This window comes from Psychromonas sp. MB-3u-54 (assembly GCF_002836415.1).
In the GTDB taxonomy this organism is placed as follows: Bacteria; Pseudomonadota; Gammaproteobacteria; order Enterobacterales; family Psychromonadaceae; genus Psychromonas.
In genome coordinates this window covers 1-44,944 of record NZ_PJBP01000122.1, presented here as the reverse complement: position 1 = coordinate 44,944, position 44,944 = coordinate 1, and the positions used below count along the sequence as shown (strand labels likewise).

The following is a 44,944-nucleotide window of genomic DNA, read 5'->3' as shown; positions in this document are numbered from 1 at the left end:
CATTTATTACCTGCAAGTAAACAAAGGTAACTAAATAATAGATTAGTGCTTAAATATTCGCCAATAATGATGGGTGGCTAAATTAAATAGCTAAATTAAATCGTGAATAATGATGGGTGGCTAAATTAAATCGGGCGCCAATAATGATGGGTGGCTAAATTAAATCGGTTTAATTCGCGCCATGATTTTCCTTGTTAAAGTGTTTGCTCATCACAACAAAAATGCATGTAGATCACATAGCTGAATTGAATTGTCATGATCGGTGATCGATAAAAATTTTGGATATGTCCTAAATTGTTATGGATAGCACACTTATTGAAAAAGCGTCTATTCAAAGGAACTATACCCGTTTCAATTGATGCGAATGTTGTCTATTATACCAAGAATAGAAAATTTGTTAATAGAAAATTTAAAAAACGTCAACGCCGCGCCGGGTGTCATTGAATAAATACAGACAAGGAACCAAACGCTTATAAAGGGCTATCGTAGTGACTTATCAATCAGATCTTTTCTAATACCATAGGCATAGTTTTGCCATGCAGGTACTCGCTTGTGTCATATGATTTTGCGGTTGAATGTAATTATTAAGGTGAATAAAATGTCAGAGAGTGAATGCAAAAATTTTTTAATTGTTGATGCTGATCCAGTCGCTAGAGACGCTATAAGTGTCTATATAAAAGATATGCGGCCTGACTGGCGAGTGCTCGAAGCAGAAAATGGCTATCAAGCGATGGAGATAGCTGAGCAGTATCCCATCAATTTTTTCACTATAGATGAGTACTTGCCAATCCTTTCAGGAGTAAATTTAATAATTGAATTAAAAAGAGTGCATACTCCTGGTAAGTTCGTTTTGTTGACATTACAACTTCCCGACCACCTTAAAGCAGAAATTGAAGTCATGGCAGTAAAACACTTAGACAAGCCAATTACACAAGAAACAATGATCTCCATCTTGAAGTATTTTGAATCATGAACGTAAGCGCTAAACACATCGTTATTTTTTTTCTTCGCATTAATAGGGAATAAACAATGAAAAGCAGCATACCGACCGAGCCCATAGGTTCAATTCCTCGTAGTAAGACATTGATTGCTGCTTATAAAAAATACCAAAAAGGAGAACTTGATTTTTTAACCCTGAATGAATTGGCGGAGAAAGAAACGCTTCAGGTTGTACGTGAGCTTGAAGCGTTAGGTTGTCCTGTGATAAGTGATGGCGAACAAAGAAAGTTTGACGGTTTTGCCCATTACTGCCTACATAATTCAAAATCATATTCTAAAGAGGGCTTGGAAGTGAGTTTCTCTGACGGACATAAACGGGTTTTTGCTCCTCACCTTAAAGTTCCACCTTTCAAATACGAGCAGACTGCGGATGTATTCCTGAAATTTGCACTGCAACATGCGCATGTGCCCGTCAAGCAAGCGGTGATATCCCCTTCAATGCTAAGTCTTGTTTATCCTGCCAAAGGTATTGAAAGCTACAATCACGAACAGTTTATCAACGACTTGATCGAACAGCATGTCGCCGAAGTCCGGCGCTGTCTTGATCTTGGAGCACATAAAGTTCAGATTGATTTTACTGAAGCGAGGCTGTCAATAAAATATGACCCCTCGGGTGACATGTTGAATTCATTTGTCGAATTAATTAATAAGTGTCTGGCGCATTTTAACGATGAAGAGATCCAGAAGATTGGTATCCATACGTGCCCAGGCGCAGATGTTGATTGTACCCATAGTGCAGAGGTGGACTATAAACATCTGTTGCCAACATTATTTAAAATTAACGCAGGCAATTTCTATGTTGCCATGCGGAGTGAGCAAAATCCTAGAAAAGCTTTACGCTTAATTGGTCATGTTATAAGGCCATTTCAACGCGTGTTTATTGGTGTGACGGATCCAAATAACAAAACACCGGAAACGCCTGAAGAGGTTTGTGAACTGATTCTCCAGGCTGCGGAGTTTATTCCGCTAGAGCAACTTGGTACAACCGACGATTGCGGATTTTCTCCCTTTCTCGATGATGCCTCCACGAACAGAGAACTGGTTTATCAAAAGATTAGTGCTCGACTTGAAGGCACCCGTTTAGCCGAGAAAATATTATTCTCCGGTAGCTCACACAGATGACACCGACAGATAAAACATCAATTACCCAAGAGGAGTTCGATAAGCTCGAAGAGAATGTACTTATGCTGGAGATTGAAAATCATGATCTTAAGCAAAAAATTCAGCATTATGAGTTTGAGCAGTATAAGCTGCAAGAAATTCAGCGATTAGCAAAAGTAGGCACTTGGGAGCTTAATCATTTAAGTTATGACTTGAGAATTTCATCCGAACTATCTCAGTTACTGTATAGCAAAACTACGGATATGAGTGGTTTGTCATGGCATGATTTTTTAGACACTTTTGTATCGGCAGAAAATAAAGATATAAAAAAAGAATTAATTGAAGATGTCATCCAAAATGGAAAAAGTCTTGATTTTGAACATTATATAGTGAGACTCGATGGGAAACGTATCTTTGTGCATCATCACTGTAAGACATTTTATAATGCGATTGGACAACCGTTAATAACCACTGGTTTGATACATGATTTTACCTTTGAGTATAATCAGTCAATTGAGTTAGAAAAACGTGCCTCCACCGATGCACTTACACTGCTGCTTAACCGTAGGCGTATTAACGAGGTTCTGAAAGAGCAATATGAAATTTTTCAACGTTACCAAAAAATAAGTGCATATATCATGCTGGATATAGATTATTTTAAGAATGTTAATGATCTCTTTGGTCACCAAACCGGTGATGAAGTGCTATGTAAAATCGCAAATATAATTAAAAGTAAGATCCGTTGTGTTGATTATGCCGGGCGCTGGGGCGGAGAAGAATTTCTAATCATTTGCCCGAATACATCGCTGGAAAATACTTTTCAGCTTGCTGAAAAGTTGCGTCTGAATTTTATGGAAATGAAAAATCCAACTGGCGCTACTATTACTGCAAGTTTTGGTGTGGGAGAAATTGCACCGGGTGAAAGTACCGATAAGCTTTTAAAACGTATTGATGATGCACTTTATCAGGCAAAAGAAAATGGGCGGAACCAGATTAGATTCGCTAGATCGGCTCCAAAATCATAATTTCTGACCAATTTACAGATAAAGACTGGAAAGAGAAAGACTGAAAGAAAGACTGGACATCCATACCTTATGTTCTTTTAAATCATCAGATTAAAATAAATGAGCCATTCGAGTTCAGTATTGAAAGAGACAAAAAATGGGACAATCAAAGCTTTCGCTTCTAAAAAAACCAACCAATACGGCTAGGTAATTTCCGACCGTTTTTCTTGAACAATCAATTCCTTTAGCAAGTGGAAACATGGAGCGAAAAATTTTTCAGGAACAAATTTGAACGTTGGAATTTACGACAACGACCTGAAAGGTTAGGGCAGGACGCTGAAGTCATTTACAGCAGTTCAGGCTTATGAGCGTGCTAAGCTCTGCGTGCCCTTTTCGTTTCCACTAGGCTTGGCTCTGCACAGTCCAAGCTGGTGCCCTCTTTGTTAAAAAAGAATAAAGGGATTTATTTATCAAGATAAAAACGTCTAGTCTAATTGAACGTCAGTTCAGGATTATGAACGGGAAACACAATGCTAATAAGGTGTATTAATTAAACTAACTTAGCTTTTTAGAAACAGTGGCATAACTCACTGACCGGCATAAAAATGAAACACCTTATCGTTTAGAGCAGTTCAAAAAAAGGCCATAAAAGAGGACTAGACTGCCGATATTAAAAACAATCACTCAAGCTTGGTATTAAATTTAATCTGCATTACATTACAAATGTTCAAAAAAGCGCCTATACTTGTTCGTTAATTAATCACATTAAGGAGCAAAAAGTAAATGAATACCCTCGTTGAAACTAGATTGCAGCAACACGATCCGCTAGTTCATTGTGAATTGATGCAAGTCGCCTCTCATGTCCAACGCTTTAACGGTGAATGTATAATCAATACCCTGATGATGGATGGCTACGATTTCCCGTTTAAATACGGCCGCAAAAATAAATGTCGAAATCTTAAAGGCAAACAGGTCGACCTCTCCTATTATCCTTCAATAGAAGTCATCGCCGACTTTGAAATGAACATTATGAAAGTTGTGCAAATCAAAGTCATTTCAATGTAATAAGACGTTTTGCTTATACCCAAGCTACTTCAAAATGCAGATTCAGAGCTTTGCCCGGATGCCAGAACAAAGTGCAATATGAAAAGAATGGTTATTCCATTTTCAAGTATTGTAACCTAGGCCAACTTTCGGGAAAAACGCCGAAAGAAAAGGCTGGACAGCCAAAGCTTTGTGAGGCTAATAACTTGAGTTTTTCTGCATTGCTATTAAGCAAGTCGACCAAAAAAAGTCATTCTAGCGGATTCAGATAAAGCAATATCAGGCTCTGAATTATAGGCTAATACCACCAGCATGCGTGTTGTATCACCAATGGTCGGTGTCACACGATGAATCGCATTACGGCCTCGAAATAACACTAATGAACCAGGTTCAATAGTCAGAGTTTTGATCTCTTTATTTCCTGCTAACACCTCACCAACACCTTCAAAATTCATTTCGCCAAGGTCGGCATTCCGCATGTTATTGAGGTATTCAAAAGACCCGCCTTGTTCTGGTTTTTGAATTAACAAAGTGATGGCAAACGACGAATTATCGAAATGCCATCCTAATTCTTGACCTGCACTGGCATAATGCAGGTTAATAGAAGAAAGAGGATCAGCATATTCATGCAGTGCTTTTATGCCCAAAACTTGGGTTAAGAATGTTCTAAATAAAGCGGCGTCATAAATGACTCTTAATGGCGAATTTTGTGCAATTTGATCATCCGTAATACACCCTTTAGAAGAGTTAATTTGTTTGTTTTTAACATGGTCTAAAGCATAATCAGGATCGATATCAGTTAAATACACATTATGCGTGTTCGATGTATACCAAGCTAAGCTTTGTTTTTCTTTACCTTGATCAACAATGGCTCGAATCGCCTGTTCAGTTAAAAAATCAGGTAAGACAATGGCCCCTTCCTGCTCAAGCGTTGCTTTACAAGATTCAACTAACGCATTGTTTTCAAGATTATACTTCGATGTATTTAATACTTCTGATAACAACATATTCGATATCCTTTATCTTGTTGATGATCATTCAATTGTTCAGTGCTTAAGAGTAACCAATAAACCTGACTATGAATAACAATATATTTATGGCTTATCAAAAGATGGGATAGCCAAAGCTTTTCGTTTCTAAAGCACCAAACCAACGCGGATAGGCAAAAGGCTGGACACCCAAACCTTTGTTAGGCTAATAAGTTGATTTTTAACAATGCATAAGTGGATGTTCCACAATTTTTACACCACAATTTTTAAAAATCAACAACCGCCGAGCCTGAAGGCCCAGTTCCGAGAGCCGGTGCACATTTTATTATTTGGAACAGCGCCTTCAGGCGGGGCAATGTTTTGTAAAAACATCCGGTTACTTTTCGTCATCAAACAAAAAGGCTGCAAAAAGACTGGATATCCATACCTTATATTTTTAAATCATCACATTAAATTAAATATGCCATTCGGATTCGGCCTTGAAAAAATGGGAAATTACGTTTCTGAAGGGACAAAAGATGGGACAGCCGATGCTTTTCGTATCTAAAACAGCAAACCAATTCGGCTAGGCAATTTCCGACCATTTTGCTTGAAAAATCAATTCATTTAGCAAGTGGAAAATGGAGCGACAAATTTTTCAGGAACAAATTTGAACGTTGGAATTTACGACAACGACCTGAAAGGCGTAGGGCAGGACGCTGAAGTCATTTACAGCAGTGCAGGTTTATCAGCGGGACAGGCCGGGACAGGCTCTGCTGTGCCTGTATACGGCAATGTATATGGCAATGTAAGTAATAGACCAGCATAGTGTTACGAACAAAACGCTTTTTACCTTATTGCTGTTGAAAGAGCATGACGCCCTCGAACGGCGAAACTCCAACAAATAAAATTAAACCAACAGCCACAAGGGTAAAGCTTATTAATAGTCGGAATAAATCGGGTCATTAAGTTCATTTTTTAGGTTGATTGGCAAAAACGCTAAAATTTATTCTATTGTTTAAAGCCCCAAAAAACTGAGTTCAGACCTGATCCTCATGACACTACAGCTTAGCGTTAATTGCTAACACTGACTTGGAAATCTTGTCCACCACCCCACGAATGAGATCAGCAGGTACAGGCTTGGCATGATAATAGCCCTGAACCACGTCACATCCCATTTCTTGAACCATCATGATTTCCTCAATAGTTTCTGTTCCTTCAATAATAATTTTAAAGTCGAGCTCAGTTGTGAGTGAAAGAATGCCCCGCATGACCTTCTTCTTGCGGTCATCCGTATCAATATTGGTGACGAAGCTACGGTCAATTTTTACCTGATCGAAGGGCATGTTGTTGAGATAGCTTAGTGATGAATAGCCCGAGCCGAAATCATCGAGTGATAGCATGACACCAAGTGAGCGAATAAGCTCCAGAACCCGTAGCGTTTTGTGTTTGGTATGGTCAATAAACACACTTTCTGTAATTTCGATGCAGATACAATTAGCCGGCAGCTTGTATCTTTTTAATGAGGCACTCAAAACGTCGATAAAATTGTCCTGCCATAACTGGATGGGTGAGACATTGACTGCAATATGTTTAAAGTCGAACTTTTCCTTACGCCACTGCGCCGCTTGCTGGCACGCCATATCAATGATCAGGGTTCCAAGCTTGACAATCTGCCCGCCGTCTTCAGCGATAGGAATAAATTTAGCGGGTGGAATCTGACCCAATATTGGGTGCTTCCAGCGAGCGAGGGCTTCTAACCCAGATAATTTATTAGATGACAGAATAACCTGTGGTTGGAAATGGATCTCGAGTTCCCTGTTTTCGATCGCCATCTCGAGCATTTTTATCAATGTCACCCGTTCTTGGTACTCGTCGTTCAATTCCGAAGAGAAAATTGCATATTGATCGCCCCCTGCTCTCTGGGCTTTGCGAAGCGCTAAACTCGCATTGAGATGCACCACTTCAGGATCATCAAAACCTTTGAGCACATCGATTACACCCATCGAGCCAGTGATGGAAATTTCGCCAACTGGAGTATGAAACCCTTTGCGCATGCTCTCAATGAGGTTTTGGGCGAGCACTGTAATTTCGTCAGTTGCCAAACGATTATCGATAATGATAATAAAATTGGCTGCACTGGGACGCGCTACCTTTGCTTGATTTCCTGCAACCTGCTTAATTCTAGCCCCAATCCTTTTGAGAATCTGATCGCCCATTTCCTGGCCATAGGCATCATTGATGTGGCCAAATTTGTCGATATTGAGGTGTAACAATGCCCAAGATTCAATAGCCGATTGGCTATTCCTCAAAGCCACCTGAAGATCAGCAAAGTAACGGCTGCGATTACCAAGACCCGTGAGATCGTCTGTATAGGCCAGATGAGCGAGTTTAACCTGCAGGTCAACCACATGATTAAGACCCTCTGATAGCGTCCCGACTTCATCACTTTGGCCGATAAAGGGTACACTTCCCAAGTTTTTTTCAGAGCCCATATCCTCAGCATATTTTGCCAAAACCCGAATTGGCCTAAGTGCGTAACTGATATAAGCGGCGCCGAGAAGGGCTTCTACAATAAGGATTATGCAAGCAACCAGTATACTTTGGTTGCGCAACTCATCCCGCGCGATGATCAAATCATCAACCCAGCCCACATCAACGGCAAGCACGCCTTGAACCGAGTTGTCCAAGTCCATAATCGGCATCAGCTCTGCTAATCTTAAACGCCCCATCACCGGCACTTGCCCGCGATGGGTCTGACCATTGATAATTTTCTCATAGGCCGGGTGACTCACACCGATAGACATTGGTGGTGGCATGGACCCATCAGGTTTCCGGAAGGTCGTGGCAAAACGATCAAACGCTTTGGTTTGAGTATTGAGTTTAAAAAGATTGGCCGCACCGTGATTAGTCGCTCCTATATTCTTTAGGACGACATCATACTCGTCGCGGAAAGACAGGGATGTTGCAGCGGTATCGCCTTTCAGCTAGATTGCTTTCACATTGCTCTGGTCATCGAATACCGGATAAAATTCCGCCGAAAAATGTTCGGAGAAGATGACTGCTGCGGTATGTGCGGCACGTCCGATTCGGATTTCCGAGTTGTTTGCGGTAACTTGATAGATCTTGATATAGCCAATACCGGCAATAATTAAAATCGACAGTGCCGCGAACATTAAAAAACGCGATGTAATTTTACCAGTGAGACCGGTTAGTGTATGTCGAACCTTCATCATTTGACTTCATTCCAAAAAAATATGAATACAATATTATAAAAAGCATTGAATACAACATAGTTGCATTAAGCAGTGAAAGCGGTCAAGGGCTTGTAAGCTGTTCGGGATTCCTGCGGCAATAGATGCGGCGATGAGGACCCACACGCAACTGACCTATAAACAAGTATTTCAGATATAAATATCTTTTCTTATTTATATCTTGATTTTACATAAACCACTAGAATTATTATTGCCACATTAGTGAAATTTGTGACATCATTTCATATAAAAGGAGCTCTGAATATGACCAACTGCGCAGAAATAAATTCAGGAACTCATCCGCAATTTGCTTTGTGCCGTTTAAAAAAATTATGGACAGACCAGAAGTATTAAAAAGGCTGGACACCCAAACTTTTATTAGGCTAATAAGTTGATTTTTAACAATTCAATAACTGAATATCCCACAATTTTTACAAATCAACAACGCCGAGCCTGAAGGCCCAGTTCCGAAAGTCGGTGTACATTATCTTATTTGGAACAGCGCCTTCAGGCGGGGCAATGTTTTGTAAAAACATCCGGTTACTTTTCGTCATCAAACAAAAAGGCTGCAAAAAGGCTGGACATCCATATCTTATATTCTTTTAAATCATCATATGAAAATAAATGAGCCATTCGAGTTATACCAATTCCACTAATTAGGTGATCTATTTAGGCGCCGGAAAAACCCATGAAAGCAAGGCATTAATTGCAGTAACTAGTTGTTCTAATTATACAAAATCGTCTGGAACGATTTTGAACAGCTTTAGCTGGCCACGAAGTGGGGAATAACAGGATGTTATGAATCAAATTAATCACAAAGACTAAAACATCGTTTTATGTCTAGCTAGCATGTGTTTTAACCAGCATAAATGAGTAGAAAATTAATGGATTTGGTATTAGGTGTTGAAAAAAATGGGACATTAGGTTTCTGAAGGGACAAGCAATGCTTTTCGTTTCTAAAGCACCAAACCATGCGGCCAGGTAATTTCCGGACGTTTTTCTTGCCAGGAAAATGACTTTAGCAAAGGAAATCATAGGAAGAATTAAACGGCGGTTCAGGCTACTAAGCTCTGCACCGACAAATGGTGCCACCTATTAGATCCTCTTTTAAACAGCACTCGGAAAGTAAAAATGAATTTATTTACTCTGCAACTTTTACAACATATTGGTTTTTCGCGTCTATTGTTAAATACAGCCTATTTTCTAAACAGGATGCCCACTGCCATCGGTTATATAGCTTTGGCTAGTAAATTTATTGATAAAAGCAGTTATAGTACCGTCGGATTTTTCAATGATTGTCGCGCCATCTTGCCAAATACCGTTTTCAGACCACCAACTTGTTCCACTAGGATCCCCTTGGTTTTGATGGATATTATGGACGCCTAAATCACCGCTGCTAAAAGGCTCTCCAAACACATATATTTTTGTTACATTGCCGGTATTTAGAATACTTTCTAATTCATTTAGCGTCTTATCACCCGTATTACTCTTCCAGCCGTATCCCCGCCTCAACATAAGATGCTCAATGAGACTGATTAAATGCCCCATAAAAAAATAGCGCATCCATTTTCTAAGGCTATCGGGTAGTTTTGGAACAAGGTACGCACTTCGAATGTAATCAATTGCGCCTGAAGTCGCATTAGAAAATAATTCATGGTAACCGTTGCTGAGCGGTGAAATGACATGCAAATCTGAGGGAATCAGCGAAATTATTTTATACTCCACGCCAACGGATGTATTGGGGGTGTCTACATCAATTGCACAAGTATATTCACCATCAAGTGTCTTAATTTTTAATATACCGTGATAGTAGTTACCATAAGAATCAGGATTATCTCTTGTAAAGCTAACAAAAGTTCCTATCGCAACCCCATACCCATCAGATAATGACATTTTAGTACTCCTTATTTCTTTCTGAAATTCCTAAAAAACAACAATCAAGCTTAGATTTAATCTACAAGTGTAGTTGCACATAACAGTGCAGTGCAGTGCTATTCTGCTCACAAATAAAAACATTCCACTTTCGGCTACATTCATTAATCGCCCTTAGGGTGCGCTCCGAGAACCGATTACCGCTGTTTGCGGTAATACCAAACGCATTAATAAAGTGATCATAAATGTAATGCTTTTGGTATAACAGCAAACCTAAAATTAACTTTAATTGACATTATAAGTATAAATTAATGATCTATTATTTAAAAGTGAACGTATTATGTAGCGCAAATCATCATTCGATGATTTGAACGTTCACTTAAAAGGAAAGTATTATGTTAAACAAAATATTGACTATTGGTGCGTTACTAATGAGCAGTTTAATTTTCATGCCTTTGGCACAAGCCGACAGTCATGGCATGAAAAAAGATATTGTTGATGTGGCGGTTGAAAACGGTTCGTTTACGACTCTGGTTGCAGCATTAAAAGCAGCTGAACTGGTGGATACTTTAAAAAGTGAAGGACCCTTTACTGTGTTTGCACCAACTGACGAGGCATTTGCTAAATTACCTGAAGGCACGTTAGACATGTTACTACTGCCTGAAAACAAAGAACAGTTGGTTTCGATACTCACCTATCATGTGGTTGCCGGCAAAGTGATGGCCGCAGATGTCATGGAACTCGACAGCGCAACAACGGTTCAGGGACAAGATGTTATGGTGGACATCATGGACGGTAAAGTGATGATAGACGATGCGACCGTAGTGATAGCAGATGTTGAAGCAAGCAATGGTGTTATCCATGTAATAGATGCTGTTATTTTACCAGAATAATTTCCACTTATCAGGGGACAGTTTAATCATTAAGCAGTCCCCTATCAGTATAATTATTACCTCTGTAAAAAGATCGAACAGCCAAAGCTTTTCACTCATAACGCAGTAATTATGATTTGAAGAATAAATCTGATCACTTGATTAATGCCTTTGATATGATCACTTTTGATAGGATATTTTTCACAAAATATTGCCCGGGTTCCAAATGATAAAGTGTGCACCGGCTCTCGGAATTGAGCCTTTAGGCTCGGCCTGTTGCTTTTGCCAACCTGAGGCGGGATTTAAAACGACAAAGTATGCACCTGTTGCAGGAACTGAGCCTTTTCATCCACTTTTTGAACCAATAAAAATATCTTATTGATATGAAAAGCCGGAAAGTTTTGTACCATCTTTAAAATTAAAAACGGCGAAATCAAGTATAAGCACAGAAGATGAATGCAAGCTAACCGTGCTTATGCCCTTTTAAATAAGAGCGCTTAAATCTAAGCCGGAAGCATCAACAGGCGGGCACCAGAAATAAGCTCCGGTGACTGGACGGCTAAATTCAAATAGACCATCGGTAATACCGTCTTCCATTCCAATCATGCGTTTAAGCTGTACCTCATAAGGGTAATAGCTAGTTGCAAAACAAACAAACTGCAATCCACAACGCCCATTTTTCGCCCAAGGCAATGAACGACGCCACATAAAGGCTTCCGGTGTAAAGCTTTCCTGCGCAGTACGTTTGACATGCGCAGAGACAGGCGCGTCGTCTAACTCCTCATTATCACTTAAACGGCGGCCAATAATGTGATCCTGATGTGTTTGCGGCAGACTTTTGAGGTGCTTAATATCATGGATCCAAGATTGCACGGCCACAAATGATGAGCCATTGATGCCCCTTTTATCGCTTTTAATAATGGCCGTTTTAATCGCATCGTCATCCTGCGGATTTTCGGTGCCATCCTCATAGCCGCTTAAATCTCGGTTTTGACGATGCGTAAAAGCCGGAACTTGTTCGGTCAATACAAAACCATCAGCAACGGCTTGAATAACTGACTCCGCGCTAAACATAGTTTCACCCGGATCGCTTCCGCTGACACGAACCCATAACGCACCATGAGAAGTGGGAATGGTAATAGCCCCAGATTGCAGAGACGGCATGGGTTTTAGCCCTTCGATCACGCAATTAAATGTTTTCATAAGACTGACGCCAAGCCCCACTAACATAGAGTCGTTATCAAAAATTGACTGCAGTGCCAGCAGTGAAGGTTTGGCTGTGCCGCCTAGCTTGCGTTCAAAAGTCAAAAATTGTGCATGAGTGGGTAAGGGAGCAAGGATCTGATCTTGATAAATCGGCATAAAACATCCTGTTTTGAAATGAAGTAAGTTTAAACTATCATCTCACATGATCCTTGACCCATCACATTATTATCACTGGAAAGCTCGAAAGCTCGAAAACTCGAAAACTCGAAAACTCGAAAACTAGAAAGCTAGAAAGCTAGAAAGCTCGAAAGCTCGAAAGCTAGAAAGCTAGAAAGCTGGAAAGCTGGAAAACTAGAAAACTGGAAAACTAGAAAGCTAGAAAGCTAGAAAGCTAGAAAGCTCGAAACTCGAAGCTAGAAAGCTCGATACCCAAACCTTTGTTAAGCTAATAAGTTGATTATTAATAATCCAATCAGTGGATATCCCGCAATTTAATTAGGCAGAAAAGCATAAAAAAGCGGGCTTGTTTGTGGCATCTAGGGATAAAATTTAATGGCTTGCCATATATTATGTGGAACAAAGTACTCAACAGCACAATAAGTACTATGACTCTGTAACACCGATAAACTTGTTCACTTTTTTAGTTATGCATAATCTCTTATTCACTTGTCTTGAGACAATAACGGCAATAATCATTAGCGGGAAAAAAAACAATCTTTTCCCTGTATCAGTTAAACTCATATACCAGTCAGGATTTAAAGAAGCGATAAAAAAAACAGGCAAGATAGCCAGAACAACAACAAAAATAATGGTCATCGTTAATTGGATTAGATTACGTAAGACAAATGCAAATAAAGTATGCTTCATGCTGTTTTTTATCCTTAAAAAATATAAACGCCCTAATAACGGGCAAAAAATTGTTGGCTAAAATATTGAGGGACGAAAACAGCCAACTGTTTTTTCCCTTATTAATTAGCTTTTTATACGCTACCTTCTGATTCGATGACTAAGATTCTAGCTTCACCTATCGGGTGAGCGACATGTTCAGTACCAACGGAAGCATAAAAGATATCACCCGTATTTAATAGGGTAGATTGTTCGATTCCATTCTCTTTATAGAGCATTTCTACTACACCATCTACAACAGCAAAAACTTCTTCGCCATCGTTAATGTGCCATTTGTATGGTTGATCTGTCCAATGTAAGCGAGTTGTGACCCCATTCATATTAGAGATATCTTTTGCACCCCAAGCACGGGTTGCTGTGAATTCTTTACTTCTGATTATTTCCACAATACTTCCAGATTAACCGCAAAACTTGAGTAGCTTATAACAGTGTATTAGTCTGTATTCTCACTAACACGCATTTTAAATTTAATTTATTGATAAAAACCATATCATAACCAGTTTATAGAACAGTCAGATAGATCCAATTCTTGATTGTAAACCGACACTTTATATCTGGTAAATAAACCTATTTTCATTTGTTGAGATCTCTATCAAAGAACCAAAGTGAGGACACTCAAAAATAAAAAAATGGAACAAGCAAAAATTTTCCTATTGCCACTAACCCTTACGGAACCTTATACCAATCGAGGCTAGTAAAAACCACTTGATAAGCATACAGTTATCAACTTACTCTACTTATATCTCTTATAAATACGTTACCGAGACATATATGGACGCTCCCGTGAGTCTTCTTATTTACTTTTTTAGACATTGCTGTAAGCCCTATTCTATCTGGGGACGGCGTAACATCAGTTATTTATTCTCATATTAAACTTTAAAGCGGGCATCAGTATCGTTTATAAAAAAATTTGGATGTCCCATCTTTTTCTTTTTACTTTTTGTGGAAAAGGGCTTGTCAATTGTATTAGTTTTTGATTTATAAGCACACTGATAAAAGGTATTCAATTCAACCACAAGTCTAAATTAGATTATAAAAAAATAAATTTATATTCAAAATAATAGCAATATCGTACAATTAAAAAAATGGAGTTTGTATTAGATATGAATGAAAATACTAAGGATAAGGCCAACTTCACTATTGCAAATGCATATGACGGTATTGAAATTGTTAACGCTGATTATAAAAATCAAGAATTCTCTAAACATGTCCATGAAGGTTACACTATTGGCGTCATTGAAAAAGGCGCTCAGCGTTTTTATCGCAGTGGTAAAATTCATACTGCGGATACAAACTCTATTATTTTAGTTAATGCTGACGATGTACACACAGGAGAATCTGCTTCTCCTGACGGTTGGAAATATCGAGCGATGTATCCTTTACCAGAACACTTTGAAAATGTTTGTAGTGATCTCCATGATGGAAAAGAGTTTGCACCATACTTCTGTTCGTCAGTTATAAACGATCAACGACTAACTGAACAATTAAGGTTGTTATTTACTCAAGTAGATAACGGGGCTTCTAAGTTACTTACAGAAACTGTACTGTATAGTATAATGTTTAGACTAACATTAAGACATTCCTCACTTCGCAATACCCCCCAAGATATATCAGGTAGTAAAGAAAGGCTCATTCGAGTAAAAGAATATTTAGATTGTTATCCCGCTGAAGATATATCATTGAAGCAATTAGCAAACATTGCAGGTTTAAGTCAATTTCATTTTATAAGGCAATTTAAAAAGATATTCGAGCTTGCTCCACATAGCTATCAAATCCAATCAAGATTAAAAAAAGCAAAAACGTTACTTAAAGCTGGATTAAAACCAGCGATGGTTGCTACAGATTGCGGTTTTCATGATCAAAGCCATTTCAATCGACACTTTAAAAAAGCACTAGGCACCACGCCAAGTCAGTTTCAAAAACAAGCAGTTTTGTACAAGAACTAATATCACTTAAATATTAATCTCTTTCAAAAACTTGAAGGAGTTCTTTAATGTCAACAAGTCATATCGTAATCGCTAGGAAAATTTTCATAAGCGATTTAAAAACAATTAATCAGGCAACAATTGATATTTTTCCCCTAGCATTAGCAACTGTGCCTTGGGGAGTTCTATGTGGCTCATTAGCCATAAATGTTGGACTATCACCGTTACAAGCTCAATTAATGTCACTGTTAGTTTTTGCAGGGGCAGCTCAATTAGCGGCACTCACTATTATAGGTGCAGTAGGCTCTTTGTCCTCTATCTTTTCTTCTACATTTGTTATTAGCTCTCGCCATCTACTCTACTCAGCAGTGTTTCGTGAACATGTAAGAAAAAGCTCTTTAGGTCTTCGTTGTAGCATTGCCTTTTTTTTAACAGATGAAATGTTTGCAGTAACGTGTGCTTACATGGAAAAACATAAAATTTTTAGTCCTATTTATGCCATAAGTTCGGGGGTTGTATTTTATTTAATTTGGAATATTTCAACCTTTGTTGGAATTATTGCCGGCCAACACATCCCTAACATAGAACATCTCGGTCTTGAGTTTGCTATCGCTGCAACCTTCATTGCGATAGTTTTTCCTGCAATTAAAAATAAATCAACTTTGATCTCTGTGATCAGTAGCGGTTTGAGTGCAATTGTACTTTCAATATTTCTGAAAGAGTACGCACTGATTGCGGCAACTTTTATAGGGATGCTTTGTGGTTATCTAACTAATGATAAGGAGTGTATTGATGAATAATTTCTGGGTAGCTTTAGTTGGAATGACTTGTATTACATTCTCATGTCGTTACTTTTTTTTCTCTAAAACCGTACCTTTTGAATTGGGTACAAAAGTTAAAAGGTTACTTAGTTATACCGCACCTTCTATTTTAACCGCAATGTGGGTGCCAATTGTGTTTCTAGGACATCAAACTACTAATGATGACTTTATTACAAGTCCATTTTTAATTGCAGGATTAGTAACTGTTGTATTGAGTTTGAAAATAAAAAATACATTAGCAGTAGTTGGCCTAGGCATCAGCATTTTTGGATTACTAAAAGTGATCATCTAATTTAATTAAGTCATCATTGCAACCATTCTGACACTGGGGCAAAGTGTTCTTAAAAAAATTGGCTGTCCAGTCTTTTCTCATCATCTACACGCCGTCAAAGGCGGAATACCAACAATGAAAGTTAAACCAACTGCCCCTTGCCGAACCTTCATTACCCATTGATCCTAGTAAAAACCACTTGATAAGCGTACACTTATCAACATTTTCTACTTATATCCCTTATTGAAGCGAGTCAAAATGCCCCACAAGTCCAATCAAGCTTGCTGTGATCACGGCGGGAAACGCAGCGGTTGCGGCCGCAAGCCCGGTGTAAAAACGCAACCTATTCGCCTGCCTGCATGGTTGCTTGAGAAATTGAGTGAACAAGGTGACCCAAGGCAGCTGATTATTGACGCCTGCCTTGCGCAGCATCCATCGATTTGTAATGAAGGTCCCGCGAGCAATGACTAAATCTAAATTTATACTGCACTATTTCCTGTTAAACAAATTTTCTTATGTGTTTGCAATTGTCTGTATTTTTCTCGTTAATTACCTGCAGGTGGAAATTCCGCGCTATATAAAGCTTGCCGTTGATTTACTCAACGAGTCAACACTTGCCTCGAAACAGGGGCTGGTTGACAATGTGCAGTGGGTGATTGCGTTGTCGGTGGTGATGGTGGTTATCCGTATTCTGTCACGGGTATATGCCTTAAACCCGGGCCGAATTACGGAAGCAACCCTGAAAAATGATATTTTTCAGCATTTGAACCGTCTACCTTCAACCTTTCACGCCCAATTTGCATCGGGCAAACTGATATCTATTATCAATAATGACCTTAGCGGTATTCGCCTGTTTTATGGTATTGGTTTTTTACAGCTGTTTAATATTTTGTTTGCACTGTCCCTTACGCCGATTTGGATGTGGAAAATCTCTCCGGAATTAACCTTGTACTCCGTGGTTCCGATCATTATTGCCTCGATTATTTTCCGCATGGGTTTTAGAAAATTGCGCGCTTTACAGGCCGAGCGATTGACCCGTTTACAGAATTTGTCCGAGCAGTTAATGAACTACCTGGGCGGAATAGACTTGATTAAAAATCAGCAGATGGGTAAGTGGGTGACCAGCGAACTCAATGAAGTCAATCTCCGTCTCCTTGATTGCACCATGAAAATAGCTAAAATCCAAACCATCTTTATGCCTATTCTGGATTACGCCAACCATTTCATGAAAGTGCTTATTTTAGGGCTTGGCGGTTATTATCTTTTGCAGGAAAAACTGTCAATTGGCGAAATTACGGCCTTTTTATCCTACTCCGTCCTCTTGGCGATCCCGCTGATGCACCTCGGCCGAATTGTCACGGTTTATCAAATGGGCATGATCAGTATTGATAGTGTGCAGAATATTCTCAATAACGAGGTGCCAAGCACTGATCTGTTGAAAATGGACGACCATCAAAAATCCGCCCTGCGCGGATCAACACTCCTAGTGCAAAACCTCAGTTACCACTACCCAAGCGCCACAGATGAACACTCGGAGGTCGTGCTAAAGGGCCTCAATTTTTCCATTGAGCCGGGTGAGAAAGTCGGTGTTTTGGGTAGCATTGGCGCGGGTAAAAGTACCCTGGTGAATTGTTTAAATCATCACTTATCCCTTCAAGCCGGGCAGGTTTTTTGGGGTGGTAAAGATATTACTCAAGTGTCGCGTCAGGATTGGCGCAGTTACGTAAGAACGATTACCCAGGAGCCTTTTCTGTTTTCCGATACAATTTCTGAGAATGTTAAATTTGGCGGTAAACAACAAGGCCAAGCCGCTGATCAGCTCGACGTGCAGCAGGTGCTCGAACTCAGCCAGTTAAACGAAGATGTACGACGTTTTGCCGCCGGCGACCAAACCCTGGTGGGTGAAAAAGGCATTATGCTCTCGGGTGGACAAAAGCAGCGTCTGAGCATCGCCCGAGCCCTGCTGACACCCAGCGATCTGATCATTATGGACAATGTGTTATCGGCCGTGGATTACGAAACCGAGCGCACTATTCTAAAAGGGGTATTCAATCGCATTGCCGGGCAGAGTTTGTTGGTGGTTTCTCACCGCGTCAGCGCGCTGGAGTACATGGATAAGATTCTGGTGTTGGAACAGGGGGAAATCATCGCCCGTGGCACCCACGCCGAACTACTTGAATCGTCCAGTTATTACCGAAATACCTGGCAATTACAACAACATGAGACGGAGGCCAGCGCATGATTAAATCTTTGGATCTTAACTACCTTAAGCATTTCTATCATTACGCTTCGCGCTACAAAAAAACCACTACCATTGGTTTGCTGATGATGCCGCTATCCGTGGCCGCCAATGTATTGTTTCCCTGGCTGGTTATTCAAGTGATTGATGAGCACCTTACCCCGGGCAAATACGCCGGGCTGATGTTCCTGATTGCCGCCATGGTGGTCGTATTGATTGTCAATTACATTGCCGATGGCATCTACACCTACTGCTTGCGCATGACCGGGCAGAAGGCGGTTTTCGATATGCGGATGGCCTTATTTGGTCGCATTTTGAAACTGCCCAGAACCTATTTTGATAAAACCCCCACGGGTGTCACTTTGTCACGCTTAACCAGCGATCTTGAGGCGATCGGAGAATCCTTCGTGCTGGGTGTACTCAATTTGGTGAAAGACTCAATCAACACCTTGGCGGTGCTGATCTTTATGTTTTTCATCAACTGGCAATTGGCCTTGCTGGTGTTGCTGGTGTTTCCGCCGATATTGCTGCTGACCCAGTATGTGCGCAATCGCCTGCGCGAAATGTACAGCATTACACGTTCGTCTTTGGCCAAAGGGACGGGCTTTCTGCAGGAGTGTCTGCTGGGGGTGAAAACGGTTCAATTGTATGGTGCTGAAGAAGAGGTAGAATCTAAGTATCAGGGTTACACCGACGATTTCCTGCGCGCGCAGTTAAAAACCAATAAATACGATGCTACCTTGTTTTCTATTATAACCGGCATCACCAGCATCACCATCGGACTGATTATTTGGTATGGCTCCGGTAAGGTTCTCGAAGGTGTTATCAGCCTTGGGGTATTGATAGCCTTCATCAATACCCTGGAAAAAGTGTTTGTACCACTGCGCGATTTCACCTCGCAGATAGCCGCCATCCAGCGTTCTTTTGCGGCCTTTGAGCACATAGAAGAACTTTTTGAGGAAGCCCTCGAAGAACAAGGATTAACGCTTTTGCCGGCGAACACGCTGCAGGAAAAACTGGCTAATTTCGAGTCTCTGGAATTCAAAAATGTACGTTTCCGTTACGGCGGCAAAGGCCCTTACGTGTTGGATGACATCTCCTTTAAACTCAACAAGGGCGAGCAGTTGGCCTTAGTGGGCACAACCGGCTCGGGCAAGTCGACCATCATTCGCATCATGAGTAAAAACTACATGGAATATCAAGGCAGTATTCTGCTCAACGGCATTGAACTGTCGAGTATTCCTAAAGACTCAATGCTGCATTTGTTTTCTCTGATGCAGCAGGACGTGTTTTTATTCGAGAAGAATATCCAATTTAATATTTCCCTTGGTGCCAGCGACATCAGTGACAACGCTGTGATTGATGCCGCGAAATACGTTTATGCTCACGACTTTATTTTGGGGCTGCCGGGTCAGTACCAGTTTGAGCTGAAAAAAAGCGGCAGTAATTTGTCGGCAGGCCAAGCTCAGCTGATCTCCTTTGCTCGGGTCGTGGCTCAGGGCGGACAGGTGATGATGTTGGATGAGGCGACCAGTTCGGTGGATTCCATTACCGAAAATTTGATCCAAAAAGCCATCGGCCGCTTATTTGAGGAAAAGACCGTGATTGCGATTGCTCACCGTCTGAGTACTATTCGTCACTCGGATCAAATATTAGTGCTCAGCCATGGCAAGATTGTCGAGCAAGGCAATCACCAGAATTTGCTGGCGATGAATGGCGTTTATGCCCGCCTACTCAAGACTGAAGTCAACGATAGCCCAATTTTAACCAAACCAGCCTGATTGATGGCCAACGCTTGAGTTCAGGCTTTATAGGATCGGTTGCAACGACAATAAAGATGAGACAACCATTTTTATTTTTCAATCAATTCATAATTTAACAAGACACCCATGTTAATGATGTGAACTTATAAAAAGATAGGACAGCCAAAGCTTTTCGTTTCTAAAGCACTAAACCAATGCGGCTAGGCAATTTCCGACCATTTTTCTTGATCAATCAATTCCTTTAGCAAAGGAAACATTGAGCGACAAATTTTTCAGGAACAAATTTGAACGTTAGAATTTACGACAACGACCTGAAAGGCGGAGGGCAGGACGCCAGAAGTCATTTACGTCAGTTTAGGTTAATGAAGCTCTGCGGGTCCTGTTTTCTTTTGCTATTGAAGAGCATCACTCCCTCGAACTGTAAAGGCTTACAAATAACCAGTACGGTATTTACATTACCAGCAGAGCGTGGGAACGAGCATATAATCACACCAACACGGCTACGAGATTCCCCTTCCATTTTTCTTGCAATGAACAAACGCTTTAGCAACAGAAATCATGGAGCGAATTGAACGCCAGTTCAGGATTATGAGCGGGCTAAGCTCTGCGTGCCCTTGTTGATTTCATTAAGTTCGGCTCTGCACATGGATGTGCTGTCCGGACTGGTGCGTTAAAAAGCGATTGGGCAGTGCAAGATTAAAAAATGGCTAGGCGAATTGAACGGCAGTTCAGGATCATGAGCGGGACAGGCTCTGCCGTCCCTGTATACGGCCTACTTTTTTTCGGCATTTAGAAGCATAACTTATTCGAACTGCGAAACTGTGTTTCGGTTTCTCAACGTTTACTCGCCGTCAGGGCGAAACCACCAACAAATAAAGTTAAACCAAAAGCTCACAAGCGAAAGCTTACAAATAACCAGTACGGTATTTACATTACCACGTGGAGCATGGAAACGAGCATGACATTTCGGTTTCTCATCGTCTATACGCCGTCAAGGGCGGAATACCAACAATGAAAGTTAAACCAGCAGCCGCAAGCGAAAGCTTACGAATAAACGATTCACGTAAAAAGAAAAATTCACGGGGTCAGGTGCCCAGAATCAAGTTCACAACACCGATCAGCGTTATAACAAACAGAATAGTGAAGATGAGACCCACGGCAATAAAGACGATCAGGTTACCCGTGGTAAAGTCCCGCTCACTGTTCTTGCTGCTCTGCACGCCAAATGCTGCCGCGATGACACTGAATACAACTTTTAGGATCGAGGGCGACTTTTTTTTATCAGCTTTATCCTGCACAATTTATCCTTTTGGGAATCACTAAAAAGAACATATCCTAACACGGTTAGTCCTCGATAATTCATAAGGCGAGGAGTCAAACAATTTCTCAGCGACTGCAAGCGCATGAGTAGAATAAACGTCATTTTTCATAAAATACACTTTAGCCCATATTTTATATTTCACCTATTTCAGATCAACAATTTTATAAAGGGTGTCTACTTATAAGCGCTAAGAGTGGCGAGTGGCGAGCTGCGAGCTGCGAGCTGCGAGAAGCTCGAAAGCTCGAGGCTCGAGGCTCGCTTTTCCCTGCGCATAGAAGCCACCCTACCGATAACGCTTTGGCCCGTAGGGTGCGCTCCGCGCACCGATTACCGCTGCTTGCGGTGCATAGAATGCACCCTACCGACTAAGAGCGAAGAGTGGCGAAAAGCTCCAAAGCTCGAAACTCGAAACTCAAAGCTCCAAAGCTCCAAAGCTCCAAAGCTCCAAAGCTCGAAAGCTCGAAGCTCCAAAGCTCGAGGCTCGAAGCTCCAAAGCTCGAGGCTCGAAGCTCAAAGCTCGCTTTTCCCTGCGCATAGAAGCCACCCTACCGATAACATAATGCCAACAAAGAAAGTTAAACCAACCACCAGCGAAAGTTATTTTACAAAAACTTGTCCAGCCATTTAACAACCCATTTATTATTAAGATCGTCGGCCATTAAATCTAACATTGAGACTAAAATGATAGGCAGATATTTCACTATTGGATGGCTAATATGGACAGCAATATCAGTAAGATTTTAATTGCAATAGGTTGCGCACTGTTACTTTATTTTCTCGCCGTTATTTGGCTTGTTCCTGCGCAGGCAATCACACTGGCATTAATCTGTTTACTGGTTATTTTGTGGAGCAACAATGGATTGCCGCTGGGCGTTGTCTCATTACTGCCGATCCTTCTTTTTCCTATGTTTGATCTGTTACCCACCGACGAGGTCACCAGTAATTACAGCAATTCCATTATTTTTCTTTTTATTGGCGGTTTTTTACTGGCGATTGCGGTGGAAAAAACCGAGCTGCATAAAATCATTGCCAATAAAATGTTGGCGTTTTTCCCAAATACAATAACGGGTATGATTTATGCGCTCGCATTAACCGCAGGCTGTCTTAGCGCGTTTCTATCGAATACCACCAGCTGCTTATTATTAATTCCGTTAGCATTATTTTTATCTAACGATGATGCTCTAAAAATGCGCTTCGCCTTGGCCATCTGTTACGGGGCAAGTATTGGCGGTATTATCACCCCCATCGGCACACCGCCCAATTTGATTTTATACGGTCTGCTTGATCAGTTAAATTTACCGAGCATCCCGTTTATACAATGGATTTTTCTGGTTTTACCCTTAGCATTAATGCTGTTTTTATTTCTTGGATGGATGCTTTCATGGGGAACAAAAAACCAACGGATAACTAAACAACCATTACAGCAACAACCAAAACTAAGCACCGAGCAAAAAAAAGTAACGGGGATATTAGTGACACTTATCTTGTTACTGTTTATTAACTCCCCGATACAGCCCTACTATGCGGGACTGGGCCTAAATGAAAAAGGGATTTTATTATCCGCCGGATTAATATTATTTGTCCCCCCCGTCAATATCCTTAATTGGTCAGACAGCAAAAAAATTCCCTTTGAAATCTTATTTTTATTTGGCGCAGGTTTTTCTATTGCGCATGTTTTTACAAGCTCAGGATTGGCGGTTCAGTTAGCGACTTTTCTGCAAAACTTTAGCCAATTACCACTCCCTTTATTGATTCTTTTAATCGCCGGCCTGGTCACCTTCTCAACGGAAATAACCAGTAATACGGCGCTTATCTCTATGATTTTGCCGGTTATTTATGCCCTTGGTCAGCAAAATGGTTTGGATACAAGATTGCTGATGATGGTCGCCACCGTCTGCGCCAGTTATGCTTTTATGCTGCCCATAGCAACACCACCAAACGCGATAGCAATGAGCTGTGCGGCCGTTGAAGTTAAAAACATGATCCGATATGGTTTTCTATTAAACCTTTTATCCATACTGTTAGTCTTTGCGGTTGCTTCTACCTATTGGGACTATTTTCTTAATTTTTAAGTAAGTGAACATTCTGGATAGGTTATTGAACAGATTATAGAAAGCGCACCCTACCGACTAAGAGCTAAGAGTGGCGAGCTGCGAGAAGCTCGAAGCTCGTTTCCCCCTGCGCATAGAATGCACCCTACCGATAACGCTTTGGCCCGTAGGGTGCGCTTCAGCACCGATTACCGCTGCTTGCGGTGCATAGAATGCACCCTACCGACTAGAGCTAAGAGTGGCGAAAAGCTCCAAAGCTCGAAACTCGAAACTCAAAGCTCCAAAGCTCCAAAGCTCGAAAGCTCGAAACTCGAAACTCGAAGCTCGTTTTTCCCTGCGCATAGAATACACCCTACCGATAACGCTTTAGCGTTATTAGACAATTCCTTACTGCAATAAAAAAAGGGAACCTTATCAAAGGTTCCCTTTTTTACGCATGGCTTTCTAACTTTTCACTATTTATTTCAGTAAAGAGTGATCCGGCGGCAAATGTTTACTGATCCAGATAACCAATTTATGGCGAATATCCGCCGATGTTTCTTGATCTTTGGGGAGCGGCGACACCAGTTTATCTTGTACTAATAAACGGTAAATACACTCCTGTTTATCCTTAGCGGAGGTCGTTTCATCAATGCCGACATAACCCCGTTTTAATGCGTATGTTGTCCCTAACTTAATCGCATGTTGTAATAATTGAGATTCATTTTTTATTTTTTTCATCAGGTTACCCAATATGGTTAATACTAAAAACAAGTCTATAAATTTTAAAGACAATAAACAGTGACTTACACTGCCATTATATCACCTCAGTTGATAACGAAGAAGTGAGCTTTTGAGCGTCGAGCCTTCGAGCTTCGAGCTTCGAGCTTCGAGCTTCGAGTTTCCAGCTTTCCAGCTTTCCAGCTTTCCAGCTTTCCAGCTTTCCAGCTTCGAGCTTCGAGTTTCCAGCTTTCCAGCTTCGAGCTTCGAGTTTCCAGCTTTCCAGCTTCGAGCTTCGAGCCTTCAAGCCTTCAAGCCTTCGAGCCTTCAAGCCTTCAAGCCTTCGAGCCTTCGAGCCTTCGGGCCTTCGGGCTTTCTAGCCTTTATTTTTCCAGCATAGTTAATAAAGCGGCTTCATCCATGATATTAATGCCGAGCTCCTGTGCTTTTATGAGTTTCGAACCAGCGGCTTCACCCGCCACAACCGTATCGGTATTTTTAGAAACGCTGCCGGCAACCTTGGCGCCTAACGCCTGTAATGCATTTTTAATATCACTGCGCGACATGCTGCTAAATGACCCGGTGATCACTAAGGTTTGTCCTATTAAGGGTTGTTTTTCCTGCTCTGCGGCTTTTATTTCAGGCCAGTGAATGCCGGCATCTATTAATTTAGTCAGTACTTCTACATTGTGCTCCTGACGGAAAAAATAATAGACATGTTTAGCCACAATTTCGCCGACATCAGCCACCGCTTTAAGATCTTCTATACCCGCATTTTTAACGGCTTCAATACTTTTGTAATAATTTGCCAAATTATTTGCTGTCGCTTCACCGACTTCCCGAATGCCCAAAGAATAAAGAAAACGTGCCAGCGTTGTCTGTTTACTGATTTGTAAGCTGTTAATTAATTTTTTAGCCGATACCTCGCCCATTCTGGGCAAAGATGAAAGTTGATCAATGGTTAGGCTGAATAAATCCGACGGGTGTTTAATCATATTATGATCCACCAGCAACTCGACGATTTTATTCCCTAAGCCGTCAATATCTAACGCTTTACGCGAAGCAAAATGTTTAATGGCTTGTTTACACTGCGCCTGGCAATATAACCCGCCGCTACAACGAATAGTCGCCTCACCTTCAATACGCTCAACACTGCTTTGACAAACAGGGCAAACCATTGGAAAGACTATTTCACGGGTAGAATCAGGATCACGTTTATCAAATAAAACACGCGCGACTTGCGGGATCACGTCCCCCGCACGGCGCACTACCACCTGGTCGCCAATTAGAATACCTAAACGCTGTATTTCATCTTTATTATGCAGGGTGGCATTTGAAACAGTCACCCCCCCCACAAAAACGGGTTTAAGTTTTGCCACGGGTGTAATTGCCCCGGTGCGCCCGACTTGAAATTCTACATTTTCAACCACAGTAACGGCTTCTTCCGCAGGAAACTTATAGGCCGTTGCCCAACGCGGTGCCCGTGCGACAAAACCTAAACGCTCCTGTAAACTAATATCATCAACTTTATAAACAACACCATCAATTTCATAGGATAAATTTGCCCGCTTTAACTGCATATCATCAAAAAAATCCTGGCAATTTTCTTTACCAATAAGTCGTTTAATCTCAGCGGAAATCGGCAGCCCCCAGCCTTTTAACTGCTGAATCCGCTCAAATTGCGTGTTCGCCAACTGCCCTTCAAAAACCCCTACCCCATAACAATAAAAGGCTAAAGGACGGCTTGCCGCTACTTTAGAATCCAGTTGACGTAAACTGCCCGCAGCGGCATTACGCGGATTAACAAAAGGTTTTTCACCCGCATTAATCAATCCTTCATTGAGTTTATTAAAACCGGCTTTAGGCATAAACACTTCACCGCGCACCTCTAACAACGCAGGAATATTATCACCACGCAGTTTAAGCGGTACATTGGCAATGGTTTTTACATTTTCTGTTACCTTCTCACCTATTTTCCCGTCGCCGCGCGTCGCCGCCTGCACTAATAAACCCTTTTCATAAATAAGACTTGCGGCTAAACCATCTAACTTAGGCTCAATACAAAAAGCGGTTTGCTCATCGAATCTGTCGGTCACACGCTGTATAAAGTCAGATAATGCTTGTTCGCTAAAAACATTATCCAGACTGAGCATAGGTAATTGATGTTTAACCTGCTCAAATTTAGTTAACGCTAAACCACCGACTTTTTGTGTTGGTGAATTTGGGTTTAAATATTCAGGGTGAGATTTTTCCAAGGTTTGTAATTGCTGAAAAATCCGATCATATTCACTGTCCGGTACACTGGGGTTATCAAGTACATAATATTGATAGTTATATTCTTCTAATAAGACCGTTAATCTTTGTATCTCGTTCTCTGTACTCATATCCATACCATATTTTTTTTATAAAAAAACCTCGCTGCCCGAGGTTTTATTTTATGTTTCGCTTGCTAACAATTAGACATAACGCATTAGCCGCTGGTGATCATCCCTGTACTCCTGCTCCGTTAGCGGCGTTCGATCTGCATTTAAAACCACACAGTCAAACTCTTCGGTCATCTGCCCTACTGCGGTGAGCATCATATCAAATGCGGTTTTAATATTAATCTCCGGATTTGGCGCAACAATAAAAAATGACACCCCTTCGCAGGCAATGCGTCCCATCCGATCCGGATCAAAGACACCCGGCTTGACCATATTAGCAATACTAAATAAAATCGGTCCGTTGCCGTCGGAATGTAAATGACGGTGAAAAATAGATCGCTCACCGAAACGGAAACCGGAGGTTAAGAAAAACTGCAATAAATCATTGCCGAATATTTTAGAGCCCTGTTTTGCAACAACGTTATAAATAAAGACATCCTTTGATTGATCATTTTCTGCGAGATTTTTATCATCCGCTTCTAACTCAAAGTAATTGACTTTGCCATCTGTTTTTTCTTGATCTGTCTCACTGGCATTTAAAGAAGATTCTTGCAGCGAGTCATTTAGATCAGAATCAGAATCAGAAATGTGAATATTTGATTCTGCTTTATTATCACTGTCCTCTTGCCCATCAAAATGAAGATCTTCAAGATGATCATCTTCTGAAATTGAAAAATCGATTTGCTCTTGAGAGTCTTCATCAATCGAATGACTGAACGCTAAATCATCAATAATGCCATCTTTAGTTGGGTCCGAATTTTCTTTTTCAGAGAAAATATCAGTGGTTATTTTCTTCTCAAACAGTACTTTTTTTTCTTTACGATGAGTTAAATATCCATGAATTAATACTGCGCCAATGGCAAGTAACCCAATAAAAATAAGAATAGATTGAAAATGCTGCATGGTAAGTTCTCTTAATTGCAAAATAGAATTAGATGACTGTTAAAATACCTTGATTAAATGAAAGCGTCTACATATTGCCACTATTTTTTTATAAAACTGTTACACATTTATACAAAGCCCGACTTTTTAGTTAGACTTCTGTTTTTGATAACTTTAAAGAGTAAATTATGATCCAAAATCAACTTATAAGACAGCCCCTTTCCGGTGTAGGTTATCTCCTTAAAGGCGCAAAACTTATCAGCCATCCCAAATTGCGGCTTTTTGTATTGATACCGTTAATGATTAATATACTTATTTTTGCCGCTGCTTTTTGGTTTCTGTTCAGTTCAATAACACAATGGATAGACAGTTATATGGCAGGCTTACCAGAATTTTTAAGTTGGTTAAATTATCTTTTATGGCCTCTTTTAGTGCTGACCATTTTATTCGCTTTTACCTTTGTTTTTTCCGCTGTCGCTAATTTAATCGCCGCCCCTTTTAACGGTTTATTGGCAGAAAAAACGGAAACAATATTAACCAATCAGCCATTGGGTGATTCAAGCTTGTCCGATCTTGTTAAAGATTTACCGCGTACCTTTAAACGCGAGTTACAAAAACTGGCTTACTTCTTGCCAAGAATGTTGTTCTGCGGTCTATTATTTTTAATCCCGGGTTTTGGACAAATAGTTGCCCCCTTTATCTGGTTTGTATTTGCAGGTTGGATGATGGCCATACAATATGCAGATTTTCCCTTTGATAATCATAAGATTCCTTTTGCAACAATGAAACAGGCATTAAGAAAACGCTTAGGCAAAAATTTGACTTTCGGAATGCTGGTGAGTTTGTTTACGACTCTGCCGATCATAAACTTTATCATCATGCCGATTGCGGTGTGCGGCGCAACGGCTTTTTGGGTGGATGTCTATAAACAAGAATCGATCAGCAGCAGAAGTCCCGGTTGATTAGGTAAAAACACAGAGCCGTTTAAGTCCTAATACATTAGCAAGCAGCGGAGTGCACCCTATGGGCTAAAGGGTTATAGGTAGGGTGCATTTTATGCACCGCAAGCAGCAGCAATCGGTGCTGAAGTGCACCCTACGGGCGCAGCGTTATCCGCTGTTGATTGGCTCGCGATTAAGATTTGAGTAATCGATATAAGGTTGGTGCATCGAGTTTTTCTATATATTCCTCATAATCGATCCCTTTCTCAATAATATACTCAGTGATTAACTCTTTTACCATTTGCAGTAACTCTTTTGGATCCCAGACTTTTGCCAAAAAGTTATCAAGTTTAGCGTTATTGATTGCCTGAATAGTATCAGCTTGTGTTGCAAGGCCGGTTAACAGTAATTTTTTAGTGCCTGCAAAACGATTATCCATTGCCACTTCGGTCAATAATTCTACCCCCGATTTTTCAGGCATAATATGATCCGAAATAATCAATGCGACATATTCTTGCTGCTCATCGAACTCTTCTAATAACGCCAAGCATTCAAAAGCAGACTCACACTCTTCAATATTAAACATATCGCTAAAATAATCGAGGTCGCGGCTGACCGATTCCAATACTTCACGTTCATCATCAACACAAATAATATTAATTTTTTCCATTTTTCTTCCTCTCTTAAAATTGCTTAACCAATAAAATTGGTTTTATTCATAATAAATAACATAGCAAAAGCGACCAATACGCCAACAACACCAATAATCACGCCTATTTTTGCCATCTGCCTGGTTTCAATATTGCCCGATGCATAAGCAAGTGCATTAGGAGGCGTGCTGATCGGCAATGACATTCCTAAGGACGCTGCAAAAGTGACCGCCAGAATTAAGACAACTTCACCGCCGTAGGGTAATAAAGACTGCATTGTTGTGGCTAATGCGGCAATCAGGGGCAGTAGTAAATTGGCGGCCGCCGTGTGGGAGATGAAATTCGCCATCACTAAACATAATATGGAAGCGCCAAGGATTAATAAAAGAGGATGCAGACCGCCGAAAGGGATAGCATCAACCGCATGCTCCGCAAGACCGGATTTATCTAATGCGACACCTAATGCAATACCGCCTGATACCAGCCATAAAACATCCCAGGAGATGCGCTTTAAATCCTCTTTATTAATAATCTTAAAGGTCACAAACACAGCGACCGGGATTAATGCCACCACATAGGCATTCATCCCGTGTATATCACCCATTAACCATAATAGAATAGTGCCGATAAAGGTAATATAAACCGTAATAGCTTTAGGCGTTTTTAAAAATTTACCTTTAATGTTGAGATCTATTTGCTCGGTTGATGTTGGAAATAATTTGATTAACAGTAACCAGGCGATAAATAACATCACCACCACAAAGGGCACACCAAAGACCATCCATTCCCCAAAAGAAATGCTATTTTCATTGACTAAATACTTTAATGCGATTGCATTGGGAGGGGTACCAATAGGCGTGCCTATACCACCGATATTAGCGGCGACGGGCACAGATAAGGAGAATGCAACTTTGCCTAAGTCTTTGGTCGCAAGCAGGGCAATAACCGGAGATAGGATGGATAACATCATCACTGTGGTGGCTGTATTACTCATAAACATGGAGAAAACAGCGGTTATCATCATCAGACCCAACATCACATATTTGGGCTTATTGCCAAAGGGTTTGAGTAATACTCTGGCCAAGTTAACATCTAATCGATATTTAGTGGCCGCCATCGCCAAAAAGAATCCCCCTAAAAAAAGCATAATAATAGGGGATGCAAAGGTTGCCATAATCGTTTGATAATCGATTAAATGTCCTAAATCCGGGCTGGGTGTTTTAAAAAACCATAAACCCTTGTCGGAAATTAATAACAATTCAGAGACAATAATAACCACTGAGGTCGCGAAAATAGGGATCGGCTCTAATACCCAGCAAAGTGCAGCCAGCGCGAAAATAGCGATCACTCTTTGTTCAATTAGGGTGAGTCCAACAATACCAAAACTGTCGCTGGGTAAAAGAAGAATAATGAGAGGGATGATCACAGGTAATAGATACTTTAAATATTGACTAAACATAGACATAACTTTTTATTGTAATAAAAAATTATTGTCTATTAACCACAATAAAAAAGATTGAATTAGATCACTTCGAGTTGAAAAAGCCTTTTTGAATATGCAAAAAGGCTGACTGGATCACTTTAATAACTGATACCCAAACTACTTGAAGATGCATCTTCAAATAATTTGGGTATATATAACTTATATAAGTTACTGGATCAGTGCTTTACTGACTTTCTCATATAAATCTAATGCTAAATCATCAAGTGCTAGCAAACGATTTAACTGCTTTTTAATTAAATTTGTACGATTTTGATCCAAGCGTTTGAATTGAATTAACGGGGTTATTAAGCGCGCAGCCACCTGCGGATTCTGCTTGTTTAATTTTATCAACTGATCGGTTAAGAAGCGATAACCACTGCCGTCTGCGGCATGAAAATGATAAGGGTTATTTTGCGCGAATGCGCCCACTAGGGAGCGTAATCTGTTCGGGTTATTGAAATCAAAACTGCGATGCTTAAACAATGTTTTGACATTATTCAATACATCAGTCTGATCCTGGCTTGCCTGAATCGCAAACCATTTATCCATCACCAGCCCATTTTCAAACCACTTCTCTTCAAAATCCTGCATAACCGTTTCCCGACATGCAAGCGAAGCACTGTTCGCCGCAACTAACCCGGCCAGGTGATCGGTCATATTATTGCACTGGGTAATTTGTTTCACCACCAGTTCATTGCCTAAGACAGGATCCGCCTTGGCAATAAATAACAATGCCATATTAGCCAGTTGACGGAAAGCGATATCCTCGGTGACCGGCTGGTACTCACCCGCCACTTGGTGGGCATGATAAACACTTATAAATTCAGAGTGTAAATCCGTCGCCAGTTGGCTGAGCATAAATTCACGTGCCCGGTGCAGCGCTTCAATATCAACCCGGTCAAATAATTCCATTGCCCCGTTTTCAGAAATAAAGTCAAACATACAGGTAATAAGTGCAGGATCTAATAACTCACTGACCAGCACCTCTTTAAAACCTTTAATAAACAATTCCGGCAGCTGCATCGATTGTTTATCCTGCAGACGGCGCACATTTTCAACCAGGTATTTATTAAATAATGTTTGTCCTGCATCCCAGCGGGAAAATTCATCACTGGCGAAATTCATCAAATGTAAAAGCTGTAAATCCGAGTAGGCATACTGGTATTTTACCGGCGCTGAAAAACCTCTGAATAACGAGGGAACAGGTTTTTCGCTAAGATTATGAAAGACAAAAGTCTGCTCCGTATGGGTTAAACTTAATATTGTATTAGTTTGATTATCCGCGAGCTTCAGGGCAACGCCCTGCTTATTCAATAACTCAATCGCGATCGGAATATGCAGCGCTTGTTTTACTTTTTGATCCGCGGTGGGCTGCGTTTTTTGTTTAAAGGTCATTTGATAACAGTTTGTTAGCGGATCAAAATGATCGCTGACATACACATGCGGTGTGCCGGATTGTGAATACCAACGTTTAAACAGGGTTAAATCAATATTACTTGCATCCTGCATCGCGGCAATAAAATCATCACAGGTGACAGCTTGCCCGTCATGACGGTCAACATATAACTCCATGCCCTGCTGGAATGCAGTTTCACCTAATAAAGTGTGCAGCATACGGATAACTTCAGATCCTTTTTCATACACAGTTAAGGTATAAAAATTATTCATTTCCATCACAGATGCGGGACGAATAGGATGTGACATTGGCCCTGCATCTTCAGCAAACTGATGATTACGCATGGTTTTTACATTAGAAATACGATTAACACTGCGGCTGCCCAGATCTGAACTGAACTCCTGATCGCGAAAAACGGTTAATCCCTCTTTCAAGCTCAATTGGAACCAGTCGCGGCAGGTAATTCGGTTACCCGTCCAGTTATGAAAATATTCATGACCGATCACAGCTTCAATACCTAAAAAATCCTGATCCGTTGCACTTTGCGCATTCGCCAGAACAAATTTGGAATTAAAGATATTTAAGCCTTTATTTTCCATCGCCCCCATATTAAAGAAATCCACCGCAACGATCATGTAAATATCTAAATCGTATTCAAGATTAAAGCGCTGCTCATCCCATAACATGGCCTTTTTCAGTGAAATCATGGCATGGGCCGTTTTATCCAGATTACCTTTATCTACAAATAGCGCTAAAGCCACTTCGCGGCCGCTTTTGGTGGTAAAGGTATCTTTTAAACAATCAAAGTCTCCGCCCACCAGGGCAAACAGATAAGCAGGCTTTGGAAAGGGATCAGACCAGCTAACCCAATGCCGTCCATCGGCTAAATCGCCCTGATCAACGCGATTACCATTGGATAGAAGAAAAGGGTACAAGCTTTTATCTGCACTGATTTTGGTGGTAAATTTAGCCATTACATCGGGTCTGTCCAGATAATAAGTAATGCGCCTAAAACCTTCCGCTTCACATTGAGTGCAAAATGCCCCCCCTGATTTATATAAACCTGAATATGACGTATTTGCCTGCGGGTTTAGTTCAGTATGAATTTCCAGCGTGAAGGTCTGCGGCAGATGAGACAGTTCTAAACCGTCTTCCACCAGCTTATAATCCGAATGGTTAACACCATTAACCAACAGTTTATTAAGTTGTAACTGCTCACCGAATAAAAACAGAGGTTGATCATCCCCACCAACACGGACCACGGAGCTCACGGCTTTGACTAAAGTAGCAGTATCATAAAGCTCAAATTCGAGATCAATGCTGTCTATCTCATAATCCGACACCTTATAATCTGAAAGGTATTTTTCTTTTGAATTTTTTTCTACAATATTTTCAATCGAGGTAACTTGACTCATTTTAAGGCACTCTTTTTTATAGTGAATTTATAATGATGAATTTATAATGATGAATACTAATGCTTAAGCTATGCTAAGCGCTTATCCGTAAACTTGCAAAAAAAAAGTCATTCAACTTGGCTTTTGCAGGGCTAATTTCATATTGATAACCCCCTCCTGCATATCCCTTTCAAGTTCAAAGCCTAATTTTTTAGACAGGCTTGCCATGCCGACATTAGAGAGCATCGTCATTCCGGTTAAATAAGTGGTGCCTTTGGCCTGTTGGTATTTAATGATTTTTTGTAACAATATTTTTCCTAATCCTAAGCCCTGCAAATCGGAACGCACCACCATCGCAAATTCAGCATCAATATTATCTGAGTCAACCGATGCGTTAACCACCGCCAGGGTTTCCTGTTCATTAAGTTCATCAAAACGCACGGCAATAAAGGCCATTTCTCGCTCGTAATCAATCTGGGTTAAGGTCGCCATCTCTTCATGACTCATTTTTCCGCGCTGTGAAAAGTAACGCTTATAACGATCCTCTTCACTTAATGCCGCATCAAAAATTTGATGACGCGCCTCATCTTCGGCTTTAATGGGACGAATTAATATCTGTTCACCATTTCTAAGCCGCACCTGCTCCTCTAACTGTTTTGGATAAGGCGTGATCGCAAATTTGCTCTGTGCGCTGATGTCTGAATGCAGGAGATGCATTTGACTGTCTAAAACAATCACTTTTTTACCCGTCACTAACACCGGATTAAGATCCAGCTCATTAATCGCACGATTATCTATTAACATTTGTGAAATTTTAGTCAGCATTAGGCACACCGCATCCATATCAAAATCCTGGGCTGCTTTTTTAACCTGAATTTTTTTCTCTTTAATGGCCTGAATCATCAGATAACGTGCTAATGCCATGTTTAACGGCGGTAAAGCGACCACCGAATTCTCCAGAGTGGTTTGCAGATCCCGCGCATCACTTTCCTGGGAAATAGCAATAACAGGACCAAATATGGGATCCTGTTTAATCATTACCCGTAACTCTAACCCGAGGCCACTGGCGACCATTTTCTGCAGCGTAAATCCGGTTAAACGGGCATCGGGTAATAAGTTTTTGACCCGTTTGTTAATCGCTTTCAGCGCCACATCTAATTCACGCAGATTATTGATGTTTAAAATCACCCCATGGACAAGCGATTTGTAAGCAATATCGGGTGAATTGATTTTCACAGCCAACGGAAAACCAATATGTTTGGCTTTTTCTAAGGCCTCCTGTGCGGACTCCACCAGCAGCGTTTCGATAGTCTCCAGCTGATAAGCTTCCAGAATAGGTTTTGTTTGAAAGGTATTCAGTTTTAGCAATCCTGAATCCGGGTCAACAAGACGTTTAATATATTCCGAGGCAGCGTAGGTATCATAAAATAAATTTTCCGGCGTGCTGCTCGGTGTTTGCATTAATAATTTTTTATTACGGCGATATTGTACTAAATGCATAAAGGCAGTAACTGCGCCCTTTGGTGTTCTTAGGGTGCCAATTTTTGCCTGTGAAAATAATTTACGGGCGGATTTCGCGCTATCCTCACCTGTCCAGTTGGTCAGAAGATTAACCCGCTTTCTGTTGGGATGTTTTTCAATAACATCAATGATGGCCCGCGCACAGCCTTCATTGTCGGATAATGCCGAGGGGGAATGCATAATTAATATCGCATCAACTTGCTCACTGTTCATAATGATCTTTAATACCGCAGCATAACGTTTTGGATCGGCATCGCCAATCATATCGATCGGGTTATTATGTGACCAGTTACCGGGTAAGCAGTTATTTAATTGTCTCATTAAATCCTCGTCAAGCTCCGCCAGCCGCCCCCCCTGTTCAACTAAATCATCGACTGCTAAAACGCCTAGGCCTCCGCCATTGGTGATAATGGCTAAACGCTCACCGTGCAGATAGTTTGAGTAGGCGAGCGTCTCAACCGCGGCAAACAGCTCGTGGAAATCATAAACACGTAACATACCCACACGTTTAAAGGCCGCATCATAAACACGATCATGTCCATATTGGCCATTGCTGTGCAGCGCTGCGGCCTTCGCCCCTAAAAACGAACGGCCGGCTTTAATGACCACAACAGATTTATGTTGAGAGATCGCCCGCGCGGCAGATAAAAATGCACGTGCATCGGAGATACTGTCGATATACAAAAGGACCGATTGTGTTTTAGCATCACGTGCCAGATAATCCAATAATTCAGCAAAACTAATGTCCTGGCCGTCCCCTATGGAAATAAAGGCAGAAAAACCAATGCCTTTACTGTTTGCCCAATCTAATATCGAGGTACAAACCGCAGCGGATTGTGAAATAAAAGCGATATTTCCCGGCAGCGCATGACAATGGGCAAGACTGGCATTTAATTTCGTGTAAGGGTTGATAATACCTAAACTACTCATCCCTAAAAGCCGTATGCCTAAATCTTTTGCCGTTTTATAAACTGTCGCTGCAATCTGTTGATTTTTTTCAGTCGTAACGAGAATCGCCCTGTTGCAGCCTTTTTCTGCTAACGCGTGTAAAATATCCGTAAGATAAGATTCATTGGTACAAATAACCGCCAGCTCAGGCGTAATAGGCAACTGACTGATGTTTTTATAGGCAAGCACACCATGCACTGAAGAATATTTAGGCGTGACGGGCATGATCGGGCCATTAAAGCCCCCTGATAACAGATTATTCATCACTAAATAACCAGCCCGATGAGGGACTGCAGAAGCACCAATCACGGCTATCGATTTTGGATTAAAGAAACCTTTTAGTGTTAATAAACTCATGAACAAGACGCCCTTAATAAAAGATAAATATGAACAGTTTACGCTCCCGCCATTTTTATGCCTTTGTTTCTTTTTAAAATAAGATATTTATCTCTATAATTTTTGCGCTTACTAAGATTGCAATAGCAGCACCTAACGCGTATAAATCAGTGCTAAATTTTATCCTCTATTCAATTGGAACGTTTTGTGCCTTACTCCCGAGAAATCAGAAAAATACTCAAGCTAAGTTTCCCTATTTTTATCGCTCAATTTGCACAAACAGCCATGGGTTTTGTAGATACTGTGATGGCCGGAGGTGTTAGCGCAAATGATATGGCGGCAGTCGCTGTTGCCACCAGCATTTGGTTACCTTGTATTTTATTTGGCGTCGGTGTGTTAATGGCACTTATTCCCCTGACGGCACAAGCCCATGGTGCCAACGATATAGAAAACATTCCCGGTATCGGCCAACAGGGTATGTATTTGGCCTTATTACTGACTGTCCCCACCTTTCTGATTTTATATAACGCCAGTTACCTTATAAATATCATGGATATAGATCCAATTTTAAAAGATATTACGATTCGCTATCTGTACGCTATTTTACCCGCTATACCGGCCTTTTTATTATTTCAGGCACTGCGTAACTATATAGAAGGTCTGTCACTTACCAAGCCTGCAATGGTAATAGGCTTTATGGGATTACTCATTAATATTCCACTGAACTGGATTTTTGTCTACGGGAAATTAGGGCTGCCGGCAATGGGTGGCGCGGGATGCGGCGTGGCAACCAGCCTTGCTTATTGGCTAATGCTGGCGGCACTGACAGGTTATGTGTGGCATACTAAAAAACTTCAATATACTCCTTTATTTAAGCGCTTCTCTGCCATTAACTTGAAAACTCAATTAGCCATTTTTAGCCTCGGTCTACCGGTTGCAATTGCGTTATTTTTTGAGATCTCTATTTTTGCGATCGTCGCACTCCTAATCGCACCATTAGGCGCAAGCATAGTGGCAGCCCATCAAATTGCGATCAATTTTTCCGGCATGGTCTTTATGCTCCCGATGAGTATTGCCAATGCGGTCAGTATTCGGGTCAGTTTTAACTTAGGGCAAGCAAATAAAGCGGAAGCCAAAAATGCCAGTTATGCCGGTTTTATTGTCGGTTTATCTTTCTCGGTGATCACCGCATTATTAACCTTGATATTTAAGGAACAGATCGCACTGCTTTACACTAATGACCCGAAGGTCGTTTTATTAGCCGTTACTCTGATAATATTTTCCGCAATATACCAGTGTGTTGACGCGATTCAGGTTGTAGCGGCTGGTGCCCTGCGTGGTTATAAAGAGATGAAGGCGATATTTACACGTACCTTTATTGCTTATTGGATGGTTGGATTACCACTGGGTTACAGCCTGGCAATGACCGATCTATTTATGCCGGCACTTGGCGCAAAAGGATTTTGGATTGGTATTACGGTAGGTTTAACGACTGCCGCCATATTATTAGGAAGACGTCTCTGGGTGGTACAAAAGTGCTCAGCAGTATAGTGCCGAATAGTGCCGAGCAGATAAATCAAAAAAGCAACAGTTGGTAACCCTGATTATTTCACAATAGGCACGAGTCCAAATTATTGCCATAGTAATCTAAGTAATGCTATTTTGGTATGCGCGCTCAATAACAGCCGGATTTTTTGCCGCCTGCGTCGAAAAAAACGCATGTTGCGGGTAGATACCAAGTCGGCCCAAATCTAAACGGTCGGCATCCCAACAAGTACCAATTGTCGCAGACTGCGACAATTGATGAAATGTGTGACCGGCACAGGCATCTACCAATAATTTAAACTCCACTGCGCTCAAAAAAGAGAATAATTTTTTATTTTGCTTTATAAAAAAAGCGGCGGCAGGACCATGTTCCGGTTCGTGCCCGTCGTGTACAGCACAACAATCATGAAGATAACAAAATAACTGTACAACAGTTGCATTAGCCTTAGTAATTGGTATTAACATTTTGGCATTTTCCCAGGCACGATCCCAATGCGCAGGTCCGTTATCACCTAAACGATCACCATGGTAACGATCAATCGCTAAATTTTTTATACGAGATATATCATTCATAATCCCCCCCATTATTTATTAGATTCTTATCGGCAACGATGCGGATAACCACCAAACACAACACCATCATCGATTGTCACCGTCTTAAATCAAAATGACCTGATCTATCTACCAAAAATATAAGTTAAAAAATCAGTAGAAGGGATAATATTTGGTCGATTAAGGTAACTTAATTTTTCATAAAAAAAACAAATTACAATCAAAATCGTGAACTAAACATCAAAATAAAGTATTAGATAATTATTGGCTAAATTAATTTATCCTGGGTTATAACTAATTAATCTGTTTGTCTCTTAGCAGTGCACTTTTAAGCATAAAAAGGTAAGGCTTAAGCCGCAGATCGTAGGGTGCGCTTCAGCACCAAGCAACATTAACGATGCATGAAATGCATCCTACCGATAACATCACCGTAGGGTGCGCTTCAGCACCAATTAACATCAACGGTGCATAAAATGCATCCTACCGATAACACCGCCCGTGATCATAACGCCGCATAAAATGCATCCTACCGATAACATCGACCGTGGTCATTAATGATGCATGGAATGCATCCTACCGATGGCATCGACCGTGGTCATTAATGATGCATGGAATGCATCCTACCGGTTGCATCACCGCACCGGGTAACATTAACGGGGCATGGAATGCACCCTACCGATTGCATCGACCGTAGTCATTAAGGATGCATGGAATGCATCCTACAAATAACATAACCCGTAGGGTGCGCTTCGCGCACCGATCAACATTAACGGTGCGCGGAACAATATTAATGGTGCATAAATACACCATACCGATGGTATCGGCCGTGGTCATTAACGATGCATAAAATGCATCCTACCGATAACATCACCGCACCGGGTAACATTAACGGGGCATAAATACACCATACCGATGGTATCGGCCGTGGTCATTAACGATGCATAAAATGCATCCTACCGATAACATCACCGCACCGGGTAACATTAACGGTGCATAAAGACACCATACCGATGGTATCGGCCGTGGTCATTAACGATGCATAAAATGCATCCTACAAATAACATAACCGTAGGGTGCGCTTCAGCACCGAGCAACATTAATGATGCATGGAATGCATCCTACAAATAACATAACCGCAGGGTGCGCACCGATTACCGGCCTTTTTTCGACCGAATGAAGATTTATATGCGGGGGGGGTTAGCCTTACAACCTTACAGCTTTACAGCTTTACAGCTTTACAGCTTTACAGCTTTACAGCTTTACAGCTTTACAGCTTTACAGCTTTACAGCTTTACAGCTTTACAGCTTTACAACCTTACAATCTTACAGCTTTACTGAAGGCATAAAAAAACCCGCAGGCTTTGATTAAAAAGCGTTGCGGGTTCTAGTTGTACCTGTCGGTACTGAATATGGCGGTGACGGAGAGATTCGAACTCTCGAAGGGTTGCCCCTTACACGCTTTCCAGGCGTGCTCCTTCAGCCACTCGGACACGTCACCTAAAACTTTGTTATTTTATTTCACATTGGGTTGATAAGCCGTTCCGGTATATTACCGTAGACGCATCTTCCGCTGCTTAATTGTCTAACTAAAGCGGAGCGCATGATAATGAACTCCGCTTCTAAAATCAACCTCTAATAACAATTTAACTGTTATTAATTCGTAATAGTTTCAAGTTCTTGGCGTAAATAAACACTTGCACCTAATAAACCTGGATTATCATGGGTGATTAAATAGGTTGGTATGCCGGAAAGATAGTCTTTAAATCGACCTTTGGCTTCAAAGAACTCCCTGAATTCACTGGCTTTAAAGAACTCAATAAAACGCGGTACAATCCCCCCGGCGATATAGACGCCGCCCGTACAGGCAAGATTTAATCCAAGGTTACCGGCGAAGCCTCCCATCACTTGACAGAATACCTTAAGGCTTTGCAGTGACGTTTCACAACTCCCCGCTAATGCGGCTTGAGTTATCTGTTTGGGCTCGCTAAAAACGGCCTGCTCGCCCGTTAAGCTACACAGGCTATTATACAAATTAACTAAACCTTGCCCCGATAAAATACGCTCCGCAGAAACATGATCAAATTGCTGCTGCAGTAGCAATAAAATTTCTGTTTGCTCTCGAGTATTGGGGGTAAAACTAACGTGTCCCCCTTCCCCCTCGAGACTGACCCATTTATTAGCCACGTTGATAATGTGCGCAACACCTAAACCCGTGCCCGGACCAAAAACCGCTGTGACCCCCTTTTTGTTGGCTTCCCCGCCGCCAATTTTAATTTTGTCCTGCTGATCAATAAAAGGCACAGCCAGTGAAATAGCGGTGTAATCATTGATAAGGTAGAGGGAATCCAGTTGTAATTGTGCTTTTAAAGCCGCCTGAGAAAATTGCCAATTTAAATTGGTCATTGCGACCAGATCGTTGCCTACCGGACAAGCGATACCAATACAGAGGTGTTTTACGTCATCCTGTAGTGTTGCAAAATAATGTATCAGTGCGGCATCCAAACTCAAGAATTGCGCACAGGGAAATTCTTTTAACTCTCTTAGTTTACCGCTGGTTAAATCACAGACAGCAAGCCGAATATTTGTTCCACCAAGATCAGCAACAACTGCTAACATATTGTTTCTCCCAAAATTATATATACCCATGATACTTCAAGATGCAAAGTCAGCAAGGAAAATTATGCTGAGATGCTAGGCATAAAATTGAAGTATAGTTATTCTACATAGAAATTTTATAACAACGCAGATTGGCACAATTTACCTTGCCCTACGGGGCGCAAGCTCGAAAACCAGCGCTGCGTTGCACCAATCGAAAAGGGAATAACCATTACCTCATGTTGCGTCTTGCTCTGATCGAAGATCTTGCGCCTGACAAAGCATATTGAAGTAACATGGGTATATACCAGTAAGTACCCACTTGCATTTTTACATTATCAAACTTTAAAATTGATCTTGATCAACTTTGATTTGTAATAAAATGACATGACAATATAAGTTATTTATAATGAGCGCTAATTTATCGGGGATTTATGTTGTTTTATTCCAACTTGACGCATGCCATTTCAAACTTAATAAAACATTAATTAAGCGCACCTGAACTATCTCCCGATAGTCAATTTCGTCGTTGTTTACAAGTCTACCTTAAAAATAATTATCTTAGTGGGACAATATGAAAACTTTAGAGTTAATTCAAAAAAATCTGGGTAGTTTCAGTAAATCAGAAAGAAAGGTTGCAGAGGCGATCATTGCATCTCCAGAAGTCGCTATCCATTCCAGTATTGCGACACTCGCTAAAATGGCTGAAGTCAGTGAGCCTACGGTTAATCGCTTTTGCAGACGCCTTGATACTAAGGGTTTTCCTGACTTTAAATTACTGCTCGCACAAAGTCTGGTGATAGGTACCCCCTATGTGAATCGTAATGTTAACCAGGATGACGGTCCGGAAGCCTATAATGCAAAAATATTTGAATCAACAATAGCTTCCCTTGATTCTGCTAAGAACATGCTGGACACCGCCACCATTAAGAGAGCCGTTGATGTCTTAACCCGAGCCGATAAAATTGCATTTTTTGGGTTGGGTGCCTCTTCTGCCGTTGCCCATGACGCGTTAAATAAATTTATCCGTTTTAATATTCCAGTTTCCTGTTTTGATGACATTGTCATGCAGAAAATGAGCTGTATCAATAGTCGTAAAGGGGATGTGATTGTTTTAATATCTCATACGGGCCGTACTAAAGCACTGGTAGAAGTCGCGCAACTGGCGCGTGAAAATAATGCCTTTGTTATCGCATTAACACCGAACCATTCACCGCTTGCTGAAAAAAGTGACTTGGTTCTTTCGGCCTCGGCACCGGAAGATACTGATATTTATATGCCTATGGCATCCCGTATTGTACAAATGGTCATTATTGATGTTTTAGCAACGGGTTTTACATTACGCCGGGGTCCTAAATTTATTGAACATTTAAAACGCATAAAAACCGGGATTAAAGACTCTCGCTTTGATAAAGTCGATCTAAATGAAGACTGAACATTTTACCCATTGATACTTTTCAATACTAAAAGCTAATTCCTAAAATAACTTTAATGACTGGAGTAGATAATGTTAAGACGCACAAAAATTGTTACAACCTTAGGTCCCGCGACGGATCGTGATAATAATTTGGAAAAAATCATTGCAGCCGGCGCGAATATGGTACGCATGAACTTTTCACATGGCGAGGCCATTGATCATGTAAGACGTGCCAATGAAGTGCGAGAAATAGCAGCACGTTTGGGTAAAGATGTTGCCATTATGGGCGATTTACAGGGGCCTAAAATCCGCGTTTCTACTTTTAAGAATAATAAAATTAACTTAGTGGTAGGTGATAAATTCACTCTGGACAGTGATATCGAAAAAGGTCAGGGAGATGGTCAAGCGGTTGGCCTTGATTACAAAACGCTGCCACAGGAAGTCGTTACCGGTGATCTGTTATTACTTGACGATGGCCGCGTGCAACTACAGGTGGAAAATGTTGTTGGTAATAAAGTCAATACCGTTGTAACTATTGGCGGTCCTTTGTCCAACAATAAAGGTATTAACAAAAAAGGCGGTGGTTTATCGGCGGCGGCGTTAACACCTAAAGATAAAAAAGACATTATTACGGCGGCGGAAATTGGTTGTGATTACTTAGCGGTATCTTTTCCGCGTAATGGTGCAGATCTTCATTATGCACGTCGTTTGGCAAAAGAAGCGGGTTGTAATGCTAAAATAGTGGCCAAAGTAGAACGTGCCGAAGCCGTGGAAACCCAAGAAGCATTAGAAGAAATTATTATTGCTTCCGATGTTGTAATGGTTGCCCGTGGTGACTTAGGGGTGGAAATTGGTGATGCCCGTTTAGTGGGTGTGCAGAAAAACATGATCCGTACGGCGCGTCGTTTAAATCGAGTCGTGATCACAGCAACACAGATGATGGAGTCAATGGTCAGTGCACCTATGCCGACCCGCGCCGAGGTAATGGATGTGGCCAATGCGGTATTAGATGGTACCGATGCGGTGATGCTGTCGGGCGAAACGGCTGCAGGAGATTATCCGGTCGAGACAGTGAAAGCCATGAGTGAAGTTTGTCTTGGCGCTGAAAAGCACCCAAGCATTAATATTTCCAAAAACCGCATGGAATGTACCTTTGATGATCCTACCGAGGCATTAGCGATAACCGCCATGTTTGCAGCGAACCACACTAATGGTATTAAAGCGATTGTTGCCCTAACGGCGACGGGTACGACGCCTTTATTAATGTCGCGTCTAAGCTCTGGTTTGCCTATATTTGCACTTTCAAGTAACCCGCAAACATTAAGTTATTGTGCATTGTACCGTGGTGTAACACCGATTAAATTTAAGTCAGTTTCCGACAATAATGTCGTCTTTACACGTGATGCTATTGATACATTGAAAGCTGCTGGCTACCTGCACGAGGGAGATCTTATCATCATCACCCACGGTGATGATCATTACGCAGGCTCAACCAATACGTGTAAAATCGTTACCGTTTAAATCAATCTGGATTTAATGCTATCAAGCAAAAAGCTTCTCATTGAGAAGCTTTTTTTATTAGCACTACCGAAGCGCACCCTACCAATTGCATCGACCGTGGTCATTAACGGTGCATAGCATGCCCCCCACCAATAACATAACCCGTGATCATCAACGATGCATAAAATGCCCGTAGGGTGCGCTCTGCGCACCGATTGTCTGTGTTATTCACCAAATTCATTATCAATCCCGTCACCAGCAACATTAACGGTGCATAAAATGCATCCTACCGATTGCATCGACAGTGGTCATTAACGATGCATGGAATGCATCCTACAAATGACATAACCGTAGGGTGCGCTTCAGCACCGGGTAACATCAACGGTGCATAACATGCCCCCACCAATAACATACCCGTAGGGTGCGCTCTGCGCACCGATTGTCTGTGTTATTCACCAAATTCATTATCAATCCCGTCACCAGCAACATTAACGATGCATAAAATGCATCCTACAATAACACTCCCGTAGGGTGTGCTCTGCGCACCAATCATCATTAACGATGCATAAAATCCACCCTACAAATAACCTACCCGTAGGGTGCGCTCTGCGCACCGATTGTCTGTGTTATTCACCAAATTCATTATCAATTTCATCAATCCCGTCACCAACAACATTAACGATGCATAAAATGCATCCTACCAATAACATAACCCGTGATCATCAACGATGCATAAAATGCATCCTACCGATGGCATAACCGTGGTCATTAACGATGCATAAAATGCATCCTACAAATAACATTCCCGTAGGGTACGCTTCACCGAGCACCGATTACCTACCTTTTTGCGACCGAATGAAGATTATATGCAGGGATTTAAGCCTCACAGCCTCACAGCCTCACAGCCTCACAGCCTCACAGCCTCACAGCCTTACAGCCTTACAGCCTTACAACCTTACAACCTTACAACCTTACAACCTTACAGCGTTACAGCTTTACAGCTTTACAGCTTTACAGCTTTACAGCTTTACAGCTTTACAGCTTT

37 protein-coding genes and 1 tRNA gene are annotated in these 44,944 nt (G+C 41.2%); 19 read left to right on the top strand and 19 right to left on the bottom strand.

The annotated features are described in order from the left end of the window. The first annotated feature begins 598 nt into the window (after positions 1-598). The 4 genes from CXF72_RS08575 to CXF72_RS08560 all read left to right on the top strand — a co-directional run bounded on the left by CXF72_RS08575 (position 599) and on the right by CXF72_RS08560 (position 4,169). Complete coding sequence (locus tag CXF72_RS08575; protein ID WP_157823219.1) at positions 599-973, top strand: response regulator; 375 nt, start codon at positions 599-601, stop codon at positions 971-973. Positions 974-1,029: 56 nt separating this feature from the next. Beyond that, positions 1,030-2,121, top strand: coding sequence for a 5-methyltetrahydropteroyltriglutamate--homocysteine methyltransferase (locus CXF72_RS08570; protein ID WP_101038557.1), 1,092 nt, complete (start codon positions 1,030-1,032; stop codon positions 2,119-2,121). Beyond that, entirely contained in the window at positions 2,118-3,125 is a 1,008-nt protein-coding gene (locus tag CXF72_RS08565) for a GGDEF domain-containing protein (protein ID WP_101038556.1), read from the top strand. The genes CXF72_RS08570 and CXF72_RS08565 overlap by 4 nt, the downstream gene beginning before the upstream one ends. Positions 3,126-3,887: 762 nt before the next feature. Beyond that, a complete protein-coding gene (locus CXF72_RS08560) occupies positions 3,888-4,169 on the top strand; it encodes a hypothetical protein (RefSeq protein WP_101038555.1) in 282 nt (93 codons plus the stop codon). 206 nt (positions 4,170-4,375) lie between these two features. On the opposite strand, the gene CXF72_RS08555 is transcribed toward CXF72_RS08560, so the two are convergent. Then, the gene (locus tag CXF72_RS08555; RefSeq protein WP_101038554.1) at positions 4,376-5,155 is read right to left on the bottom strand and encodes a HalD/BesD family halogenase; all 780 of its coding nucleotides are present in this window, start codon (positions 5,153-5,155) and stop codon (positions 4,376-4,378) included. A 220-nt stretch (positions 5,156-5,375) separates the two neighbouring features. On the opposite strand from CXF72_RS08555, the gene CXF72_RS08550 reads away from it, so the two are divergent. Beyond that, the gene (locus CXF72_RS08550) at positions 5,376-5,684 is read left to right on the top strand and encodes a hypothetical protein (protein ID WP_101038553.1); all 309 of its coding nucleotides are present in this window, start codon (positions 5,376-5,378) and stop codon (positions 5,682-5,684) included. A gap of 102 nt (positions 5,685-5,786) precedes the next feature. After that, on the top strand, positions 5,787-5,945 hold the full coding sequence (locus tag CXF72_RS19300) for a hypothetical protein (RefSeq protein WP_157823218.1): 159 nt from the start codon (positions 5,787-5,789) through the stop codon (positions 5,943-5,945). A gap of 232 nt (positions 5,946-6,177) precedes the next feature. Here CXF72_RS19300 and CXF72_RS08545 read toward each other — a convergent pair whose 3' ends face one another. The 4 genes from CXF72_RS08545 to CXF72_RS08535 form a co-directional block, all read right to left on the bottom strand. Next, complete coding sequence (locus CXF72_RS08545; RefSeq protein ID WP_232784919.1) at positions 6,178-8,037, bottom strand: bifunctional diguanylate cyclase/phosphodiesterase; 1,860 nt, start codon at positions 8,035-8,037, stop codon at positions 6,178-6,180. A gap of 66 nt (positions 8,038-8,103) precedes the next feature. Beyond that, positions 8,104-8,352 (bottom strand): hypothetical protein, encoded by a 249-nt coding sequence (locus tag CXF72_RS19555; protein ID WP_198552536.1) that lies wholly within the window; start codon positions 8,350-8,352, stop codon positions 8,104-8,106. Positions 8,353-9,210: 858 nt separating this feature from the next. Next, positions 9,211-9,462 (bottom strand): hypothetical protein, encoded by a 252-nt coding sequence (locus tag CXF72_RS08540; protein WP_101038552.1) that lies wholly within the window; start codon positions 9,460-9,462, stop codon positions 9,211-9,213. A 111-nt stretch (positions 9,463-9,573) separates the two neighbouring features. After that, positions 9,574-10,263, bottom strand: coding sequence for a DUF2278 family protein (locus CXF72_RS08535; protein WP_101038551.1), 690 nt, complete (start codon positions 10,261-10,263; stop codon positions 9,574-9,576). A 374-nt stretch (positions 10,264-10,637) separates the two neighbouring features. Here CXF72_RS08535 and CXF72_RS08530 point away from each other — a divergent pair, with 374 nt between their 5' ends. Beyond that, positions 10,638-11,135, top strand: a complete 498-nt coding sequence (locus CXF72_RS08530) for a fasciclin domain-containing protein (protein WP_101038550.1) — start codon at positions 10,638-10,640, stop codon at positions 11,133-11,135. Positions 11,136-11,597: 462 nt separating this feature from the next. Here the strand turns inward: CXF72_RS08530 and CXF72_RS08525 are convergent, their stop codons facing one another. The 3 genes from CXF72_RS08525 to CXF72_RS08515 form a co-directional block, all read right to left on the bottom strand. Beyond that, on the bottom strand, positions 11,598-12,476 hold the full coding sequence (locus CXF72_RS08525; protein ID WP_101038549.1) for a Dyp-type peroxidase: 879 nt from the start codon (positions 12,474-12,476) through the stop codon (positions 11,598-11,600). A gap of 447 nt (positions 12,477-12,923) precedes the next feature. After that, positions 12,924-13,187 (bottom strand): hypothetical protein, encoded by a 264-nt coding sequence (locus CXF72_RS08520; RefSeq protein WP_101038548.1) that lies wholly within the window; start codon positions 13,185-13,187, stop codon positions 12,924-12,926. A 113-nt stretch (positions 13,188-13,300) separates the two neighbouring features. Beyond that, complete coding sequence (locus CXF72_RS08515) at positions 13,301-13,612, bottom strand: cupin domain-containing protein (RefSeq protein ID WP_101038547.1); 312 nt, start codon at positions 13,610-13,612, stop codon at positions 13,301-13,303. 717 nt (positions 13,613-14,329) lie between these two features. On the opposite strand from CXF72_RS08515, the gene CXF72_RS08510 reads away from it, so the two are divergent. From CXF72_RS08510 to CXF72_RS08485, 6 genes are all read left to right on the top strand, one after another. Further along, positions 14,330-15,172, top strand: a complete 843-nt coding sequence (locus CXF72_RS08510) for an AraC family transcriptional regulator (RefSeq protein ID WP_101038546.1) — start codon at positions 14,330-14,332, stop codon at positions 15,170-15,172. 47 nt (positions 15,173-15,219) lie between these two features. After that, positions 15,220-15,951 (top strand): AzlC family ABC transporter permease, encoded by a 732-nt coding sequence (locus tag CXF72_RS08505; protein ID WP_101038545.1) that lies wholly within the window; start codon positions 15,220-15,222, stop codon positions 15,949-15,951. Next, a complete protein-coding gene (locus CXF72_RS08500) occupies positions 15,944-16,264 on the top strand; it encodes an AzlD domain-containing protein (RefSeq protein ID WP_101038544.1) in 321 nt (106 codons plus the stop codon). The genes CXF72_RS08505 and CXF72_RS08500 overlap by 8 nt, the downstream gene beginning before the upstream one ends. Before the next feature lie 237 nt (positions 16,265-16,501). Next, entirely contained in the window at positions 16,502-16,714 is a 213-nt protein-coding gene (locus CXF72_RS08495) for a hypothetical protein (RefSeq protein WP_101038543.1), read from the top strand. Next, positions 16,707-18,485 (top strand): ABC transporter ATP-binding protein, encoded by a 1,779-nt coding sequence (locus tag CXF72_RS08490; protein WP_101038542.1) that lies wholly within the window; start codon positions 16,707-16,709, stop codon positions 18,483-18,485. Before CXF72_RS08495 ends, CXF72_RS08490 begins: the two co-directional genes overlap by 8 nt. After that, positions 18,482-20,263 carry an ABC transporter ATP-binding protein gene (locus tag CXF72_RS08485; RefSeq protein WP_101038541.1) on the top strand — a complete coding sequence of 594 codons (1,782 nt, stop codon included), beginning with the start codon at positions 18,482-18,484 and terminating at the stop codon, positions 20,261-20,263. The genes CXF72_RS08490 and CXF72_RS08485 overlap by 4 nt, the downstream gene beginning before the upstream one ends. Before the next feature lie 1,067 nt (positions 20,264-21,330). Here the strand turns inward: CXF72_RS08485 and CXF72_RS08480 are convergent. Next, the gene (locus CXF72_RS08480; RefSeq protein WP_101038540.1) at positions 21,331-21,543 is read right to left on the bottom strand and encodes a DUF2970 domain-containing protein; all 213 of its coding nucleotides are present in this window, start codon (positions 21,541-21,543) and stop codon (positions 21,331-21,333) included. A 739-nt stretch (positions 21,544-22,282) separates the two neighbouring features. On the opposite strand from CXF72_RS08480, the gene CXF72_RS08475 reads away from it, so the two are divergent. Further along, positions 22,283-23,638, top strand: a complete 1,356-nt coding sequence (locus CXF72_RS08475; RefSeq protein ID WP_232784918.1) for an SLC13 family permease — start codon at positions 22,283-22,285, stop codon at positions 23,636-23,638. 438 nt (positions 23,639-24,076) lie between these two features. Here the strand turns inward: CXF72_RS08475 and CXF72_RS08470 are convergent, their stop codons facing one another. The 3 genes from CXF72_RS08470 to zipA form a co-directional block, all read right to left on the bottom strand. Beyond that, the gene (locus CXF72_RS08470) at positions 24,077-24,337 is read right to left on the bottom strand and encodes a DUF5062 family protein (RefSeq protein WP_101038538.1); all 261 of its coding nucleotides are present in this window, start codon (positions 24,335-24,337) and stop codon (positions 24,077-24,079) included. A gap of 362 nt (positions 24,338-24,699) precedes the next feature. Further along, positions 24,700-26,706, bottom strand: coding sequence for an NAD-dependent DNA ligase LigA (ligA, locus tag CXF72_RS08455; protein WP_442966034.1), 2,007 nt, complete (start codon positions 26,704-26,706; stop codon positions 24,700-24,702). Between the two features lie 66 nt (positions 26,707-26,772). After that, a complete protein-coding gene (zipA, locus tag CXF72_RS08450) occupies positions 26,773-27,642 on the bottom strand; it encodes a cell division protein ZipA (protein WP_101038535.1) in 870 nt (289 codons plus the stop codon). A gap of 167 nt (positions 27,643-27,809) precedes the next feature. Here zipA and cysZ point away from each other — a divergent pair, with 167 nt between their 5' ends. Continuing rightward, positions 27,810-28,583, top strand: a complete 774-nt coding sequence (cysZ, locus tag CXF72_RS08445) for a sulfate transporter CysZ (protein WP_101038534.1) — start codon at positions 27,810-27,812, stop codon at positions 28,581-28,583. A gap of 172 nt (positions 28,584-28,755) precedes the next feature. Here cysZ and CXF72_RS08440 read toward each other — a convergent pair whose 3' ends face one another. The 4 genes from CXF72_RS08440 to CXF72_RS08425 all read right to left on the bottom strand — a co-directional run bounded on the left by CXF72_RS08440 (position 28,756) and on the right by CXF72_RS08425 (position 36,311). Beyond that, positions 28,756-29,232, bottom strand: a complete 477-nt coding sequence (locus CXF72_RS08440) for a response regulator (RefSeq protein WP_101038533.1) — start codon at positions 29,230-29,232, stop codon at positions 28,756-28,758. Between the two features lie 23 nt (positions 29,233-29,255). Then, positions 29,256-30,671 carry an SLC13 family permease gene (locus tag CXF72_RS08435; protein WP_101038532.1) on the bottom strand — a complete coding sequence of 472 codons (1,416 nt, stop codon included), beginning with the start codon at positions 30,669-30,671 and terminating at the stop codon, positions 29,256-29,258. 192 nt (positions 30,672-30,863) lie between these two features. Further along, positions 30,864-33,506, bottom strand: a complete 2,643-nt coding sequence (gene pepN, locus CXF72_RS08430) for an aminopeptidase N (protein WP_101038531.1) — start codon at positions 33,504-33,506, stop codon at positions 30,864-30,866. Between the two features lie 111 nt (positions 33,507-33,617). Further along, on the bottom strand, positions 33,618-36,311 hold the full coding sequence (locus CXF72_RS08425) for a bifunctional acetate--CoA ligase family protein/GNAT family N-acetyltransferase (protein ID WP_101038530.1): 2,694 nt from the start codon (positions 36,309-36,311) through the stop codon (positions 33,618-33,620). A gap of 186 nt (positions 36,312-36,497) precedes the next feature. On the opposite strand from CXF72_RS08425, the gene CXF72_RS08420 reads away from it, so the two are divergent. Then, positions 36,498-37,841 (top strand): MATE family efflux transporter, encoded by a 1,344-nt coding sequence (locus CXF72_RS08420; protein ID WP_101038529.1) that lies wholly within the window; start codon positions 36,498-36,500, stop codon positions 37,839-37,841. 96 nt (positions 37,842-37,937) lie between these two features. Here CXF72_RS08420 and CXF72_RS08415 read toward each other — a convergent pair whose 3' ends face one another. After that, positions 37,938-38,408, bottom strand: a complete 471-nt coding sequence (locus tag CXF72_RS08415; RefSeq protein ID WP_101038528.1) for a hypothetical protein — start codon at positions 38,406-38,408, stop codon at positions 37,938-37,940. Between the two features lie 691 nt (positions 38,409-39,099). Here CXF72_RS08415 and CXF72_RS20025 point away from each other — a divergent pair. Continuing rightward, positions 39,100-39,234, top strand: coding sequence for a hypothetical protein (locus tag CXF72_RS20025; protein WP_269801167.1), 135 nt, complete (start codon positions 39,100-39,102; stop codon positions 39,232-39,234). Positions 39,235-39,797: 563 nt separating this feature from the next. On the opposite strand, the gene CXF72_RS08410 is transcribed toward CXF72_RS20025, so the two are convergent. Both CXF72_RS08410 and CXF72_RS08405 read right to left on the bottom strand, forming a co-directional pair. After that, a tRNA-Ser gene (locus tag CXF72_RS08410) sits at positions 39,798-39,885 on the bottom strand. Positions 39,886-40,040: 155 nt separating this feature from the next. Continuing rightward, the gene (locus tag CXF72_RS08405; RefSeq protein ID WP_101038527.1) at positions 40,041-41,003 is read right to left on the bottom strand and encodes a glucokinase; all 963 of its coding nucleotides are present in this window, start codon (positions 41,001-41,003) and stop codon (positions 40,041-40,043) included. Positions 41,004-41,556: 553 nt separating this feature from the next. Here CXF72_RS08405 and CXF72_RS08400 point away from each other — a divergent pair. Further along, positions 41,557-42,417 carry a MurR/RpiR family transcriptional regulator gene (locus tag CXF72_RS08400; RefSeq protein ID WP_101038526.1) on the top strand — a complete coding sequence of 287 codons (861 nt, stop codon included), beginning with the start codon at positions 41,557-41,559 and terminating at the stop codon, positions 42,415-42,417. Positions 42,418-42,489: 72 nt separating this feature from the next. Then, a complete protein-coding gene (gene pyk / locus CXF72_RS08395) occupies positions 42,490-43,920 on the top strand; it encodes a pyruvate kinase (RefSeq protein WP_101038525.1) in 1,431 nt (476 codons plus the stop codon). The last annotated feature ends 1,024 nt before the right edge of the window (positions 43,921-44,944 follow it).

What these genes read in the sequence shown, in the direction of transcription:
- CXF72_RS08400 (WP_101038526.1), top strand. Translation starts at nt 41,557, where the DNA reads ATGAAAACTTTAGAGTTAATTCAAAAAAATCTGGGTAGTTTCAGTAAA.
- CXF72_RS08490 (WP_101038542.1), top strand. Translation starts at nt 16,707, where the DNA reads ATGACTAAATCTAAATTTATACTGCACTATTTCCTGTTAAACAAATTT.
- CXF72_RS08425 (WP_101038530.1), bottom strand. Translation starts at nt 36,311, where the DNA reads ATGAGTTTATTAACACTAAAAGGTTTCTTTAATCCAAAATCGATAGCC.
- CXF72_RS08555 (WP_101038554.1), bottom strand. Translation starts at nt 5,155, where the DNA reads ATGTTGTTATCAGAAGTATTAAATACATCGAAGTATAATCTTGAAAAC.
- CXF72_RS08505 (WP_101038545.1), top strand. Translation starts at nt 15,220, where the DNA reads ATGTCAACAAGTCATATCGTAATCGCTAGGAAAATTTTCATAAGCGAT.
- CXF72_RS08520 (WP_101038548.1), bottom strand. Translation starts at nt 13,187, where the DNA reads ATGAAGCATACTTTATTTGCATTTGTCTTACGTAATCTAATCCAATTA.
- CXF72_RS08405 (WP_101038527.1), bottom strand. Translation starts at nt 41,003, where the DNA reads ATGTTAGCAGTTGTTGCTGATCTTGGTGGAACAAATATTCGGCTTGCT.
- cysZ (WP_101038534.1), top strand. Translation starts at nt 27,810, where the DNA reads ATGATCCAAAATCAACTTATAAGACAGCCCCTTTCCGGTGTAGGTTAT.
- CXF72_RS08495 (WP_101038543.1), top strand. Translation starts at nt 16,502, where the DNA reads ATGCCCCACAAGTCCAATCAAGCTTGCTGTGATCACGGCGGGAAACGC.
- CXF72_RS08440 (WP_101038533.1), bottom strand. Translation starts at nt 29,232, where the DNA reads ATGGAAAAAATTAATATTATTTGTGTTGATGATGAACGTGAAGTATTG.
- zipA (WP_101038535.1), bottom strand. Translation starts at nt 27,642, where the DNA reads ATGCAGCATTTTCAATCTATTCTTATTTTTATTGGGTTACTTGCCATT.
- ligA (WP_442966034.1), bottom strand. Translation starts at nt 26,706, where the DNA reads ATGGATATGAGTACAGAGAACGAGATACAAAGATTAACGGTCTTATTA.
- CXF72_RS08575 (WP_157823219.1), top strand. Translation starts at nt 599, where the DNA reads ATGTCAGAGAGTGAATGCAAAAATTTTTTAATTGTTGATGCTGATCCA.
- CXF72_RS08535 (WP_101038551.1), bottom strand. Translation starts at nt 10,263, where the DNA reads ATGTCATTATCTGATGGGTATGGGGTTGCGATAGGAACTTTTGTTAGC.
- CXF72_RS08525 (WP_101038549.1), bottom strand. Translation starts at nt 12,476, where the DNA reads ATGCCGATTTATCAAGATCAGATCCTTGCTCCCTTACCCACTCATGCA.
- CXF72_RS08415 (WP_101038528.1), bottom strand. Translation starts at nt 38,408, where the DNA reads ATGAATGATATATCTCGTATAAAAAATTTAGCGATTGATCGTTACCAT.
- CXF72_RS08530 (WP_101038550.1), top strand. Translation starts at nt 10,638, where the DNA reads ATGTTAAACAAAATATTGACTATTGGTGCGTTACTAATGAGCAGTTTA.
- CXF72_RS08500 (WP_101038544.1), top strand. Translation starts at nt 15,944, where the DNA reads ATGAATAATTTCTGGGTAGCTTTAGTTGGAATGACTTGTATTACATTC.
- pyk (WP_101038525.1), top strand. Translation starts at nt 42,490, where the DNA reads ATGTTAAGACGCACAAAAATTGTTACAACCTTAGGTCCCGCGACGGAT.
- CXF72_RS08435 (WP_101038532.1), bottom strand. Translation starts at nt 30,671, where the DNA reads ATGTTTAGTCAATATTTAAAGTATCTATTACCTGTGATCATCCCTCTC.
- CXF72_RS08570 (WP_101038557.1), top strand. Translation starts at nt 1,030, where the DNA reads ATGAAAAGCAGCATACCGACCGAGCCCATAGGTTCAATTCCTCGTAGT.
- CXF72_RS08560 (WP_101038555.1), top strand. Translation starts at nt 3,888, where the DNA reads ATGAATACCCTCGTTGAAACTAGATTGCAGCAACACGATCCGCTAGTT.
- CXF72_RS20025 (WP_269801167.1), top strand. Translation starts at nt 39,100, where the DNA reads ATGCATCCTACAAATAACATAACCCGTAGGGTGCGCTTCGCGCACCGA.
- CXF72_RS19555 (WP_198552536.1), bottom strand. Translation starts at nt 8,352, where the DNA reads ATGATGAAGGTTCGACATACACTAACCGGTCTCACTGGTAAAATTACA.
- CXF72_RS08470 (WP_101038538.1), bottom strand. Translation starts at nt 24,337, where the DNA reads ATGAAAAAAATAAAAAATGAATCTCAATTATTACAACATGCGATTAAG.
- CXF72_RS08550 (WP_101038553.1), top strand. Translation starts at nt 5,376, where the DNA reads ATGTTCCACAATTTTTACACCACAATTTTTAAAAATCAACAACCGCCG.
- CXF72_RS08485 (WP_101038541.1), top strand. Translation starts at nt 18,482, where the DNA reads ATGATTAAATCTTTGGATCTTAACTACCTTAAGCATTTCTATCATTAC.
- pepN (WP_101038531.1), bottom strand. Translation starts at nt 33,506, where the DNA reads ATGAGTCAAGTTACCTCGATTGAAAATATTGTAGAAAAAAATTCAAAA.
- CXF72_RS08475 (WP_232784918.1), top strand. Translation starts at nt 22,283, where the DNA reads ATGGACAGCAATATCAGTAAGATTTTAATTGCAATAGGTTGCGCACTG.
- CXF72_RS08510 (WP_101038546.1), top strand. Translation starts at nt 14,330, where the DNA reads ATGAATGAAAATACTAAGGATAAGGCCAACTTCACTATTGCAAATGCA.
- CXF72_RS08565 (WP_101038556.1), top strand. Translation starts at nt 2,118, where the DNA reads ATGACACCGACAGATAAAACATCAATTACCCAAGAGGAGTTCGATAAG.